Below are 57,671 nucleotides of genomic sequence, written 5' to 3'. Positions count from 1 at the left end.
AGCAGGAGCAGCCGGCTCGGCCGGATCAGCGCCATCGCGAGCGACAGCCGCTGCCGCTGGCCGGTCGAGAGGGTCGGCGGGGCCGCGTCGGCCCGCGTCCGCAGCTCGAACAGGTCGAGGGCCGCGCCGACCTCCAGCCGGGGGGACGGGTGGACGGCGTGCATCAGCTCCAGGTGCTCGCGCACCGACAGCCCCGGGTACCAGGCCGGCTCGTCGGCCGCCAGGACGACGTCGCGCCAGAAGCCCGGCTCGTCCGCCGGCGGCCGGTCGAGGACGCCGAGCTCCCCGGCCGCCGGCCGCTCGAGCCCCGCGAGGCAGCGCAGCAGCGTCGACTTGCCCGCGCCGTTCACCCCGACCACGGCGACGACCTCGCCCCGGCCGACCGAGAGGTCGATCCCCTGCACGACCGCGACACCGCCGAGCTCCACGTCCAGGCCGGTGACGGTGACGGTTGTTTCTGTCATCGTCTGACCCTAATGCCCGGTGCGGACGGGCGCCCCGGGCATCGGCGGCCTCTTCACCTGACCCCGGGGGGTTCGAGCAGGGAGAAGCCGACGGCCTTGCCGAGGCCCGGGGCGGTGCAGGTGATGGTGGGATAGGCGGCGCAGCGGCCCGCGGTGAGGCCGTGGACGAGCGCGAGGCCACGGCCGCCGAGGGCCAGCGTGGCGATGAGCGCGTCCCGGTCGCCGCCGGGTCCCGGGCCGGACGGCGCGCCGAGGAGTTCGGGGACGCGGCCGAGGGACGGGGCGGAGTCGGCCAGCTCGCACCAGACCGGGTGCCGGGTCGAGCCCGCGAAGAGGACGCGCAGCTCGTACGGTGGCCGCGCGTGCCGGACGCCGTTGGCCGCGAGTTCGGCGGCGACGAGTTCGAGCTCGGCCGACCTCGCGTCGGGCACGCCCGCCCGGGCGAGGACCTCCCGGAGGATGGACCGGGCGCGGTGCTCGGTCCGGCGCCGGGGCAGGCGCCAGATCCGCGCGGACCACGGGGTGCACCAGGGACGGGCGGTTTGAGGGATCGCCGTTCGCATCAAGCCCACCTCACACGTGACGGTTCGTATGTGAATTCGGACGCACAGTGACCGAACTTCTGCCACACTGGCGGAAGATCTCTTTCTCCACAAGGTGTTCAAAGTAGAAACTTGCGATCCCACCTGGAGGTGGCCGAGTGCCCGCGTCCGTGCCCACGATCCGCAGCAGATGGCTCGGAGCGGCGCTGCTCAAGGCCCGCAAGGACGCGGGCCTCACGCTGGACGAGGCCGCCGGCCGGCTCGACTGGCAGACCTCGAAGATCAGCCGCATCGAGAACGGCCTCGCCCGCGCGCACTGGGGCGACGTCCACGACATGCTCAACGCCTACGCGGTCACCGACCCGGACCGGCGCGAGGCCCTGACCAGCCTGGCCAAGAGCCTGCGCGAACGGAACTGGTGGCGCGGGTACGGTGCGCGGCTCGACCCCCCGTTCGCCGACTTCCTGAGCCTCGAAGGGGCCGCCCAGGAGATGAGCACCTACCAGCCGCAGGTGGTGCCGGGCCTCTTGCAGACCCGCGACTACGCGCTGGCCATGGTGGGGTCGAGCAGGCTCTGGGAGGACCCGGAGGCCGCCGGGCGGTTCGTCGACGTCCGGATCGGGCGCCAGGCCGTCCTGACCCGCCCGTCCCCGCTGAAGCTCCGGGCGGTCGTCGGCGAGGCCGCGCTCCGGCAGCAGGTGGGCGGACGCGAGGTGATGGACGGCCAGCTCCGCCATCTCCAGCGGGCCGCCGAGCTCCCGAACGTCACCGTCCAGGTCCTGCCGTTCGCGGCCGGCTCCGCGACCGGCATGTTCGGCCCGTTCGGCATCCTCACGTTCAAGGGCCAGGGGGTGGCGGAGGTCGTCTTCCTGGAGAACCTGGTCGGCGGGCTGTACCTGGAGGAGGACGACGAGATCCACCAGTACCGGCTGGCGTGCCGGCATCTTCGCGCCTCGGCCCTGTCCCCGAAACAGTCCCTGCGGCTGGTCGCCGATGTCCTGAAGGAGACGAACGCCTCATGACCCCCCACGTCCCGGCTGGGCCCCGCCCTTGGCGGAAGAGCAGTCACAGCGGCGACAAGGCCGATTGCGTCGAGGTCGCGCGGCTCGGCGGAGGCGGAGTGGGCCTCCGTGACTCCAAGGACCCCGGCGGCCCGGTGCTCGTCCTCTCCCCCCGAGCCTGGACGGCCCTCGCACGCATCCTCGACTGAGTCGGGCCGGCGCATGCCCCGGCGCGCCACCGGCCGCGCCCTGCCCCGCGCGGGGTCAGTCCTTGCGGCCGGTGGCGGCGACGGTGACGCCGAGGCCGATCAGCATGAGGCCGCCGGTGCCGCCGATCGCGGCGAGGCGGCGGGGCGAGCGGGCGAACCAGGAGCGGGCGGTGGCGGCGGCCAGGCCCCAGATGCTGTCGCACAGCAGCGCGATCGTGGCGAAGACCAGGCCGAACAGGAGCATCTGGAGCGGGACGCCGCCGCGGTCGCGCTCGACGAACTGCGGGAGGACGGCGGCGAAGAACACGATCGTCTTGGGGTTGGTGACGCCGACGACGAAGCCCTGCCACATCTCGCGGCCGGCTCCCCTGCCCGCGCCGGGGTCGCCGACGAGCGCGTGCTGGAGCGAGCCGCGGTTCCGGAACGCCTGGACGCCGAGGTAGACGATGTAGGCGGCGCCCGCGAGCTTCAGCGCGGTGAAGACGATCACCGAGCGCTCCACGATCGCGCCGACCCCGAAGGCGACCGCGCAGGTGAGCGCCACGACGCCGAGCTCGTTGCCGGCGACGCTGGTCAGCGCGGTGCGGCGGCCGTGCGCGAGGGCGCGGCCGACCACGAACAGCACGGTCGGGCCGGGGATGAGGATGATGGCCAGCGCCATGGCGGAGAAGCCGAGTAGCTGGTGTGTCGAGACCATGCCCCGACCTTATGTACGAGATGCCTGGAACGCACCAAATTTCTCGGCCGAACGGACGAGGCGGACGCGGCCGGATGGCCGAAGATCCGACCAGGTGCGGCCGACCATGATTCACGGCATGAGAACGACGCTCGTCATCGTGCCCCTCGCCCTCGCCGCCGTGGTGGCGGTTCCACTGGCCGTGGCGGCGGTCCCGTCACGGTCGGCCGTCCCGGTGGCGGGCACCGGGATCGCGTGGCGGTCGTGCGGGAAGGAGCCCGGCACCGAGTGCGCGAGCGTTCGGGTGCCGCAGGACTGGTCCCGCCCGGACGGCCGGCGGATCTCGCTGAACGTGGCGCGCCGCAAGGCGACCGGCGAGCGGCTGGGGACGCTCTTCTACAACCCCGGCGGCCCGGGGATGGGGGTGGCCGGGCTCGTCCGGGACTGGGCGCCCCAGTTCTTCTCCAAGGAGCTCCTCGCGCGGTTCGACGTGGTCGGCGTCGACCCGCGCGGCGTCGCGGGCAGCGGCCAGATCCGGTGCAAGGTCCCGGTGCACGATCCGCAGGTGCGGCAGTTCCCGCGGACCGAGCGGGAGTACGAGGCGATGGTCGCGCACAACCGGAAGGTGGGCGAGAGCTGCGATCCGCTGATCCGGCACGTCGACACCGCGAGCGTCGCGCGCGACTTCGACGCCGTGCGCGCCGCGCTGGGCGAGACGAAGGTCAGCTACCTGGGACGGTCGTACGGCACCATCCTCGGCACCGAGTACGCGCGCCTCTTCCCCGGCCGCGTCCGGGCGATGGCCTTGGACGCGGTGGTCGACCACGGCATGGACACACGGCGCATGGTCCCGGACGCCGCGTCCGCCGTGGAGCACTCGTTCGACCGCTTCGCCGCCTGGTGCGACCGCACGGCGGAGTGCGCGCTGCACGGACGGAACGTCGGACGGGTGTGGGACGCGCTCGTCAAGAAGGCCGAGCGCGCGCCGATCCCCGTCACCGGCGGGCGGGCGGTGACCGCCGAGGAGCTGCGGTACACCGCGTACGCGCTGCTGACGCTGCTCCCCGAGTTCGGGAACGGGCTGGCCAAGGGCATCGCGCAGGCGGAGAAGGGCGACGCGTCCCTGCTCGCCGAGACCCGTTCCGAGGCGCTGGACGATCCGGCGTCGACGGCGGCGTACCGGTCGATCCTCTGCCAGGACATCGCCCCGCGGATCAGCGGCTTCGCCGCGCTCAAGGCGAGGAAGCGGCAGGTGGAGCGGCGGGCCCCGCACATGCGCGGGACCTCGGAGTTCTGGGACATGACCACGGGCTGCGCCGGATGGCCCGTCCCGCCGTCGAACCCGCAGGCTCGGGTGCACATCTCCGGCGTCCCGCCGGTGCTGCTGGTCGGCAACGCCCACGACCCGGCCACCCCGCTCGCGTGGGCGCGGAGCCTGTCGCGGGGCATCGAGGGGTCGCGGGTGCTGGCGACCGAGTCGGACGGGCACACCGCCTACCTGCGGAACTCCTGCGCGACCGGGCACATCGACCGCTACCTGGTCACCGGCGCCCTCCCGTCCGCCTCCACCTGCAAGGCGGACGCGGTCAAGTAGCGGAACCCGGCCGCGGTCAGCGGCGCCGAAGGCGCTGACCGCCCGTCCCTCGGTGTCAAAGCCTGACCCCGGCGCGTCACAGCGCCGGGGTCGCGGCGAGCAGGGCGCGCGTCTCCGGATGCGCCGCGGCGTCCAGGGAGCGGGCGGGCACGTCCTCCACCACCCGGCCGCCGGCCAGCACGACCACGCGGTCCGCGATGCGGCGGGCCACGCGCAGGTCGTGGGTGACGAACACGACCGCGAGGCCCTCGTCGCGGCGCAGCCGGTCCAGCAGCGCGAGGATCCGCTCCTGGGCGAGCACATCGAGCCCGGTGGTGGGCTCGTCGGCGAGCAGCAGCCGCGGCCCGGCGGCGAGCGCGCGGGCCAGCGCGACCCGCTGGCGCTCCCCGCCCGACAGGGTGGCCGGACGGCGCGCGGCCATCGCCGGGTCGAGCCCGACCCGGTCCAGCAGCGCGCCGACGCCGTCGCGGCGGCCGAGCGCCTCGGCGACGACCCGCTCGACGGTGTAGCGCGGGTCGAACGAGGCCAGCGCGTCCTGGAACACCAGCCCGGTCCCGCGCCGCACCGCCCGCCGCTCCCGGTCGCGCAGCGTCCACACGTCGCGCTCCCCGGCCAGGACGCGCCCGGCCGCCGGGCGGTCCAGCGCGGCCAGCACGCCGACCAACGTCGACTTCCCCGAGCCGCTGCGGCCCACGACCGCGACCGACTCGCCCTCGCGGACGTCGAGGTCCACGCCGTCCAGCGCGACGGTCGTCCGGCCCCTCCCGCGCAGCACCCGCCGCACGCCCCGCGCCGACACCAGCGGCCCGGCGTCGCGGGCTGGGTGCCCGTGCGCGGACGGATCGTGCGCGGACGGGCCGGACGCCTCCAGGCGGGCCGCGGCGACCAGCTCCCGGGTGAACGGGGCGGACGGCGCGGCCAGCAGCCCGGCGCTCGGGCCCTGCTCGACGACGCGCCCGCCGGACAGGACCGCGATCTCGTCCGCCCAGCGCCCGGCGACGGCCAGGTCGTGCGTGATGAGCAGGACCGCGCGGCCCTGCTCGGCGGCCTGGGCGCGGACGGTGCCGAGCACCTCGGCCTGGGTGACCGGGTCGAGCGCGGTCGTCACCTCGTCGGCGATCAGCAGGTCCGGTTCCAGCACGGTCGCCAGGGCGAGCGCGGCGCGCTGGGCCTGGCCGCCGGACAGCTCGTACGGGCGCGCCTCCCACACCTGCGCGGCGTCCAGGCCGCAGCGCTCCAGCGCCGCCGCGCCCAGCTCGCCGGGGTCGCCCGCGTCGTGCGCGCGGACGCTCTCGGTCAGGTGGCCGCCGATGGTGACGGCCGGGTTGAGGCTGGCGGCGGCGTCCTGGAACGCGTACCCGACGCGGCGTCCGCGGACCCGCCGCAGCTCGCGCGCGCCGAGCCCGAGCAGGTCCGTCCCGCCCAGCCGGATCGCCCCGGAGGCGCGCACGGCGGCGTCCGGGTCGTGCAGCCGGACGATCGACCGGGCGGTGAGGCTCTTGCCGCTGCCGCTCGGCCCGACCAGCGCGACGACCCGTCCCGCGCCGACGCGCAGCGACAGGCCGTCCACGACGCGGCGGCCCGGCACCTCGACGGTCAGGTCCACGATCTCCAGCGCGGTCACCAGGCCCGCCCTTCGCCCTGGCCGGCCGCCGAGGCCAGCACGTTGACCGCGAGGATCGTCGCGACGACGCAGGCGGCGGGGAAGGCGACGGTGTACCACTCGCCGGTGAGCAGGTGGGCCTGGGCCTCGGTGAGCAGGTTGCCCCAGCTCGGCCGGTTCGGCGGGATGCCGAGGCCGAGGAAGCTGAGCGTCGACTCGGTGAGGATCGCGTGCCCGACCTCGAACGCGGCGATCGAGGCGATCGGCGGCAGCGCGCCGGGCAGCAGGTGCCGGCGCAGCACCTGCCCGCGCGACAGCCCGAGCGCGTGCGCGGCCCGCACGTACAGCCGCTCCCGCTGGCCGACCAGTTCGGCGCGGGCGACCAGCGCGACCGACATCCAGCTCGTCACCGCGACGGCGAGGACGACGGTGCCGAGCGAGGGGCCGAGCACCGCGGCGAGCGCGAGCACCACGACCAGCATCGGCAGCGACAGCAGCACGTCGGCGGACCGCGCGATCAGCTCGTCCAGCCAGCGCGGCCCGGCGGCGGCGAGGCCGCCGAGCAGCACCCCGGCGACCACGGTGATCGCGGCTGCGGTCAGGCCGACCAGCAGCGAGGTCCGGCCGCCGTACAGCAGCCGGGCGAGCAGGTCGCGGCCGAGCAGGTCGGTGCCGAGGGGGTGGCCGGGCGAGCCGGGGGCCAGCCCGGTCGCGGCGGTGTCGGTCGCGATCGGGTCGTAGGGCGTGAACAGCGGGGCGAACACGGCCAGCACGGCGAACGCCGCGAGCACGAGGCCCGCCGCCCACACCCCCGGCCGCCGCACCGGGACCCGCGCGGCCAGCAGGCCCCGGGTCGGCGCCGCCGGCGTCCCGCCGTCCCCCGAGAGCGGCGGGACGCCGTCGGTGAGATCGGCCCGGTCAGTGATGGGCACGGTCCATTCCTCCGTTCGGCGCGGCCGGGTCGCGGCCCGAGAGCCGGACGCGGGGGTCGAGCCACGCCACGGCGAGGTCGCCCAGCAGGTTGGCCAGGACCACGATGACGCCGGTGACCAGGACCACGGCGGTGAGCACCGCGTAGTCCTGCTGCCGCGCGGCCAGGATCGCCTCCCGTCCCACCCCCGGCCACGAGAAGATCATCTCGGTGGCGTAGGCGCCCGCGATCAGCGTGCCGACGCCGACGCCAAGCCGGGCGGCGAACGGGACGAGCCCGAGCCGCACCAGGTGCCGCGCGGTGACCGTCCGGCGGCGCAGCCCCCGGGCGCGCGCGTTCTCCACGTGCGGCGCGGTGCGCAGCCGGGCGACGCCGGTCTGCACCAGCCGCGCGTAGGTGCCGAAGTGGTGCCCGAACGCCAGCGCCAGCGCGGGCAGGACCAGGTGCGGGACCAGCACGGCGGCGGTGACCGGCTCGCCGGGACGGGCCAGCCCGCCGGACGGCAGCCAGCGCAGCCACGCCGCGAAGATCCACAGCAGCAGCAGCGCGGTCACGAACCCGGGCATGCCGCCGAGCGCGAACAGCCCGGTCTCGATCGACCGGCGCAGCCACGCGCGCCGGGTGAGCGCGGCGGCGAGCCCGGCGCCGACGGCCCCGACCACGCTGAACAGCACCGCGACGCCGGTGAGCAGCAGCGTCCACGGCGCGGTGTCCGCGAGGGTCTCGGCGACCGGGCGACCGCTGCCGTACGAGGCGCCGAAGTCGCCGCGCACCGCGCCGGACACCCAGCGCCCGTACCGGACGGGCAGCGGATCGTCGAGCCCCATCCGGTGCTCCAGCCGGGCCACGTCGGTGGGTGCGGCCGGACGCCCGCCGGACCGCGCCTCCAGGATCGAGGCGGCCGGGCTGCCGGGCGCGAGGTCGAGCAGCGCGAAGCACAGCGCGGACAGGGCGACGACGACCGCGAGGGCCGTCGCCGCCCGCAGGAGGAGGAACCGCTTCACCGGATCAGGACCAGGACCACTTCTCGGCGTTCCAGAAGAAGCCGTAGCCGTGGTGGCCGAGGGTGCGCCGCTCGGGGCCCTTGAGCGCCTTCGGCACCGCGTTGTCGGTCAGCAGGTAGGCGACCCACGCGAACGGCGGGTCGGCGGCGAGCGCCTTCTGGAAGTCGGCGTAGGCGGCCTTGCGGACGGCCGGGTCGGACGTGCCGCGGGCCCGGTCGAGCGCCTTGTCGACGTCCGGGTTGGCGTAGGTGCCGTAGTTGGAGCCGCCCTTGTCCAGCGCCTGGGAGGAGTGGAACGGCCCGTACACCGAGGAGTCGGCGTCGTAGGGCGTGCCCCAGCCGACGACCATCGCGTCGAGGTCGCCCCAGTGCTTGCGGACCCAGTCCGCGGGACGCGGGTTGGGCACCACGTCGAAACCGCGCTGCTTGAGCTGGGTGGCGGCGACGTTCAGGATCGCCACCCGGGCCGAGTCCTCGGCGAACGTGGTGAGCTCGAAGCGGACGGTCTTGCCGTCCTTCTCCCAGAGGCCCTGCGCGTTCTTGGCGTATCCGGCGGGCCCCATCAGCGCGTCCACCTTGGCCGGGTCGTGGGTGAACGGCGCGGCGCCGGTCTTGTACGGGCTCTCGTCCAGCGGCCCGGTGGCCGGGCTGCCCTGGCCGAGCAGCACGCTCTTGACGAACGCGTCGCGGTCGAGGGCGTAGTTCATCGCCAGCCGGACGTCCTTGTCGGCGAAGACGGGCTTCTTGAAGTTGAACATCAGCGCGCGGTAGTCGGCGGTCGGGTAGGTCTCCACCCGGAGCCGGTCGTCGCCGGTGACCCTGCCGACCTGCTGCGGCTGGAGGTGGGCGCCGTCGACCTCGCCGTTCTCGAGCTGGATGAGCCGCGCGGTGTCGTCGGAGACGTACTTGATCACGACGCCGGGCAGCTTCGGCCGCCCCTCGTAGTAGCCGCCGAACGGCTCCAGCTCGCTGTACTGACCCGGCTTGTAGGCGGTCAGCTTGAACGGCCCGCTGCCGATCGGGTGCCGGCCGAACCCGGCGTCGGTGAGCTCCTTGCCCTTCAGCGCGTGCTCGGGCAGCAGGCCCATCGAGACCGCATCCAGCAGCGGGGAGAACGGCCTGCTCAGCTTGAGCGTCGCGGTCCTGTCATCCGGCGTCTCGACGCTCTCGACCGCGGTGAAGTTGCGCGACAGCGGCGCGTCGGCGGAGGCCGCCTTGACCGCCTCGATGGTGAACTTCACGTCCCGGGAGGTCAGCGGCTTCCCGTCGTGCCAGGTGAGCCCCGATCGGAGCGTGAAGGTGTAGCGCCGCTCGTCCTTGGACACCTGCCACGACTCGGCGAGGCCCGGCACGACCTTGTTCTGCGCGTCGTGCCGGGTCAGGCCGCGGAAGACCATCTCGGTGACCGGGTCGGTGTGCTCGTCCTGGAGCGCCGGGTTGAGCGTCTCGGGCTCGTCCCCGATCGCGTAGGTGAAGGTGCCGCCGGTCGTGCCGGACGGGTCGCCGGCCGAGCCGCAGGCGGTGGCGAGCAGGCCGGTCGCGGTGACGACCGACCCGATGACGAGCGCGGACTTGTGCATGGGTCTCCTTGTTGCAAACTTATTGCAACAAGGAACTATAACCATGATCCTGCTGAATGTCCGACTTGGCCGCAGGGCCTCCACCCGGGGCGGCCGGTCAGCGCAGCGAGCCGTCCCCGTTCCGGCTGAGCTCGGCGCGGCCGAGGGCGCTCCGGCGGACCTTGCCGGTGGACGTGCGCGGCAGCTCGGCCATGAACGTCACCGAGCGCGGCACCTTGTGCTCGGGGAGCCGCTCCCTGGCCAGCCCGATGAGCTCCTCGGCCAGCACCGGGACCGGCGGCGCCACCTCGTCGGCCACCACGAACGCCGCCAGCGCCCCGCCGCCCGCCTCCTCCCCCGCCCCGTCCGCGTCCGCGTCGGCGATCACGGCCACCTCCACCACCCCGGGGTGCTGCCCGAGGATCCGCTCGACCTCCAGGGGCAGGACCCGCTCCCCCGACACCGTCACCTGGTCGAGGATCCGGCCGTGGTGGTGGACGAACCCGTCCTCGTCGACATGCACCAGGTCGCCGGTGCGCAGCCACCCGTCCGGCCCGAGCGCCTCGGCGGTCCTGCCGGGCTTGCCCAGGTACTCGATCATCACCGACGGGCCGCGCACGTACAGCGCGCCGCGCTCGCCGATGCGGGCGGCGGCCTGGCCGCCGGCGCCGAGGCCGGCGGCGTTGGCGGCAGCGGCGGCGGCCCGGTCCTCGCCGGGACGGCCCTCGTAGCCGACGCCGCCCTCGCCGCGCACCGCGATCTCGTACGGGTCGAGCACGACGCCGAGCGCGCCCCGCCGCCGCCGGGTCACGGTGTTGGACACGAACGTGTGGCCGACCTCGGTGCTGCCCAGCCCGTCCAGCACCGGGCAGCCGAGCACCTCCTCGATCCGGTCGCCGAGGGAGGGCAGCAGCGGCTCCCCCGCGGAGGCCGCCGCCCGCAGCGACGCGAACGCCTCCCGCACGGCCCGCGGCTCGGGCCCGCTCACCAGCCGCGCGTACCAGGTCGGCACGGTGAACAGCAGGGTCGGCCGGTGCCGCCGCGCCTGCTCGACCGCCCCGCGCACCGTCGGCGCGTCCGGCCACAGCACCGAGGCGCCGCCGCAGAACATCGGGAAGAACACGGTGGCGCCGAGCCCGTAGGGATAGCACGCCTTCGACAGCGAGAACGACACGTCGCCGGGCACCATCCCGAGCGCGCCGAGCGCCATCGCCTCGTGGTAGGCCGCCGGGTCGGTATGCCGATGGACCGCCCCCTTCGGGTCCCCGGTGGTCCCGGAGGTGTACTGGACGTAGGCGGCGGCGCCGGCCGGCACCGGGACGGGGTCCGGCAGCGACGCGGGCTCGTCGGCCAGGTCGTCGCCGGTGAGCACGGGCACGGACGTGAAGCGGGGGACGAGCCCGGGACCGCACACCACCGCGCGCGGATCGGCGTCGCCGAGCACGTACGCGTGCTCGCGCCCGGACAGCTCGGGCCCGGTGAGCACGGCCACCGCGCCGAGCCGCAGCGTGCCGAGCAGCGCGGCGACGAACGCGATCGAGTCGGGGAGCGCGATCAGGACGCGGTGACCGGGCCGGACGCCCACCGACCGCAGCACGCCCGCCGCGCGGGCGCCCGCGTCGTGGACCTCGCCGTGGCTGTACGTGGCGGCGCCGGAGTGGAACAGCGGCCGGTCCCGCCACCCGTAGGTATCCGCTCGATCGGCCAGAACGGCCGCAAGGTTTCCTTCCATAGCGGAAACTCCTCTTGCCTGGGGGGACAAGCGGAGGTTACGTCGAGTAGGCGTACCGACACGGGGAGTTCTCCGTATTTCGGTCTTTGGGATGCCGTATATAGGTCATACGGCGGGGCCTCTTCTTTCATGGCCTCGCGCGTGGCGTCCGCGCGGTCAGGCGGGGAGCACGTCCCAGGCGCCCTCGCGCCGCACCAGCAGCCGGTGCGTGAGCAGCGAGCCGGCCGGCGCGTCCCACGCGGGGTCGGCGCCGGCGTCGCCGCGGTCCTCCGACCAGACCTGGCCGACCGCCCAGCGCAGCTTGTCGACCCCGTCGGGGTGGCCGGTGCCGGACGCGACGAACACGTCGCGCGCGGGCGCCGCCACGACCAGGTCGCCCTCGACGTCCTGGGCCAGCTTGTCGAGGAAGCCCTCGTCCAGCAGCAGCCCCGATTCGAGACCGCCGCGCCGCACCGCGCCCGCCCCGGCGCCCGCCGCGTTCGCGCCGGCCGGGGGACCGCCGATCGGGCCGTCCCCGAGCGTCACGGTCACCGCCCGCACGTCCGGGTACCAGTGCATCGACAGGTCGGGACGGCGGTTGCGCAGGTTGATCGTCGCCCGGCGGCGCAGGTCCTCGGGCGGAACGCCCAGCTCAGCGCAGTGCCGGCGCGCGACGTGCTCGTACCGGCGGCCGGGCGCCGCGGCCTCGTCGGGCAGCTCCAGCGCGTAGGTGACGTAGAGGTCGGCGGCGAACTCGTCGCGGATCGGCTCCTCGCCCGGCGGCAGCGGGAACTCCAGCTGCACCTCGGCCGGCACCCGGGCCTTCATCAACGGGACGATGAGACTGGAGCGCGGCTCGGTCACGGGTCGTTCCTCCTGCTGCCGGTGGTCCTGGTGCCGGTGCGTCCGGATGGATCACCCTACCGGGGCCCGGGGCGCCCCGCCGGAACCCCGCGCGGCGCAGGTGTCCGGTGCGAGGCTGTGGGTAGTGATCCCCGCGGAGGGAATATTGAGCTTCTGGGAATATCTGGCCAGCCGGCGCGAGCTGCTGGTGTTCGAGACCTGGCAGCACGCCAGCATGGTCTTCCAGTGCGTGCTCGCGGCCCTGGTCATCGGCGTGCTGATCGGCCTGCTGGTCTACCGGCGGCCGAGGCTGGCCGCCTTCGCCACCAGCACCGCCGGCGTGATCTTCACCGTCCCGTCGCTGGCGCTGCTCGGCCTGCTCATCACCCCGCTCGGCCTCGGCGTCGCGCCGAGTGTGGTGGCGCTGACCCTCTACTCGCTGCTGCCGATCGTGCGCAACACGATCGTCGGCCTGTCCGGCGTCGACCGCACCCTGGTCGACGCCGCCCGCGGCATCGGGATGGGCCGCCGCCGGATCCTGCTGCGGATCGAGCTGCCGCTCGCCTGGCCGGTGATCCTCACCGGCGCGCGGGTGGCCACCCAGCTCGCGATGGGGATCGCCGCGATCGCCGCGTACGTGTCCGGTCCCGGCCTGGGCGAGCAGATCTTCTCCGGACTGGCCCGGCTCGGCGGCGCCAACTCGATCAACATGACGCTCGCCGGCACGCTCGGCATCATCATCCTGGCCCTGCTCTTCGATGCCTGCTTCCTGATCATCGGCCGACTGACGACCCCGCGAGGCATCCGTGCCTGACACCGTCCCCCCCGTTCCCCCCGCCGGCCCGACCCGATCGGCCGCCCCCTCCGGACCGGCCGACCCCGCCTTACCGGGCGCCATCGACCCCGGCGACGGCGGGCCGCCGGGCGAGGCCGCCTCGGCCGAGCGCGGCGGCATCCAGCTGATCAACGTCACCAAGCGCTTCCCCGGCCAGGCGACGCCCGCGGTCGACAATGTGTCGCTGACCGTCGACGGCGGCGAGATCGTGGTGCTGCTCGGGCCGTCCGGCAGCGGCAAGACCACCACGATGCGGCTGATCAACCGGCTGATCGAGCCCACCTCCGGCAAGATCATCGTGGCCGGGCGGGACGCGCTCGGCCTCGACCCGAACGACCTGCGCCGCCAGATCGGCTACGTGATCCAGAACGCCGGGCTGTTCCCGCACATGACCGTCGGCACCAACGTCGGGCTGGTGCCGCAGATGCTGGGCTGGGGCAAGGCCCGCATCAAGGCCCGGGTGGACGAGCTGCTCCAGCTGGTCGACCTCGCGCCGGACCAGTTCCGCGACCGCTACCCGCGCGAGCTGTCCGGCGGCCAGCAGCAGCGGGTCGGCGTGGCCCGCGCGCTCGCCGCCGATCCGCCCGCGATGCTGATGGACGAGCCGTTCGGCGCGCTCGACCCGATCACCCGCGAGCACCTCCAGGACGAGCTGCTCCAGCTCCAGGAGGAGCTCGGCAAGACCATCGTGTTCGTCACCCACGACGTCGACGAGGCGCTCAAGCTCGGCGACCGGATCGCGATCCTCGACAAGGGCTCGCGCATCGTGCAGTACGCGACGCCGAAGGAGATCCTGCTCAACCCGGCCGACGAGTACGTGGAGCAGTTCCTCGGCGGCGGGCAGGCGATGAAGCTGCTGAAGTTCAGCCGCGTCGCCGACGTCCCGCTCCAGCAGGTGCCGCAGGCCGCCCCCGGGGACGACGCCGCCGCCGTCCGCGCGCAGATCGACGCGGCGGAGAGCACGTTCGCGATCGTCCTGGACGAGCGGGACCGCCCGGTCCGCTGGATCACCGTGGACGACCTCGACGGGCTCACCGGCCCGATCGGCGACCACGGCACCGGCACGGCCCGGCCCATCCGCGTGCGCAACACGTTGCAGCAGGCGCTGGAGGCGCTCATCCAGGTCGAGCACGAGTGGGTGCCGGTGGTCGGGCCGCGCGGCGTCTACCGCGGCACCGTCACGCTGTCCACCCTCCAGACCGCGATCAAGGACATGAAGGAGCAGACCAGGTCACGCCGGCGGCAGGACAAGGCGGCGGATTCGTGACCGGCCCGTCCGCCCCCTCTCCCCCGAGCGGACCGAGCGGACCGAGCGAGCCGGGCCCGGTCGGCGGCCCCGCACCGGCCGCGGCGAACGCGGGCGCGCCGGCGGGCGCCGGCGGGCCGGGCGGGGGGACGGCGGTCGAACCGCGGACGGCACTGCACGCGCCCACCGGACGGTCCTGGCGCGCGTTCCTCCAACCGCTGGCCATCATCGCGATCGGCGGGCTCTGGATGCTGTACGTGGAGAACTCCGACCTCGACAGCATCGCCGCCCGCGTCCTGGCGCCCGACTACGTGGCGCAGAAGACCTGGGAGCACATCGAGCTGGCGGTGGTGTCGACGCTGCTGGTCCTGGTGATCGCGATCCCGCTCGGCGTGCTGCTCAGCCGGTCCTGGGCGCGGCCGGCCACCCCGCTGGTGCTCGCGATCGCCAACATCGGCCAGTCCGCGCCCGCGATCGGCGTGGTCGTGCTGCTCGCGGTGACCTTCGGGATCGGATTCTGGACCGCGATCGTGGCGCTGGTCGCCTACGGCGTGCTGCCCGCGCTGCGCAACACCCTGGTCGGCCTCCAGCAGGTCGACCCGACGCTGACCGACGCGGGCCGCGGCATCGGGATGTCGGCGGCACGGGTGCTGGCGCGGGTCGAGCTGCCGCTCGCCACCCCGGTCATCCTCGCCGGGATCCGCACCACCCTGGTGCTGATGGTCGGCACCGCCAGCATCGCCTCGTTCATCAGCGGCGGCGGGCTCGGCGACCTGATCACCACCGGCGTGTCCACCCAGCGCACCCCCGTCCTGCTCACCGGCTGCATCCTGATCGCGCTGCTCGCACTGCTGATCGACTGGCTGGGCGGGATGGCCGCCCGCCTGCTGGCACCGAAGGGACTGTGATGCGCCGCGCGCACCCCACGCTCGCGCTGCTCGGCGCCGTCCTGCTCGGCCCGGCCACGCTCGGGCTGAGCGGGTGCGGGCTGAAGCCGGCCTCGGCGTTCCTGCCCGCGATCGAGCCCGGCACGATCAAACCGATCAAGAACCTGGAGGGCGCCAGGCTCCGGGTCACCTCCAAGGAGTTCACCGAGCAGATCGTGCTCGGCAAGCTCGCCGTGCTGGCGCTGACCGCCGCGGGCGCGAAGGTGCAGGACAACACCAACGTGCAGGGCAGCGTGACCGCCCGCCTGTCGATCACCGGCGGCGACAACGACCTGATGTGGGAGTACACCGGGACCGGCTGGATCACCTACCTCGGCCGGACCGAGCCGATCGTCGACCCGCAGCGGCAGTTCGACGCGGTGGCGGCGCTCGACCTGAAGAAGCACCACATCGCCTGGCTGCCGCCGCCCGCGCCGCTCAACAACACCTACACAATCGCCGTCTCGCCCGCGACGCAGCGCAAGTACGGGCTGACCGACCTGTCGCAGCTGTCCAGTGTCCCGGTCGGGCAGCGGACCATCTGCACCGAGCCGGAGTTCTTCTCCCGCAACGACGGCCTGCGCGGCATGCTCGCCGCGTACGGGCTCAAGTACGGGTCGGGCGTGCCCGCCAAGAACGTCATGCAGATGTCGGCCGGCGTCGTCTACAACTCGGTGAAGAATGGCAAGTGCACCTTCGGCCAGGTCACCGCGACCGACGGCCGTATCCAGGCGCTCGACCTGAAGGTGCTCAAGGACGACAAGCACTTCTTCCCCAACTACAACCCGGCGATCACCGTGCGGGAGTCCGTCCTCAAGGCCCATCCGGAGCTGACCCCGATCTTCGCCCAGATCAGCCCGAAGCTGACCACCGAGGTCATGCGGACCCTGAACAGCAAGGTCGACGTCGACGGCGACGACCCGGTGTTCGTCGCCCGCGACTGGATGCGCGCGCAGGGCTTCATCAAGTGACCCGCCAGCGGGTCAGGGGATCGGCGGGGCACCGCCCGGCGGGACGACCGGCAGGCCCGCCGGGGCCCCGCCCTCGATGATCCGCCACAGCGCGTCCGTGTCCAGGTGCTCCTCGACCAGGTCGCCGAGCGCGTCCAGGGTGGCCTCGCGCAGCCGGGCGAACGACACGTCCGGCGCGGGGGTGAAGTCGCGTCCGGCGCGGCGGGCGACATCGGCGAGGAAGGCGCGGCGGAACCCGTCGTTCTCCAGCGCGCCGTGCCAGGTCGTCCCGTAGACGGCGCCCAGGCGGCAGCCGTCCAGGAACGGTTCGCCCCCCTCCACGTCGACCAGGCCGTGGTGGATCTCGTACGCGCGGACGGGCTCGCCGTAGGCGCGGCCGGTGGGACGGCCGAGGATCTTGTCGTCGGCGAAGGTCACCATGGTCGGGAGCAGCCCCAGGCCGTCCACCCGGCCGGCCCCGGACTCGACGTCGTCGTCGATCCGGCGGGCCAGCATCTGGTAGCCGCCGCAGATCCCCAGGACCGGGCGGTCCTCGGCGGCGCGGCGGGCGATCTCGGCGGCCAGGCCCTTCTCCCGCAGCCACGCCAGGTCGCTCACCGTCGCCCGGGTGCCCGGCAGGACGACCAGGTCGGCGTCGTCGAGGTCGCCGGGACTCGCCGCGTACCGCACCGTGACGCCCGGCTCGCACTCCAGCGCGTCCAGGTCGGTGAAGTTGGAGACGCGCGGGAACCGCACCACCGCCACCCGCAGCGTCTGCCGCCCGTACGGCGCGGCGGCGGCCGGACGGGGGGCGTCCAGCGCGAGCGTGTCCTCCGAGTCGAGGTAGAGGCCGAGCGTCCAGGGCAGCACGCCGAGCGTCGGCCGCCCGGTCAGGGCGCGGAGCTGCTCCAGCCCGGGGGCCAGCAGCTCGGCGGCGCCGCGGAACTTGTTGATCACGAAGCCCGCGACCAGCGCCTGGTCGGCCGGCTCCAGCAGCGCCACCGTCCCGTACAGCGAGGCGAACACCCCGCCGCGGTCGATGTCGGCGACCACGATCACCGGGAGTCCGGCCGCGCGGGCCAGGCCCATGTTGGCGAGGTCGCCGGCGCGCAGGTTGATCTCCGCGGGGGACCCGGCGCCCTCGCAGACCACCACGTCGTGCGCGGCCCGCAGCTCGGCCAGGCTGTCGGCCACGACCCGGCGGAGCCGCTCCTTGTGCGCGCCGTACTCCAGCGCGTCCACCTCGGCGATCGGGCGGCCCAGCACCACCACCTGGCTGCGCCGGTCGCTGCCCGGCTTGAGCAGCACCGGATTCATGATCGCGCGCGGCTCCACCCCGGCGGCGAGCGCCTGGGTGTACTGCGCCCGGCCGATCTCCGCGCCGTCCGCGGTGACCATCGAGTTGAGCGACATGTTCTGCGCCTTGAACGGCGCGACCCGCACCCCCTGCCGGGCCAGCCAGCGGCACAGCCCCGCCGTGAGGACGCTCTTGCCCGCGTCGGACGTCGTCCCGGCGACCAGCAGCGCCCCGCTCATCGCGTCCCTCCCCCGAGGGCGGCGCAGGCGCCGCTCCCCGCGCTCTCGGCGCCCCCCGCTCTCCCTGGGCTCTCGGCGAGCCCGGCCATCCCGGCGACCGCGGCGGCCAGGACGGCGGCGGACGCGCTGACGGCGGCCGACAGCCGGACGGCGCGGTGGACGTCGGCGACCTCGGGGGCACGGCCGTCCCCGAGCACGGGACGGTGCTCGGCCCGCCCGCCGTAGGCGTTGACGCCGCCGAGCCGCACGCCCAGCGCCCCCGCGAACGGGGCCTCGCAGCGTCCGGCGTTCGGGCTGGGATGCGCGCCGCCGTCGCGGCGCAGCACCCGCCACGCCGCGCCCCGGTCACCGCCGGCGAGCGGCGCGCAGGCCACGGTGAGCAGGCCGGTCACCCGTGCGGGAACCCAGTTCGCCGCGTCGTCGAGGCGGGCCGAGGCCCACCCGAACCTCGCGTAGCGGGGGCTCCGGTAGCCGACCATCGCGTCCAGCGTGTTGACCGCCCGGTAGGCGAGCAGCCCCGGGACCCCGGCCACCGCGCCCCACAGCAGCGGCGCGATCGCGGCGTCGGAGGTGTTCTCCGCCACCGACTCGACCGTGGCGCGGGCCAGCGCCGGGGCGTCCAGTCCGGCCGGGTCGCGCGCGCACAGGTGGGACAGCCGGGCGCGCGCGGCGTCGAGATCCCCCTCGTCCAGCGAACGGGCCATTCGGCGACCCTCCCTGCCGAGGGACGTGCCGCCGAGGACGGCCCACGTCGCCGCCGCCGTGACCCCGGCGCGGAGCACGGGCCGCCGCCGCGTCCCGCGCTCGGCGGCCAGCCCCAGCGCCGCGGCGCCCGCCACGAGCCCGCCCGCGAACAGCACGCCCCGCGCGCGCGAGTCGCCGTGGAGGCGGCGCTCCAGCGCCGACGCCGCACTGCCGAAGGCCGCCACCGGATGCCCGCGCCGCGGATCGCCGAACGCCGCGTCCAGCGCCGTGCCGAGGAGCAGCCCCGCCGCCCTCGCCCTGCTCATGTACGCCGTCACGGTCATAGACGATATGGCGTATACGGCACCGTCGCGGCCCCGGCCGCCCGCGTCAAGTCTTGATCAAGCGGGGCGTGACGCGGTGATCCGGCGGGAATCGTCCCCGTGTGTACGCCTTCACTGTGATCTTCTCGGTCGTGACCGCGGCGCTGTTCGCCTTCGTCGGCGTCACCAAGCTGACCGGCGCCGAGCAGCAGGTCGAGGCCGCCGAGCACTTCGGCATCCGGTGGGACGGCTACCGGCTCATCGGCGTGGCCGAGCTGCTCGGGGCGCTCGGCCTGCTGATCGGCCTCGGGGTCGTCTGGCTCGGCGTCCTGGCCGCGGCCTGCCTGCTGCTCCTGATGGCGGGCGCGCTGTTCGTGCACCACCGGTCGGGCGACTCCCCCGCCCTGATGGGGCCCGCGGCCATCGCCGCGGTGCTCGCCCTGTGCACCCTCATCTTCCGGCTGATCAGCTGACCCCTCGCCCGGTCCGCCCGCCGGCCCCGCCTCCGTCCGGCCGGCGGCTGGCCGGTCCTCGTCCGGGTCAGCCGAGGCTGGCGTCCAGGTCGTCCCAGTTGCGTTCCAGCCAGTCCTGCGCCCGGCGGATCCGCGGGCCCGCCCCGCCGTGCCAGATGCGTGCCCAGCCGCCGCCCACGCACTCCGCGCGCTCGCGCATCGCCCGGTAGGAGCGCTCGAACCGGATCCTGGCCGCGGGCAGCACCTCGCGGCGGGTGTCACGGTCCAACCCGTAGGCGTCGCAGAACAGCCGGATCCTCCTGCCGACGTCCGCGCCGTACAGCAGGGCGTCGCGGTCGGCCGGATCGGCGATCGGCGCCCAGTGCCTGAGCGTGGTCACCACGTCGTACAGCCGGGTGGTGGGCCGCGCCAGGTCGAAGTCGATCAGCGCGCAGGGCCGGCCGGCCCGGAACACCACGTTGTCGGGGGTGACGTCGCAGTGCCCGATCAGCTCGGGCGGCCCGTCCAGGTTGGAGGCCGCGGTGTCCCAAGGCGCGTCCGGCGGCGGGACGTACGGGCCGACCGCGTCGTGGTAGTCCCGCAGCAGCGCGGCCACCCCGCGCAGCGCGTCGTTCGTCACCGCGTACCGGGGCAGCGGCCGGTGCGGCGCGCTACCGGGGACCCAGCTGAGGATCTCCCGTCCGCGCTCGTCGATCCCGAGCACCCGCGGCGCCCCCTCGAACCCGACCCGCTCCAGATGCCGCAGCAATCCGTGCACCGCCGGACTGTGCGGGCGCATCGGCCGCCGCACCGTCTCGCCGACCCGCACAACGCCCTCCGTGACATCCCCGCCGGAGAGCGGCACCTCAATGTTCACCGCCACGAACACCAAAGATATGACGCCAACGCACCCCTCCGCCCCCGCAACCGTCATATCACTGCCTAAAGGGGGACCTCCGGTCAGGGCAGCGGGAGGTGTGCCACGATCGGCCCGGCGTCCATCAGAGCGCCCATCCGCTCACGTATGCAGGCCGTGCCGTCACTGTCGGCCATGTGGTCGGCGAGGCTCAGCACGTCGTCCCGGAATTCCTCGTGCAGTTCGGCATAGGTCCATGTCTCTCCGTCACCGCCGATGTCGCCGCCGGCGGTCCCGTTGTCCTCAGGCCAGGTCCACGGATCGTCCCATCGGCCGCTCTCGGCCAGCCGGCGGCACAGGAGGGCGGCGGCGGCGTACTCGCGAATCCGCAGGATGCTGCCGAGATCGTCCGCCAGGGGTTCGAGATGGCGGTGCAGGATCTCGCGTCCGCGCTCCTCGTTCCCGGTCCGGGCGCAGAACTCCAGGTGCGAGGCGAGGCGAAATCCCGTCAGCCGCCCGCGCCAGGTGCGGGCGTGCAGCGCGCCCGCCTCTTCGGCACGGCCGGTGCGCAGGTACGGCAGCAGCAGATGGTCGGCGAAGCGGGCCGGATCGCCGTCTTCGCGGACGGGCACCGAGCCGGTCAGCGCCGGTTCCAGCGACTCGATCGCCTCGGCGTCGCGGCCGAGGTCGGCCAGAAAACCGGCCAGGGCCCCCACCCGTCCCCACTGGTTCCCCTCCCTGGGACCGCAGGCGAGGATCAGGCGGATCGCCTCCTCGGCCGCGGCGACGTTCCCGACCCGCCACTCCAGCAGCAACTCGGCCAGATGGACGTCCTCCATGTCCGTTCTGTGGCCGGGCCGGCGGCAGAAGCGCAGGTCGTCCACGACCGCGCGCAGCCAGGAGGCCCGCTGGCCGGGCCCGACCAGCATGGTGAGCGTGAGCCTCCGGAACGACTCCCAGAACCTGTCCCGATGCCATTCGCCAAAGCGCTCCGGCGCCGCCCTGTACAGCTCCAGGCACGGGGCCAAGGCGGCGAGAGCGTCCTCCGGCCGCCCGAACGGGTGGCAGCGCGCGTACAGGTAGGCGACCCGCGTGTCGATCAGGGCGTACGGGCCGCCGTCCGCCTCAGCGCGCGCCACCAGCCGCTCCAGTCGCTCCGCTCTGGCCTCGCCGGGCTCCATCGCCATCCCCGCGCGGACCTCCGTATGGATCCGGCCGGTGAAGGGATGCGGCGGGGTCAGCATTCCAGGGCCCGTTCCAGCAGCCCGAGGAATGACCGTAAATCAATCTGAATGGAAGGCCGCATCCGCGTGACCATAGCAGCAGGACAACCTTCCACAACAGGCTTTATTTTGTACCGAACCTACGACACCGGCAGGCCATCTAAGCCCCTTTGAGTAATGCGCGAATATCGGGACGTATGACGTCCGTCATGGCCGCTGACAGGCCACGACCCCATAGGGGAACGCTGCCGGGGCAGCGGAATTGTTTCGTAGCCGATGTCGGCCGCCACCGGATTCCCCAGCCGGGGCGGACGCCGATGATGGGCGGTGATTTCTTGGACGACCCGAGCCGAACCCGCGGTGCGGAACCGGCGTCAAAAGTCATATGCGCAATCCGGAGAACGCCGCATACGAGGCCCGGTACGGCTGGTGGCCCCCGGCCCGGCTCTGCCTCGCCGCCGCCCTCTGCGCGGCGCTCGTCGCCGGCGGGGCGGCCGGCGGGCTCCTCACGCCGGACGACGCGCGGGACCGCGTCGCCCTCGTTCTCCTGGCGTTCCTTCTCGTTCTGATCCTCCGCCACGTCCTGCGACGGTTCCCGCGCGCGCTGAGGCTCTCCCTGCGGCGCGAGGCCGCGTTCGCCGTCACGGCCGAGGGCGTCGACGTCGACCCGCCGGCCAGGACGCCGGTCCCCTGGGAGAGGATCGCGGCGATCCACATCGTCACCCGCCACGGCCGGGTGGGCGGCGGCACCTATCCCTGGACGCGCGGAAAGTCCGGCAGGCGCGTGTACATCCTCGGCCCGCCCGAGGAAGGCGGCCCGCCCCTGGCCTGGCGGGAGATCGACGGCTGGCGGCTGGACCACAAGAGGACGGCCGCCGCCGCCACGCGGTTCAACCCCGCGGTGCGCGTGGAGAAGTCGCGGGTCGCCGCCAGGGGCTGGACCCCCGAGGCCCTGGCCCACCACCTCTACTGGGGAGATGCCTGAACGTCCTCAAGCCCCGGTCCGGCGCGGTATCGAGCCCCGCGGACGGCGCGGCGGCCGACCTGGCCCGATCTTGGGCCGCTATAGATGTGGAGCCGAAAGACGCTCAGCCTTACACTGTGTCCCGGTGCCCGGGAGGGTGCCGGATGCAGGCCGGCCCGCGCCAGACGCCCACCCCAGATCCACCGGGGGGCACGTCTTCGCAGGTCAGGGCCGATTTATGGGCGCCCGTAGCTCAGCTGGATAGAGCATCGGACTTCTAATCCGACGGTCGCGGGTTCGAATCCTGCCGGGCGCGCCACCCACCTTCACGGTGACTCACCGTGAAGGTGGCGACCACTGAACGCCACAGCATCCGCCTCGGCGCAGTATCCTGCGTACCTCTGCACCCCCACCGTGCGCCCCTGTCGGCCGAGAGCACGACCGGTAGATTGCGGGTCGGCCTCCTTTGCACGGTTTTCACGCTGGGCTTAGACCGGCACTGGAAGGGTGGTCACTTTCGTGATGTCGTCGATCCCGGAGCGAGTGAGGAAACATGTCAGAGGATGACAAGCCCCGGGGTGAGCCTGCGGTCAAGGCCAAGCTGCCGAACGCCAAGAACATCCGCAGCCCGGAGTTCACCCCGCACGGCATCAGCGCGGGACGCGGCGGCGGGCCCCGGCCGTCCGGACTGACCGCCTCGCAGGCGCGCACCCGCAACTACGTGATGATCGCGGGCATCCTCGTGGTCGTCGTGGCGATCGCCGCCGGCGGCTGGTACCTCGCGACCCGTCCCGACCCGGAGATCACGGCCAAGGGCGCGTTCGGCAAGGAACCCAAGGTCAGCATCCCCAAGAACCTCGCTCCCGCGACCAAGCTCAAGGCGACCGCCTCGATCAGGGGCGGCGGCCCCAAGATCGCCGACGGCGACACGGTGTTCGTCAAGTACTCCTTCTACCAGTGGGCGAAGGCGCAGGACGACGACGACTCCAAGAAGAAGAGCACGAACAAGCAGGTCGGCTCGTCCTACACCGCGCAGGCGCAGCAGCAGGGCCAGGACAAGCCGCTCGTGGTCGGCAAGAGCGGCGTCAAGGGCCTCGACAAGGGCCTGCTCGGGCAGACCGCGGGCAGCCGGGTGATCCTGGAGATCCCGCCGGCCGACGGCTTCGGCGAGCAGGGCCAGCAGCTCCAGCTCTCCCCGACCGACTCGCTGGTGTTCGTCGTCGACGTGCAGGGCGTCACCCCCAAGAACGCCGGTCCGGTGGGCACCGAGAAGAAGCTCGACGACAAGGACCTTCCCAAGGTCGAGGCCGGCAAGCCCGGCCAGGCGCCCAAGGTGACGATCCCGAAGAAGGTGGACGCGCCCGGCAAGCTCCAGACCAAGGTCCTGGTCGAGGGCAACGGCAAGGCGCTCGCCAAGGGCGACGAGGCGCTGGTCAACTACCAGGGCCAGCTCTGGAAGAACGGCAAGGTCTTCGACTCGAGCTGGCAGAACGGCGGCGTGCCCGCCAAGTTCCCGATCGGCACCGGCGGCACCGTCCCCGGATTCGACAAGGGGCTGATGGGCCAGAAGATCGGCAGCAGGGTGATGCTCGTGCTGCCGCCGGCCGACGGCTACGGCAAGAACGGCGCCCCGCAGGCCGGGATCAAGGGCGACGACACTCTGGTCTTCGTGGTGGACATCCTCGGCACGATCTTCAAATGATCCCTCTCTGACCGAGGTCCGCGGACATCGCGCGGCGGGGCCCCCGATGCACGGGGCCCCGCCGCTCGCCGTTCCGGCGGCGGACCAGCGGCGCGACGGGGATGGGGGACGGTGCGCGCGCGACGGTTATGAGCATCCCTGAAACAGCATTGCGGCGAGCGTCACGACAACCGGGCGGGCGCTCCGTTCGTCCTTCTGAATGGGAAGCCATGGGAGTGTGCATTGAACGGCCGAACATCTCACCCCCCTCAGGTATCGTCGGTAACGAAATCATCACGGGGGGCTTGTGAGCAGCAGTGAGAAGAGCCCGGAGGGCGAACGTCCCGCCGGGGTCGCCGATGTGAATCCGGACGGCGCCGCGACACCGCCGGGAACGGCGACCAAGATCGCCGACGATGACGGGAAAACCCCCGAGGCCGGCACGTCCGAAACCGAGGTCGACGGCACGGTCGAGGCCGAGGTCAAGGGCGAGGCCGAGGTCAAGGCCGAGGCCGCAAGCGAGGGCGGCGGGGCACCCGAGCCCGTGGCCGAGCCCGAGCCCGTGGCCGTGGCCGTGGCCGTGGCCGAAGCCGCGTCCGGTGCCGTGCCCGAAGAGACCTCCAAGCCGCGCGAGACCTCGCGCACGCAGGAGTTCGGCAGGGTCGAGAAGCCGGATGCGTCCGAAAGGGCCGAAGAGCCCGAGAAGACCGAGGACACCGCCGCGCCCGTGAAGGCGGCGGCGGAGTCCGGCGCGTCCGGTAGTGCGGGGTCCGCCGGCGTGGCCGTCGCGTCCGCGGAGAGTCCCGCACCCACCGCGTCCCAGGGGTCCGGTACACCGAACGGTCCCGGCGGCGGGAAGGGCGGCGGTGGCGGCGGAAGTGGCGGCGGCGGGAAGGGCCCGAAGAAGACGCGCAGCCGCAAGGTGAAGTACGCGCGGCGCATCCTGTTCACCCTGCTCGGGTTCATCGGGTTCTGCGTGGCGGCGTTCGGCGTCGCCTACCTGTTCACGCCGGTCCCCTCCCCCCAGGAGGAGGCGGTCGCCCAGGGGCCGAGCTTCTACTACGCCGACGGCAAGACCCTCATCGCCAAGACGGGCGTCAACCGTGACGCCGTCCGCCTCGACCAGATCCCCGACGGCGTCCGGAACGGCGTGATCGCGGCCGAGAACCGCAGCTTCTACGGGGACCCGGGGGTGTCGTTCACCGGCACCGCGCGGGCGTTCTGGTCCACCGCCACCGGCGAGCAGCTCCAGGGCGGCTCGACCATCACCCAGCAGATGGTCCGCAACTACTACGGCGGCATCGGCAAGGAGCGCTCGGTCACCCGCAAGCTCAAGGAGGTCATGGTCTCCCTGAAGGTGGGCCGGGAGAAGCCGAAGGACTGGATCCTCGAGCAGTACCTCAACACCATCTACTTCGGGCGTGACGCGTACGGCGTGCAGGCCGCCGCCAAGGCCTACTTCGGCACCGACGTCAAGAACCTCAGCCCGGCGCAGGGCGCGTACCTGGCCGCGGCAATCCAGCAGCCCAGCGTGTTCGCCGACCCGACCGGCTCCCGCCGCGCCTCGTCCGAGCAGCGCTGGCACGCGGTCGTCGGCAACATGGTCCGGGACGGCGCGGTCTCCAGCGCCGACGCCGCCGCGATGAAGTTCCCGGTGCCCGCCAAGGAGAAGATCACCGACGTCCTCAAGGGCCAGAAGGGCTACATGGTCAATGTGGCCAAGAAGGAGCTGACCGAGCGGCGCGGCTTCAGCGAGGACGAGATCAACCGCAGCGGACTGAAGATCACCACGACGTTCGACAAGCGGCTGATGGACTCCGCCCGCAAGACGGTCACCGCCAACATGCCCGCCGGGATGAGCAAGAAGATCCGCACCGCGATGGTGTCGGTCGACCCGGCCACCGGCCAGGTGGTGGCGTTCTACGGCGGGCGCAACTACCTGAACGAGGCGCTGAGCAGCGCGTTCGGCGACGCGGCGCAGGCCGGGTCGGGGTTCAAGCCGATCGCGCTGGCCGCCGCGCTCGACAGCGGCAAGACGCTCGCCAGCAGCTACGACGGCAGCTCCCCGCAGTACTTCCGCGGCACGCCGATCAAGAACGACAGCGGCGAGAACTTCGGGCAGGTCAACCTCGTCACCGCCACCCAGCACTCGATCAACACCGCCTACGTCAACCTGGGCCAGGACATCGGCAACGAGAAGATCGCCGAGATGGCCGAGAAGATGGGCATCCCGGCCGGCCAGATGCAGCCGGCCCAACGGGAGTCGGCGGTGTTCCCGCTGGGCGTGGTCTCGCTGCACCCGGTCCAGCAGGCCGGGGTGTACGCGACGTTCGCGGCCGAGGGCGAGCACCGCACGCCGTACGTGGTGAAGGCGGTCACCGACAACGAGGACAACAAGCGGACCTTCACCGAGAAGGCCACCAAGGCGTTCAGCCCGCAGAACGCCCGCGACGCCACGTACGCGATGCAGCAGGTGGTCCAGGGCGGTACCGGCGGCGCCGCGCAGCTCCCCGACGGGCGCGACGTGGCGGGCAAGACCGGCACCACCGACCAGGGGCGCGCGATCTGGTTCAACGGGTACATCCCGCAGATGGCGACGACGGTCTCGATGTTCCGCAGTGACGGCAAGCCGCTGAACATCCCCGGCTACGGCTCGTACGGCGGGCAGCTCCCGGCGCAGACGTGGCGGTCCTTCATGAGCGAGGCCGTGAGCATCAAGGGGTACGACCAGGAGTCGTTCGGCTCGCCGTCGATGACGCCCGGCGGCGGCTACCAGTCGCCCGGCGGCGGTACCCCCGGCGGCCCGACCACGCCCCGCACTCCGGGGCTGTCACGGCCGCCGCAGCCCCAGCGGCCCGCCCCGGGCCCGGTCCTTCCGTCGACGGGCGGACCGGGCCCGGGCAGCCCGGGTGGCGGCGGCGAAGAGGGGGGCGGCACCGAACCCGGCGGAGGCGGTACCGAACCCGGCGGTGGCGGAGGCGACGGCGGCACCGAACCCGGCGGAGGCGGCGGTGGCACCACTCCCGGCACCGGTGGTGGCGGAACCCGTCAGCAACTCGGCAACTAGTCCGTCCGGCCTGGGAGTAAGAGGAAGCAGCAAGGAGGGGCCCGGCGATCCGCCGGGCCCCTCCTTTCGTACTGTCCCTTCAGTGGCCCGGAGGCGGGCCGTGCCAGGTCACTCGCAGGCTTTGCCGATGCGCTTCGGCGTCTCGGAGATGACCGCGTTCAGCTGCGCGGCGTCGCCGGTGCCGATGGACGCGGCGGCCGGACGGAGGCGGTCGGCCTCCCCCTTGAGCGCCTTCTTGAGCTCGGCGTCGTCGGCCTTCGCCGCGAGGGCGTCGATCCGCTTGGCGAGCTGTTCGGCGGCCTGCCGCCACTGTCCGGAGTCCGCCGCCGACACCGTTCTGACCTGGGTGGCGTACTGCTGGAACGCGTCCCTGGTATCGGTGCACACCTGCTCGGCGTTGCTGCCGCCGAACGCCCCGCAGCCGCTCAGCAGGCCGGCCCCGGCGAGCAGCAGCACTCCCCCGGCCAACGTCCGGAACACCCCGTACCGCATCGCACCCTCGCTTTCGATCCCCATCGGCATCCGCATATACTTCCGCATCAGGTCATGAGTGCCAGCGTCAAGCCCCGGCTAGCTGGCCGGCAACCCTTCGTCCGCGATGGGGTGCCCCGGGTGAGGACCAGGCCGGACGCGATCGCGTTCCGGCAAGCGCGGACCCCGCCGACATCCCGGGGTCCCTGGACCTTGATGGAGGTCGCACGCATGTCGTCCGCCGGCACCGCAACGCTCACCGGGACCGAACTCGCCCGGCCGCTCTCCCCCCGTCCGCCCGCGCACGCCGTCGCGGCCCCGCTCAGCGGTGCGGGCGCCGCGTCCGGCAGTGCGGGCGCCGGGCCGCGCGTGATCGGCGCGGACGCGCCCGTCCCGCTGGGCGACGGCCGTGAGGTGCCCTACGCCAACTTCGACTACGCGGCCAGCGCGCCCTGTCTGGAAGCGGTGCACGACGCCGTCACCCGGGCCCTCCCCTACTACAGCAGCGTGCACCGCGGCGCCGGGTACGCGTCGCAGGTGACCACCGAGGCGTACGAGCGGGCGCGTGAGACGGTCCGCGGGTTCCTCGGCGGGTGGCGGCGCTCGTCGGTCGTCTTCACCCGGAACACCACCGACGCGATGAACCTCCTCGCGCACGCCGTCCCGCCTGGCACCACGGTGGTGCTCTTCGAGACCGAGCACCACGCCACCCTGCTGCCCTGGAAGCGCGCCGTGCGGCTGCCCGCGCCGTCCACCCCGGCCGAGGCGATCGGCGCCGCCGACCGGGCCCTCGGCGAGGCGCCCGCCGGTCCGCGCCTGCTGGTGGTGACCGCCGCGTCCAACGTCACCGGCGAGGTGTGGCCGATCCGGGAACTGGCCGCGGTCGCGCGGCGGCACGGCGCCCGCATCGCCGTGGACGCCGCGCAGTACGTGCCGCACCGTCCGCTCGACATGACCGCGCTCGGCCTCGACTACGTCGCGTTCTCCGGGCACAAGCTGTACGCGCCGTTCGGCGCGGGCGTGCTCGCCGGACGGTCCGACTGGCTGCGCGCCGCGCCGCCGTACCTCAAGGGCGGCGGCGCGAGCGCGGCGGTGACCGGCGGCGGCGCGACCCGGTGGGCCGCCGACCCCGAGCAGCGGCACGAGGCCGGCACGCCGAACGTGCTGGGGGTCCTCGCGCTCGCCGCGGCCTGCGACACGCTGACCGCCGCCGGGTGGGACGCGCTCGCCGAACGCGAGGAGCGGCTCCTGTCCCGGCTCCGATCCGGCCTCGCCGCCATCGCCGGAGTGCGGGAGCTCACCCTCTGGGGCGGACGCGGTCCGCGGGTCGGGATCGTGTCTTTCCTCGTCGACCGCTGGAACGCGCGCGACGTGGCGCTTACGCTGTCGGGTGAGCACGGCATCGGGGTTCGGGACGGGAAGTTCTGCGCGCACCCCTTCGTACGGCACCTGCTGGACACCCCGCCCACGGGGAGGGGCGAGGACGCGGCGGGCGGCGGCGGGGGATGCGGGGACGACCGGAGTTCGGCGGTACGCGCGAGCTTCGGCATCGGGACGACCGAGGAGCATGTCGACCGGCTTCTGGACGCGCTCGCGCGGCTGGCTCGCGAGCCGCGCGGTTAGGGGGCCGCTGACCTGCGGCCCCGTCGCGACAACCGGACGATTAGGCTTTTTGGTCCTGTTCGCCCATGTAGCGTAGGCAGTCCGTGACCGGCGTGCCGGGGCCCTCCCACCGGGGGCGGCGGACGGGGACGGGGCACGGTGGGACGACGGCGGGATGAAACAGGGGGTGGCGACCGTGGCCGACGCGTGGCGACCCACGTCGGACTTCGAGCGCCGACTTGAGGAGACCGTACGGGCCGGGGACCAGGAAGGCTACTTCCGCCTGCTGGCGGAGGGCGAGCTGGTGGTCCCCGTCTCGCCGGACCTGATCGACGACGTGCTCGCCAACCGGGCCCAGCCGCCTTGGCCGGTCCAGGAGGAGGACGGCCGCACCCATGTGCTGGCCTACACCTCCGCCGAGGCGATGCGCGCCTGTCTCGGTCCGGCGTACCGGCACTTCATGACGCTCACGTTCGGCGATCTCGCCGGCACGTGGCCGGACGCCCGGTGGTGGCTGGCGGTCGACGTCCGGGCGACCGGGCACGACGGCGCCGCGCTGCCGATCGAGGCGCGGCTCCCGTCCTGGTTCGTCCGGCAGGTGGCCGACGGCGACGGCCGTCCGCCGAGCGCGGGCCGCCCGGACGCGCTCCCGCTTCCCGCCGCACCGGCGGCGGGCGCCGAGGCCGCCGAGGGTGCGCCGGAGAAGCAGCCGGTGCCGTCTCAGGAGCCGCCGCCCGTCCCGGCCCCGCAGGACCCCGTGGTGGCACGCGACGTCCCGTCCGGACCGTCGGGTCCGTCGGGTCCGTCCGGGCCCGCCGAGCCCGAGCCCGTCTCCCGGACGGTTCAGGACATCCCGGCGTTGACGCCGGAGGCGTTGGCGGCGCGCGACCAGAACGGCCGCGTGCCGAGGCTGGACGATGCCGCGCAGGACGCCGCGTCCGCGCAAGGCCCCGCGTCCGCGCGGGACGCCGCGTCCGGCCAAGGCACCGGGCCCGACTCGGCCGTGGCGGGCGGGCTGGGCGACGACCACTCCGTCCCGGCGGGTCCGCCACCGGACGGCGCGCTCGTCGGCACGTCGGGCGACGCCGACGACGGGGCGCCTTGGGAAGAGCTCCAGGAGCAGCACCGGGAGCTGCCGCGCACGGAGCCGCGTCCCGAGTTCCAGCCCGCGAACGACGTCGAGCGGGAACTCCTGCGCGCCGCCGCGAACAACGACCACGATCTCTTCCTCCAGACGCTGGCCGGTGCCGAGGTGCTGCTGCCCGTCCCCGAGGAGACCGACTACACGCTCCGTCCCGGACGGCCCGGATTCCCGTGGCAGACCCGCGAGGTGGACGGCGCGACGGTGGTGCCCCTCTTCACCTCGCCCGAGCGGCTGATCGAGGCGGCGCGGGCCGCCGGGACCGGCACCGACTCCATCAAGCTGCCGTTCACGGTGGCGCTGCGCTACTGGCCCGACCACCGCTGGCTGCTGGCCATCAACTCGGGTTCACCGGCCGGCGGGACGGTGCTCGCCGAGCAGCTCTCCGGCCTCGCCACCTGGGCCGACCAGCGCGCGGCGCGGCGCATGTCCGAGGGCTTCGAGCCGCAGAACGACGTAGAGCAGCGCCTGTTCGACGCGGCGCGGCGGCGCGACACCGACGCGTTCTTCAAGGTGCTGCTGGGCGCGCAGGTGCTGGTGCCCGCCGACGTCGAGACGCCATGGGGCATCACGCCGGACGACCCGGCCTTCCCCTGGCGTCCGGTGCCCGTGCACGGGCACGCGTCGGTGCAGGTGTTCACCTCGCTGAAGTGGATGAACGAGGCGATCGTCGGGTCGTCCCGGTTCGTGATGCCGAGCTTCCTGGAGATGGTGTCGGCGTGGCCCGACATCGAGTGGACGCTGGTGCTCAACCCGGGCACGCCGATCGACGCGACGATGCCGGGCGAGCAGGTCAAGGCGCTGAGCGGCCCGTCCCGCCCGTCCTCGGAACCGGCGGCCGAACCCGTCCCGTCGTCCGCCGAGCCCGTCCCGTCCGCCGAGCCCAAGCACGCGAAGGGCGCCCACACCGCCCCGCCGGACGCCGTCCCCGCACAGGCGGAGACCCCGCCTGCGGCGACGGAGGCCCCCGCGCACGCAGAGGCCCCGCCCGTACGGCCGGAGGCCGCCACCGCTCCACCGGCAGGCCCGGTCGTGCGGCCGGACGCACCGCTCACGGCGGCGGACCGCGGACCGGCGCCCCTGGAGAGCCCGCCCGCGAAGCCCGAATCCGAATCCGCGCCCGCCGAGCCCGAATCCGCGCAGGCTGAGCCCGAATCCACGCAGGCCGAGCCCTCGCCCGTACAACCGGCGGCGCCGTCCGCACATACCGAGGCCCAGTCCGCTCCACCACCCACCCCGCACGCACAGCCAGACGTCCCGTTCGCAGCGGCGGAAGCCGAGCCCGTGCAGGCGGAGGCCCAGCCCGCTCCACCTGCGACCCCACATGCGCAGCCCGACGTCCCGTTCGCGGTGGCGGAGGCTGGGCCCACCGGCGCGGAGACCTCGGATGCCTCCTTGGAAGCCCCGCCTGTGGAGGCGGCGGAGAACACCCCTGCACCGGCACAGAGTGCGCCCATGGGCGCGGAAGCCGGAGCGGCTCGTCCGGAAGCTTCGCCGATAGCGGCGGAGGCTGAGACCGGCGGTGCGGGGGTTCCGCCTTCAGCGCCGGATACGGCATCCGCTCAGCCCGTTGGGTCTGCGACCGGTCCGGGCGCACCGGCGGAGGCGGCCCACGCCGAACCGGCGACCCAGGCCGAACCGGCGGGACGGTCCGAGCCCGTGCAGGCGGCGGCACCGGAGGCGGAGTTCGAGCCGGGAAACCGTATCGACCAGGAGCTGTACGAGGCGGCGCTGAGCGGCGACTCCGACGCGTTCCTGCGGGTGCTGCTCGCCGCCAACGTGCTGGTGCCCATCCCGCTCGACGCGCCGCTGGAGGTCACGCCGGTACAGCGGGAGTTCCGCTGGGACGCGGCGCTGCGCGACGACTCGTCCGTGCAGATCTTCACCTCGCTGGTCCGGCTGCGGGAGGTGCTGCCGGAGTCGCGGTTCGTGTACGCCGACTTCCGGGAGATCATCGGCTCGTGGCCGCGCGAGGACTGGGCGATGCTCCTCAATCCCGGCACCCGCATCGGGGCGTCGCTGCGCGGCGACCAGGTGCGGGCGCTGAGCGAGTGGGCGGTGCGGGTCGGCCTCGTCCAGCCGCGCCCCGATGTCCCAGTGCCGCACCAGGGCCGGGAGCAGGCGCAGCCGGAGGTCCCGCAGGAGATCCCGCAGGAGGCGCCGCCCTACCAGGACGCCGTGGCCGCGGCGGCGCAGGAGCCGCATCGGGCGGCGCCCGAGTCGTTCGCCGCGTCGTCCCAGGCCGACCCGGCCATGGCCCCGGCGGCGCCCGCCGCGAACGGGCCGGGCGCGGCGCATCTCGACGCCGAACGCGCCGTGCAGCCGGCCATCATGCAGAAGGTCGTCCCGCACGGCCATGTCGGCTGGTATCTCGATCAGGGCTACGACCGGGTGGGCGGCTTCGTGCATCCGACCTCCGACGTCGCCGAGTTGCAAACGCCGATCCAGCTTTACGAGGCGCTCGGGCTGTTCTACGACGATTCGACGTTCTCCCCCGACGACGAGGGCGTGTACGTCATCCGCTGGCCGGCGTACTGCCCGGACCTCTACCGGATCCCCTTCGGCGGGCAGACCGAGGAGGAGCTGGCGTCGTGGGGCGAGGAGGGCTGGGTCATCGAGCGGCCCCCGTTCCAGGGCGGCGGGTTCGCGCCGGGCGGTGCCGGATCCATCCGCGAGTACAAGGTCGACAGCGTGCGGCTCCCGTACGGGGCCGAGATGTACCTCCTCGGGACGGACCGGTCCGAACGGTTCGTGGCGATGTACGATCCCGACCGGCTCGCCTGGCTGCGGCCCGACGCGGCGGCGGGTCCGGAGGGCTGGGGCGACAGGACGGAGGCCGCGCAGTGATCCGGGACGGGTATGTGGCCCGGTGGCTCGGCCGGGAGTTCGAGGCGGCGCCGGGTGCCGACGGTGAGATCAGGCTGTACACCCCGGAGCCGACCGACGGTTTCGAGGAGCTGCGGCCCGGCCGGTACCGGCGGATCGTCCCCGCGTCCGAGATCGAGGACCTGCGGTACGTGCGCACCACCTGCACGTGGCGGGGCGAGCGGTTCATCGTGGTGGGCGAGCACGAGACCTGGCTGCGGGTCGAGTACGCCGGCGGGCGGGCCCCCGTCGCCGCGCGGCTCGGGCTCGACCGGATCGACCAGGGCATCTGGCAGACCTGGGCGCCGGGGGCCGAGGTCGAGGATCTGCGCGAGGAGTTCAGCTGAAGGTCCGGAACGCGGCATCGGGGTTGCTTTGAACTATTGATCCGTGTTCGCATGATTTTGCAGGCGGTTCCCGGGTACGCCGGGGCCGGGCACTCGACGACGACGCTACGGAGGTGCTGGGGCGGTGCGTTACCGGTCGGCGACGAAACCGATCTTCGCGGGACTCGGCGCGGCGGCGGTCGTCGCCGCAGGCGCGGGCACGTTCCCCGCGGCGGCGGCCGAGACGCCCGGCCCGACGACGACCGCGAGTCCGACGGCGACCGCGAGCCCGACGGTCAAGCCGGAGCCCGTGCTCTCGCTGACCGTCACGCCGCTCACCCCGGTCGCCAAGCCCGGCCAGACGGTCCGGGTGGTGACCCGCGTCGCGGCGCTGCACGCCGAGATCGCGGGCATCAGGATCGCGAGCGTCCGGGCCAGCACCGACCAGGCCACGCTCGGCGGTGAGTGCGCGCCGCCGTTCTCCTCCGCCGGATGCGCGGTGGGGACGCTCGACGCCGGCAGGCGCGACAGCGTCTTCCTGACCGTGACCCTCCCGAAGGACCTCAAGAAGACCACCTCGGTCACGCTGACCGTCACGGCCCGCGCGACCGGCGTGGCGGCGAAACCGGCCACCACGTCCGTCAAGTACGTCGTGCCGGTGGTGACGACGCCGAAGCCCACCCCGTCCCCCGGCCCGACGCTGTCCCCGAGCGTCGACAGCGGGCGGCTCGACGGCGGCAAGGCCAAGGCGAAGGGCGGCGGCTCGGGCACGAGCGGCTCCGGGAAGAAGACCGGCGGCTCCGGCGCCTCCGGTTCGTCCGGCGGCGGCGTGTACGAGCCGCCGAGCCCGAACGCGACGTTCGATCCGCCGGGCTCCAGGGACTCCGGGGTGTCCATGCCGTCGATCAGCGCGCCGAGCCCGTCCGTCGCGCCCGGCGCGTTGCAGGCGACGCCGACCAGCCGGCTGCGCAACAACAAGGCGCCCGTCGCCCAGGACCTGACCTTCGAGCGGATGGCCAGCACGCAGGTGGCGTGGCTCGCCGCGCTGCTGGTGGCGTTCTCGCTGCTGCTCACCCAGTTGCGGCTGGGCCGCCGCAACCCCGCGAACACGGCCGCCGCGGCGGCGGCGCGGCGCGCCAAGGGCACGCACCGCCGCTCCCGGCGCGGCATGTTCGGCAAATGAAGCGCAGCCGGCAAGTGAAGCGCGGCCGATCAGTGAAGCGCGGAGCCTCGCCCGCACGCACGCCCTGACGCGGGTCACGCCGCCGAGCGGACGGTCACGCGGGTCCCGGACGGGTCATGAGCGCATCAGCGCATGGCAGGCGATCGCGGCGGCGGCGACCACGTTGAGCGAGTCGACGCCGTTCGTCATGGCGTCGGCGCTCATCGGAATGCAGACGGCCTCGTCGGCCTCGTTAAGCCAGTGCGAGGTGAGCCCGTCGCCCTCCGAGCCGAGCAGGAGCGCCACCCGATCGCCCCGCACGGCCTCGTCCAGCGGGACGGCGGACTGGTCGGGGGTCAGCGCGAGCAGCGCGAACCCGGCGGCGCGGAGCTTGCCGAGGTCGTCGTGCCAGTTGGCCATCCGCGCGTACGGGACGGCGAAGACGGCGCCCATCGACACCTTGATCGCCCGCCGGTACAGCGGGTCGGCGCACCGCGGCGACAGGACGACCGCGTCGATGCCGAGCGCGGCGGCGCACCGGTAGATCGAGCCGACGTTCGCGTGGTCGACGAGATCCTCCAGGACGAGGATCCGGCGCGGCGCGGCGGGCGCGGACGGAGTGGTGGGCTCGGACGGAGTGGTGGGCTCGGACGGAGCGGTGGGCTCGGGCGGAGTGGGCTCGGGCGGAGTGGCGGGGGCGCTGATCAGGGCGTCGACCGTGGGCAGCGGGAGCCGTTTCAGCGAGGCGAGGGCGCCGCGGTGCACCTGGAAGCCGGCCACCGCCTCCAGCGTCGCGTCGTCGGCGACGTACACCGGGGCGTCCACCTGGTCGAGCAGGTCGGCGAGCGGCTCCGCCCAGCGCCGGGCCATCAGGAACGACCGGACGGGATGGCCCGAGCCGGCCGCCCGGCGGATCACCTTCTCACCCTCGGCGATGAACAGCCCGTGCTCGGCCTCCAGGCTCTTGCGCAGGTTGACGTCGCGGAGCCGCACGTAGTCGGCGAGCCGCGGGTCGGCGGGGTCGGACACGGGAACCAGGCGGGCCATGCCCCAATTCTGCCGCCGTCCCGGCCATGCTCGGCCCGCGGCTACGGCAGGCGGACCTCCGCGAAGACCGCCCGGTGGTCGCTGCCCTCCAGATCGTGCACCTCCACCTCGCCCACGGCGCAGCGCCGGTCGACCAGCACGTGGTCGATGGTCAGCGCCGGTCGCGGGTCGTCCAGCCCCCAGGTCGGGACGAGCCCGGCGCCGGCGCGGTCGGCGGCGTCGGCGTAGCCGCGGCCGATCAGCCGGCGCAGGTTGGCGTGGTCGAGCGTCGCGTTGAAGTCGCCCGCCAGGATCCGCACCGGGCCGTCCCCCGGGGCGTGGGCGCGGCCCCCTGCGGCGGCGACCGCCGGGCCAGCGGACGGCAGGACCGCCAGATCGCGCTTCCAGGCGCGGAACGACACCGTGTCGATCGGCGGTACGGGGTGGACGGCGGTCATCTCGACCCGGCGTCCTCCCGGGAGAGTGAGTTCGGCTCGGGGCATCGCCAGTTCGGTCCCGGGCAGCGGCGGCAGGACCCGCAGCGGGTGACGCGAGTAAAGGCCAGAACCGGCCGCGCCCGGACGGGCGTCGAGGGCCTTCTCGGGCAGCAGCCCGGTCAGCCCGGCGCGCTCGTACCGGTCCACCCCCTCCGGCGGAAGCTCCTGGAGGCTGAGCACATCGGCCTTGGTCCGGCGGACGAGGTCGACGAGGCGGGCGGGGTCGGCTCCGCCGAGCAGCAGGTTGGCGGTCAGGACCCGCAGGACCGGTCCCCGCGCGACGGGATCGCCGCCGCCGACCGCGCGGGGCACCACCGCGACGAGCAGCCCGGCCGCGACCACGCCGGCGACCGCCGCGGCCCGCCATCTGCGCAGGAGCAGCGCGGCCGTGATCGGGACGGGGGCCGCGGCGACCACGTACGGGGTGATGGCCAGCAGCGGCGCGGAGGGGATCTCGATGCCGGGCAGCCGGTCGGCACCGGTCAGCCGGACCAGTGCCCAGGCGCCCCAGGCTCCCACCGCCGTCCAGGCCGCCGCAGTGCGCAGGCGGCCCCAGCCGCGCCGTTCCGACATCGTCCGACCACTTGTCGTGCCACTCACCGCGACGCTCCCCGACGGGGTCCGGCACCGTGCCGGATCCCCGGTCCGTTCGACGTCCGGCGGGCCCGCGATGTTCGGCGAACCCGCGCGGTGCCGCAGCGAACGCGAGGGGTGACCGGAGGTGCGCATCGTCGCACACAGGCACGACATAAGCTCATGACCTGCGTCATTATCATTTTTGAGTTCTTTGTAACCTCTGGTTCGTACTACTACAGTGCCGGGGAACATCGACGGGTTTCTGGTGAATCGAGGGCAGTCGTGAGCGGACGTCATCGCAATGACCCCCCCGAGGGGGCGTCGGAGGACGGCGGGCACGACCCCTCCAGGCCGGTCTTCGGCCCCGCGAACGACGGGTCGTCCGACTGGTTCGGCTCCCGCGACGGCCAGAGCCCGCCCGCCGCCCCACGCGCCGAAGGATCTGCGGGCACGCCCCCCAGGGCGGCCGGTCCGGGTGGCCCCGGCGGTCCCCCCGGTCCAGGAGGTCCCCCCGGTCGGAGTGGTCCGGGTGCCCCGGGTTCGGCGGAGACGCCCGAGTGGCTCGTGGCCCGCCCGTCCGACGAGCCCGCCTTCGGCGCCGGAGGCTTCACCGGGGCGTCCGACGCCGGCGGGTACGGCCTCGGACGCCCCCCGGGCCCGACCCCGTCCGGCCCCCAGAGCCGGGCCGATGTCCCCGAGGGGTCCTCCGGGACGTCCGGCATGCCCCTCGCGGCGCCCGTCCCCGGCGGCTCCGGCCCGTCCGGCGGCGGTCACGACCCGCTGAGCTCCGACAGCGGCCAGAGCGGTTTCTTCGGAGGACGCGCCGGAGACTCGTCCGGCTCCGGAGACTCGGGTGGCTACGGCGGGTCCGGCGGCGGCGGTGGCGGGGGTGGCGGCGGCCCTTACGGAAGCGGCGACTATGGCAGGCGCCGCAGGAAGCGCCGCAGTGCGACCGCGCTGATCGGGCCGATGGCGGGCGCGGTCGGCCTGGCGCTGCTGCTCGGCGTGGGCGTGTACGCGTTCGCCGAGAGCGGCGGCGATTGCAGCGGCAGCGGCGCGCTCACCCTGTCGGTCGCGGCGGCGCCCGACGTCCAGCCGGCGGTGGTCAAGGCCGCCAGGCGGTTCAACGACGCCAAGCGCAAGGTCGACGGCAGGTGCGTCAGGGCGAAGGTGACCAAGACCGAACCGGCCGCGGTGTCGACGCTGCTGTCCGGCCAAGGCGTGACCAACGCCGCCAACCAGCGTCCCGACGTGTGGATCCCCGACTCGTCGCTGTGGACCTCGATGGTGCGCGGGTCGGACAAGGGCAAGGACTCGGTCACCTCCACCAAGACCTCGCTGGCGACCAGCCCGATCGTCGTCGGGCTGCCCAAGCGGCTCTCGGACGGCCTCAAGAAGCAGGGCATCACCGCGACGCCGTCCTGGGACAACCTGCTCAAGGCGGCGGGCGGCGTGGCCGGCGGCGGCGTGACCAAGAACCAGATGATCCCGGCGGGCGCGGTCCGGCTGCTGGTGCCCGATCCCTCCCGCAACGCCGCCGGGATGGGCTCGCTCATGATCACCAACGCGCTGCTGGCGAACGACCCGAACAAGGAGTCGATCTTCACCGGCATCGTCCGCACCGTCCGGGAGAGCACCGTCCCCACGGTGGACGAGCAGTTCGCCCACTTCCGCAAGGACCGGACCGGCAAGCAGCCGATCTCGCTGTCCTCGGAGCAGGCCCTGTGGAACTACAACCGGCGGCGGCCCGCCGAGCCCGCGGTGGCGCTGTACCCGCTGGAGGGGTCGCTGTCACTGGACTACCCGTTCACCGTGACCAGCGAGGACGCCGCCAAGCAGAAGGCCGCGGGCCTGCTCGAACAGGCGATGAACACCGAGAGCACCCGCGCCGACGTCCGCGCGCTCGGCTTCCGCTCGCCCGACGGCAAAGCGCCGTCCGGGTTCGGCGCCGGGCTCGGGGTGAGCCCGGCCCGGCCGCGGCAGCTCCCCGCCCCGAAGGCGACCGAGGTCGCGGGGGTGATGCAGGCGTGGTCGAAGCTGTCGCTCGGGCTGCGGCTGCTGACGCTCATCGACGTGTCCGGCTCGATGGCCGAGCCGGTCGGCCCGAAGACCAACCGGCTCCAGGCGATCGCGCAGGTCTCCCAGGGCGGGCTCAGCATGATGTCGAACGACACCGAGCTCGGGCAGTGGCTGTTCTCCACCAAGATGCAGGGCGACAAGGACTACCAGAAGTCGGTGCCGATCGGCCCGCTCGGCGAGCGGATCGGGTCGAGCACCCGCCGCAACTTCGTGCTGTCGCAGCTCAACCAGATGCGCCCCAAGATGGACGGGGACACCGGCCTGTACGACACCGTCCTCGCCGCGTACAAGGAGATGGACCGGACCTACAAGCCCGAGTTCGGCAACTCGATCCTGCTGCTGACCGACGGCAGGAACGACGACCCCGACGGCCCCACGCTGGCGCAGACGCTGGACCGGCTGAAGAAGATGATCGACCCGAACAAGCCGATCCAGGTCAACATGATCGGCTTCGGCAAGGGCGTGGACCGCAACGAGCTGGAGCAGCTGGCCGAGCTCACCAACGGCAACGTGCAGATCGCGATGACCCCGCAGGAGATCTCGAAGATCTTCCTGAAGATGCTGTCCCGCCGGATCCAGCAGTGACCTGCCGGAACTCGCGGGATCGCGGGGCGTCCGGGGCCCGTCCGGGCGGGTGCGGAATTCTCCGGGATTTCTTCGCCGATCCGTGTCAACCGAACGGCCCCGTCGGTCGTCTTCCTTGTGGAGGCCCGACGGGGAGCGGGGCCGTCGGGCCTCCGACCTTCTTCCCCCCTGACCCGCGGCGGGGGTGGCCCTCCGTTCCGAGGGCCCGAAGAGCACCACGGCTTCCGCACAGAACGCGAGTCCCGCCCCCGACGGGCGAACGCTGATCGCGACGAGGCCGTGACGATCGCCATCTCAGCTCCCGGGAGGCCCTGGTGTCCGGTTGGCCCAGTCTCGACCGCGTGGACGACGAGCGCCTGGCCCAGGCCCTGGAAACGGGCGACACCGGCGCGCTGCTCCAGCTCATGGACCGCTACGCGGCCCGTCTGTACGACTACTGCCACGCGCTGCTCCGTGATCAGGACGCGGCGGCCGGGGCGCTGCACGACGCCCTCGTCTCCGCCCGCGCGCACGTCGGCCTGCTCGGCGAGCCGCCGAGGTTCCGGAGCTGGCTGTACGCGCTGGCCCGCGCGGAGTGCCTGCGGCGGCTGCGCGATCCGGGCCGTCCCACCGAGCGGCGCGAGGCGCCCGAGGTCGAGGACGCCTTCTTCGACGCCGCCGAGCGCGGCCACCGGCTGGAGACCCGGCAGCTCGTGCACGGCGCGCTGTCGGGCCTGCGGGGCCGCGAGCGCGAGGCCCTCGACCTGCTGCTGCGGCACGGCCTGGACGCGGCGGAGGTCGGCGGCGTGCTCGGCATCGGCGCGCCGGAGGCCGCCGAGCTGGCGGGCGAGGCGCGGCACCGGCTCGACGACGCCCTCGCCGCCGCGTTCATCGCGCATGCCGGACGGGACGACTGCCCGAGCGTGGCCGAGATCGCGGCGGACGGCGAGTGGCCGCTGACGCAGCAGGTGGCGCACCGGCTGGGCCGGCACATCGCGTCCTGCCCGGTCTGCACCGAACGGCGCGACCGCACGGTCTCCACCGCCCGGCTGCTCCAGGTGCTGCCGGTGGCGCTCATGCCGACCGATCTGCGCGGCCGGGTCCTGGCCACCGCGACCGACGCGGCGCTGGCCGGCCGGTACGCCGGGATCGCCGACGGGGCCGGGCCGTTCGACGCCTCGGGCTGGCCGCTGCCCGCGGACGCGCCCGCACGCCGCGCCGGCCGGCGGCTCCGGACCCCGCCGCGGCTGCTGCCCGCGCTGGCCGTCGCCGCGGTGGTGCTGCTGATCGTCGCGGGCGGCTGGATGCTCCTGCCGGACCCGTCCGGCGACCGGACCGGGTCGGCGAGCCCGACCGGCCCCGCCACCGCGGCGGCCGACCCGTCGGAACCCGCGGTGGAGTCGCGGGCGCCGAGCGAGTCCCCGGGCCCGACGCCCACCGCGACGCCGACACCGACCAGTGCGACGCCGACGCCCACTCGGACGCCGACGAAGACACGGCGTCCGCCGAAGCAGTCGCCCGCGACCACACCGGCGAGCGAGCCGCCGAAGCCGGGCACGCTGGCGGCCGGCGGCTGCTCCATCCCGGCCGGGTCCTCGTCCTGCACGGTCTCGGTCCGGGCCGTGGGCGGGCCGGTCACCTGGGCGGTCACCGGCGCGAGCGGCGGGCTCAGCGCGTCCGGCGGCGGCAGGCTCGGCCGTAACGGCTCGGCGTCCGTCAGGGTGACCCGGACGGGGCCCTGCACGGCGTCCGGCGGCGGTTCGGTGCGCTTCTCCCCCGGCGGCACGGCGGCGGTGTCCTGGACGTGCCCGCCGGACGGCCCCGGCGACGGCGACGACGGCGATGGCGCCCCGGGCGGCCGGGGCGCGGCCCAGTAGGCCGCCTCCCAGCTCGTCTCCCACGCCGCACGTCCACGTCCGGTTCCAGGCTCGGCGTCCGTTTCGATGAGGGACGACGCGTCCCGGACGCGGATCGGGCGTGAACCGGACGCGGACCGGGCGAAAACCGGGCGTGCGCCCGCCGGACGGGACCCTTGAGACTCAGATCACATCGGCCGCGAAACCGGTGCTCTACATGCCCGGATGGCCACGGCGCGTACCGCGCCGGTCACGTAATCGTCCCTAAAGGGAGAAATCTCCCTGACTTGGTGGCAGGATCGGGCAGCCAGAGTGGCGGGGCCATGGCCCGCGTTCACCGCAGGCACGTCCGAAGACACCGATTCACCTGGGAGGGTTCCCGTGGCCGGAGGGCCAGGTCCCGGTCAGTTCGACGACCTCCGGCTGGCGGAGGCACTGCGCGCCGGCGACGTCATCGCGCTGACCGAGGTCTACGACACCTACGCCCCTTTCCTGTTCGACTACTGCCACGGGCTGCTGCGCGACCGGATCGAGGCGACGGGCGCGCTGCGCAACTGCGTGATCGCGGCCCGCGAGCACGTCGCCATGCTGGGCGAGCCCGACCGGCTGCGCGGCTGGCTGTACGCCGTCGCCCGCAAGGAGTGCATGCGGCGCCGCGACAGCCCGAACCGGCACATCGGGCAGGAGGCGCCCGAGGCCGAGGACGACCTGTCGGAGGAGCAGATCTCCCGCCGCGAGGAGCGCCGCCTGCTGGCGCACAGCGCCCTCGCCGCGCTCAACGGGCGGCAGCGCGAGGCGATCGACCTGGCGGTCCGGCACGAACTGGACGCGGTGGACCTGTCCGGGGTCTTCGGCATCGAGGTCGAGGAGGCCGACGAGCTGGTCACCAGGGCCCGCGGGACCCTGTCGGCCGCGCTGCACGCCGCGCTGATCGCGCAGAACCACTGGAAGGACTGCCCGAGCGTCTCGGCGCTGACCGAGTCCTGGCCGCTGTCCCCGCAGACCTCCTCGACCCTGGTCCGGCACGTGGCGAGCTGCCCGACGTGCGGCACGCGCGAGACCCCGTCGCTGCCCGCCGACCGGCTGCTGGCCGTGCTGCCCATCGCGGCGATCCCGGGCGACCTGCGGCTGGACGTGCTGACCGCGGCGACCGCCGCCGACCGGGCCGAGAACCGCCGCTCCATCGCGGCCTGGACCGAGCCGTTCGACGAGTACGGCTGGCCGGTCCCCTACGAGCCGGTGGCCGCCCGCACCCGGGACCGCGCGCCGGCCCGCCGCCGCGGCCCGCTCATCGCCGCGGTCGCGGGCGGCGTCGCCGCCGTCGCGGTGATCGCGGTATCGGTCTCGGCGTTCAGCGGCTCGGGCGAGAAGACCGGCGCCACGGGCCCGGCGCCCGGGGTGAGCTCGGCGGCGGCCGGCGACGGGTCGTCCGCCGCCTCGCCCGACCCGTCGCCCGACCCGTCGCGGACGCCCAGCACCAGCGCCTCGCCGACGCCGAGCAGTTCCAGCCCGACGCCGTCGAAGTCGCCGTCACCGTCCAAGACGCCGACGAGCAAGCCGCCGACCACGAAACCGGCGTCACCGAAACCGCCGCCGCCGCACCGGCCCGATCCGCCCGCGCCGGGCAACCTGTCGGTGGCCGGCTGCGACATGGGCCGCGACGAATCGTGCACGATCACGATCAGGGCGGTCGGCGGCCCGGTCACCTGGCGGGTCACCGGCACCTCCGGCGACCTCGACGCCGGCGGGTCGGGCCGGTTGTCGGCCGGCCAGACCGCCGGGGTGACCGTCCGCCGCACCAACGGGATGTGCTGGGTCCCGAAGGACGGCGCGGTCTCGTTCACCTCCGGCGGCTCCGCGCCGGTCGCCTACTGCTGATCGGGGACGCCTCCTGGGGGACGCGGACGGCCGCGTCCTACCAGGGGGAGCCGGCGTCGAGCGTGCCGTGCGCGCGGGTGAGCAGGACGGGCACCGCGTCCCCGATCGTGTCGAACCCCTCGCCGACGGTGGCGTTTTGCAGGTAGCGGGCGTGGATGCCCTCCAGGATCACCGCGAGCTTGAAGCAGGCGAACGCGACGTAGAAGTCGAGGTCGGCCAGGTCGTACCCGGTCAGCGCGGCGTACCGCTCGGTGAACTGCCGCCGGGTGAGGAAGCCGGGCGCGGTGGTGATGGTGGCCCCGACCGGGAGCTGCTGCGCGTCGGTCGCCTCGGCCCAGTAGACCAGGGTCAGGCCCAGGTCCGACAGCGGATCGCCCAGGGTCGACATCTCCCAGTCGACCACCGCGGCGATCTCGGGCCGCGGCTTCAGCCGGGCCAGCGCGTTGTCGAGCCGGAAGTCGCCGTGCACCAGCCGGGCCGGGGCGTCGGCGGGCAGCCGCTCGGCCAGCCGCGCGACCAGCCGGTCGTACTCGGGCAGGTCGTGGGCGTTGCCGCCGGCGCGGATCGCCTCCTGCGAGCTGTCCCACTGCTTGCCCCAGCGCTTGAGCTGGCGGGCCATGTAGCCGCTCGGCCGGCCGAAGTCCGCCAGGCCGACGGCCTCGACGTCGACGGTGTGGATCGCCGCGAGCGCGGCGGCGAGCGCCTCGCTGAGCCCGGCGGCCTGCTCGGGGGTGAGGTCGGCGGCGTCCTCGCGGGTGCGCAGCACCTGGCCCTCGACGAAGTCCATCAGGTAGAAGCGGGCGCCGATGACGCCCTCGTCGTCGCAGAACGCCAGCGTGGCCGGCACCGGCACCTCGCTCCCCGCGCTCAGCGCCGACAGCACCCGGTACTCGCGCCCCATGTCGTGGGCGGTCGGCAGGACGTGCCCGAGCGGCGGGCGGCGCAGCACGATCCGGCGCCCGCCCTCCAGTGTGATCCCGTAGGTCAGGTTGGACCGCCCGCCGGCGATCAGGTCGATCGCGGTGATCCGCCCGGTTCCGGGCAGCGCGCGCGCCAGCCAGTCCGCCAGGCGCGGGACGTCGATGCCGGGTACCCCGGCCGGAAGTTCAGCGTCAGCGCTCATGGGGCCCTATTAGAACGTGGCTCGGTCCGGGCTGTGAACCCCGCCCCCGTCCAAGGCCCTCCAGTGCGGACGGTAACCCTTCGGCCACTTCCGGCCGTTACCATGATCCTTTCGCTCGACCCGGCCCCGGAGCGCTGACCAGGAGGAACGGCGGCGTCCGGGGAGCCCGCCGGGCACGTACCGCAGGAACGGGACGGCCCTAGGTGGATTAGCGGGGCGGGAGGGGTACGCATCACCGACGACACCCGATCAGACTGGGACCAATCCCTTGCGGGGTGTGCAAGCCGCCGAAACCGGCCCACGGCGGCAGGCTGGACTTATGCGTCCGGCTGGGCTACGAACAAGGAACCGAGACCAATTCGGGGCCGGACTGCCCGATTGGGGGGACGCACCGTGGCCGACGCATGGCTACCGGGAGCCGCACGCATGCCCGCACGACAGGACGGTGGAGCGTTGCAGGGAGGTGCTCCCCGTGTCGTCTGGTTCAGCAGCGAGTCCGACCCCCGTGCCGTCTCGGCCCGCTCGGTCGCCGCCGACCTGGTGAAGGAGGACCGCGCCGCGCACCTGGTGTGGAATCCGGGCTCCGGGGAGGTCCTCCAGCTCGTCCCCGCCACCCGCGCGGGACGGCTGCTCGGCGACGACGGCGCCGGCCGGGAGGGCCGGGTCTGCGTGCAGATCATGGTGGTCGGCCACGCCCGCGCCCCCTTCACCGGGACGCTGCTCGCCGGGCTCGACCCGATCATGCGCTGGCTGGACGCCTGGGGCGTCGCCCGGCACTGGCTCGCCGGCCCGCCGCTGCCGTCGCCGCAGTCCTACCACTCCCGGCGCGACCGCCGCGCCTGGGCGCGGGGCGGCCACTACGGCGCCTCCCAGGTCCCCGGCGCCGACCGTCCCGACCCCGGCGGCATCGACATCCGGCGCATCACCGGCCCCGACACCCCGCTGGCCCCCATCCCGAAGCCGTCCCTCCTCACCACGGGCGAGGTGATCGGCACCGGCTCGCCGGGCTCCGGCTCGCCCACACGCCCGGCCGCGCAACGTCCCGACGTCCCGCGCCCGGACGTCCCGCGCCGCAGTCCGCAACCCGCATATCCGGGCAAGCCCATCTGGACGCCCGAGCCGGTGAGGGTCGTCGAACCCCTGCGCAGTACCACTCCCCTACGGCCCGCCGCCGAGCCCGCGCTGAGCGGCCACGCCGCTCCACAGAGTCAGCCCGCGCAACCCGCCGAGCCCGTGCTGGCCACCGCCGCCCCCAGGCGGACCGCCGAACCGGCGCGTCCGTCCGCGCTCCCCCTCCAGGGCGGCGAACCCGCGCGTCCGGCCGAACTCCAGCGCGCCGCCGAGCCCGCCCGCCACACCGAGTTCCACCACTCGGCCGAACGCGCGCTGGCCGCCGACTCCCTGCACACCGGCCAGCCCCCGCAGCCCGCGCAACCCGCCGAGCCCATGCACGGACCCGGCGCGACCGGCCCCGGACGGATCGAGCCGCCCCGGCGCGACACCCCCGTCCGCGCTCCGGCGCCGCCGCCGCCCGTACCGTCCCCGGCCGCGTCTCCCTCACCCGTCGGCTAGCGGGTCAGGCAACGAGCTCGCGAACCACCGCGCAGCCGGCCCTGAGCTCGGCGAGGCCCGCCGGGGCGCCGTAGCCGATCACCAGGCCGGTGGCGCCCGGCGGGCGCGCGTGGTGGCGTTCGAGCGTGTCCAGCAGCACCCCGCGCCGCGCGGCCTCGCGCGCCGCCCGCTCCGCCACCGGGCCCGGCAGGTCCACCACGACGTGCAGGCCGGCGGTGTCGCCGCGCAGGCGCAGCCCGCTCAATGCGCGGACCACGGCCGCGCGCCTGCGCCCGTACTCCGCGCGCATCCGGCGGATGTAGCGGTCCAGGTCCCCCCGGACCAGCAGCTCCCGGAGCGCCTCCTGCGGCACCACCGCCGGACGGTCGTTGAACTCCTCGCGGCGGCGCGCGATCTCGGCCACCAGGCCGGGACGGGCGACCAGCCAGCCGACGCCCATGTCCGAGGTGAGGATCTTGGCGGTGGTGCCCAGGTAGACCACCGCGTCGGGATCGAGGCCGTAGAGCGCGGGCAGCGGCGCGACGTCGTACCGGAACTCTCCGTCGTAGTCGTCCTCGGCGACCAGCGCCCCCGTCCGCCGCGCCCACGCCAGCAGGGCCTGCCTGCGCGGCACCGGCAGGACGCCGCCGAGCGGGTACTGGTGGGACGGCGTCGTGTAGACCAGCCGCAGATCGTCCGGCAGCCCCTCCACGATCAGCCCGTGCTCGTCGACCGGGCACGGCACGATCTGCGCGCCGCGTCCCTCCAGGACCGCGCGGGCCCGGCCGTAGCCCGGCTCCTCCACCCCCACCCGCTCGCCCCGGCCGAGCACGGTGGCGGCCAGCAGGTCGAGGCCGTTGGTCGCGCCCCGGGTGACCAGCAGCCCGTCCACCGGGCAGGCGACGCCGCGGCTGCGCCGGATGTAGCCGGCCAGCGCGGCCCGCAACCCGGGCAGCCCCTCCGGGTCGCGCCGCGGGACCGGCGGCGGCATCCGCGCCGCCAGCCGCCAGGCGCGCCGCCACGCGGGCGTGTCGAGGGCGCCGGTCCACGCGTCCCCGGGCCGCAGGTCGATCACCCCGGCCCCCGTCCCGGCGGGCGCCGCGCGCCGCTCCGGGAACGCCTCCGGCGCCGGGCCGGGCGGCGGCGCCGCCACACCGTCGGTGACGTACGTGCCCGACCCGTGCCGCCCCTCGAGCCATCCTTCGGCGTAGAGCTGCTCGTACGCCTCGGTGACGACCGTCCGGCTCACCCCGACGACCCCGGCCAGGGCCCTGCTGGACGGCAGCCGCTCCCCCGCCGCGAGCCGTCCCTCCCGCATGGCCGCGCGGAACTGCGCGACCAGCTGCGCGCTCATCGGCCCGGCGCCGGACCGCTCCACGACGAGCGGCAGGTCGAGCGGCTCGACACGCACAAGTGGTCTCCGGATTTCCGTGGCGAGTGGCCCTACTGACCAGGCCACTTCCCTCCTAGCGTAGGCGAGCATGAACACCACCCCGCTGTCCTCGACCGCCCGCACCAGCCTCGGCCGGTACGGGAAGCGCGCCGCCTCGGACCGGTCCGCCCTCTACGAGATCCTCGACGCGGGCATGATCTGCCACCTGGGCGTCGTCGTGAACGGCTCGCCCCGCGTGATCCCCACCGGGTACGGCCGGATCGACGACACCCTCTACCTGCACGGGTCCACCGGCGCGTCCAGCCTGAGCGCGGCCCCAGCCCAGGAGATCTGCGTCACCGTCACCCACCTGGACGGCCTCGTCCTGGCCCGGGCGATCTTCAACCACTCGATCAACTACCGCAGCGCCCTCGTCTTCGGGACGCCCCGGACGGTCACCGGCCCCGACGAGAAGTCCGCCGCCCTCCGCGCCGTCTCCGAACGGCTCGCGCCCGGCCAGTGGGACGCCGCCCGCCCGCCCACCCCCAAGGAGATGGCCGCCACCAGCGTCCTGGCCCTGTCCCTGGACGAGGCGTCGGTGAAGGTGCGGCAGGGCCCTCCCGGCGACGACGAGGACGACTACGCGCTGGACGTGTGGGCGGGCGTCGTCCCCGTCCGCCAGGTCCTCGGGGCCCCCGAGCCCGATCCCCGGCTCCGCCCCGGCATCCCCGTCCCGGCCCACATCACCGGCCGGCGCCTCGATGCCCCGCGCGGTCGTCCATAGTCGTAGGGTGAAACCCATGAACGAGCGGCTCGTCTGGATCGATTGCGAAATGACCGGGCTCGACCTGCGCGACGACGCGCTGATCGAGATAGCCGCGCTGGTGACCGACAGCGACCTCAACATCCTCGACGAGGGCGTCGACCTGGTGATCAAACCCCCGCCCGAGGCGCTGGCCCAGATGACCAAGCTGGTGCGCGACATGCACACCACCTCGGGCCTGCTGGAGGTGCTGGCCGGCGGCATCACCCTCGCCGAGGCCGAGGAAGCCGTCCTCAGCTACGTCCGCGGCCACGTCAAGGACGCCAAGAAGGCCCCGCTCTGCGGCAACTCCATCGCCACCGACCGCTCGTTCCTGGCCCGCGACATGCCCGCTCTGGACGCCCACCTGCACTACCGCATGGTCGATGTCTCCAGCATCAAGGAACTGGCCCGCCGCTGGTACCCGCGCGTCTACTTCGCCAGCCCGGAGAAGAACGGCGGCCACCGCGCCCTCGCCGACATCACCGAGAGCATCCGGGAGCTCCGCTACTACCGCGCCGCCGTGTTCGTCCCGCAGCCCGGCCCCGACTCCGACACCGCCCGCACCCTGGCCGCCGAGGTCGTCGCCGCCGCCGCGCCCCCCGCCGGTCCCACGGGCTGATCACAGGTAGCCGACCACCCCCCGGAAGCCGCTACACTATCGGGAGCCGGGAGTGATCCCGGCTCATGGTGGGTGTAGCTCAGCCGGTAGAGCACTTGGTTGTGGTCCAAGATGTCGCGGGTTCAAGTCCCGTCACTCACCCCAGACTGAACAACGGAAGCCCTGGCCGTCACAGAGACGACCAGGGCTTCTCTGTGTCCCGGCGACTGACCGGGACGGCGTTGTCGCAGGTCACGGTGTCGCGACATGTCCGCGTGACAGGGGCGGACAGGGCATGACACCCGCGGCCCTGGTGGCATCCGGATCGCCCTGCTGTTCTGGTCTCGCAGGTCCGGAAGCGTGCCGACGCACGAACCGGGGGAATCCGCCGTGCGTGTTCGGCGGACGTCCATCAGCGATCCACTCACGAAAAGAGACAGGGACATGCGAGTCCAACTACGACGCACGGCCATCACCACCGGGGTGGTCGCCGCCGCGATGAGCGGCGGCCTCGCCCTCGCCGGAGGCGCCCAGGCGGCGAGCGCCGCACCGGAGGCGGGCGCCGCCACGGTGGCCGCCCCCAACGGGTGCGCCAAGATCAAGCCGCTCGCCAACAACGGCGTGCAGGTGATCAACGTCAGCTGCGGCCGGCCCATCCGCGTCCAGGTCATCTGGAGCGCCATCCCGAACAGCAAGTTCTACCTCATCGGCATCGGCGGGAAGCGGGACTACTACCCGCACTTCGCCTGGCAGACCTACCAGACCCACGTGATCAGGTAGCCGCCGCCGGGCGCGCCGCCCCCGCGTTCGGGAGCGGCGGGGACGGCGCGCCCGTCAGCTGTGCCGGTAGCTGAGCACCGCGACGGACGGCAGCGGGACCCGGTCGAGGTGGTGCAGGATCGTCACCTGGCCGGTGCAGTCCGTCCCCGCGAAGAGCCGCTGCCGCTCCTTGCTGTTGTTCTGCGCGGAGCGGGCGACGAACGGCAGCGGCTCGCACGTGCTGCCGGTGGCGTAGTCCGGCGGCAGCGTGATCTTCCGGCCGAGGAAGTTCGGCTCCGGCCAGAAGCAGAGGTGACCGTCGACGCAGTCGGGAGCACCCGCCGAGGCCGTCCCGTCGGACGCCCCGCCGTCCATGAGCACGACCACCGCGGCGGCGGTCGACACCACCGTCACCGCGAGCACCGCCGCCGCGGACAGCACCAGGCGCCACGGCACGCGGCCCGTCCGCTCCGGCGGCGCCAGGTGGACGATCTCGTCGCCCGCGCCGCCCGCAGCGGCCACCGCCGGCGGCCGGATCCGCCGCCGGACGGGCTCGAACTCGTCGAAGAGGCCGGGCTTCCCGCAGCCCTGTACATAGCAGCGGAGCTGCTCCGCCGTGGGAACCGCCCCGTTCTCGATGTTGGAGACCCGCTGCCGGGTCAGCGCCGCCCCGTCGATCTCCGAGCGCCTGGCCACGGCCTGCTGGGTGAGACGCCCGCGCAGCTCCCGCAGAAGGACGCCGAACTCCTCGGCCGTCGTGATCTCACTGGCCTCCACTCGTCCCCCAAGCCCGCACCGGTCCGCGGACACCCATGGTAGTGACGTGGGCACGATCCGTCATGGGTACGGCACCGCCGCGAACCGGCGCAGCCGCAGCAGCGGGCGCGGGATCTCTCGACCGGGCCCCTGAGGCCGCGGCGGGACGGCGCCGCCTTCGGCACCTCCACTGGATGATCTTGGGTTCGGGGGTCGGGCGGGGTTGATGATCAGTAGCATTTCGGCCGTTCGCACACTGTGAGGGGCATGAGTGGCATCGTCAACACCCGCCGAATTCCTGGATCTGCTGAACGCGCTGTCCCCCAAGGACGTGGCGCGCGCACGGCTGCTGCTGCCGGACGTCGAGCAGACGCTCCGCGAGATACGGCGACGGGCCTGGAACCGGCCGAAGAAGGCACTGCGGGACTACCAGGCGATCGCTGACGAGCTGGCGCCCACCGTGCCCGCGGCGCTGCCCGCGCTGTACGAGCACGCGGCGCTCGCGTTCCTGTCGGCCCAGCACGAGAAGTACGCCGCGCAGATGCTCGCCGCCGCGCGCCAGGCCGAGGCCGAGCACGGGCTCCTCGTGGACGCGGACCATATCGACGAGATCTTCACCCAGTTCGCGGTGGCGGGAGCGCTGCCGGCGAAGGCGGTGGCCGACTACGCCAAGGAACTGGCCGGCCGGATGCCGGCGGACCAGGCGTTCCAGCGGTTCGCCCGGCTGTGCGTGCGCTGCACCGAGAAGGGGGACGCGCCGTCCACCCAGATGGCCGCCGCCGTCCGCAGGCTCGCGAAGGCGGCGGGCGACCAGGCGGCGCTGGAGCAGGCGTACCTGGCCGAGATGGTCGCCTGCCCCGCGATCGTCAAGGCCCCGGCAGGGTGGTGGAACGCGCACAAGACGGCCCTCACCGCCCTGGCCCGGCGGGATCCGGAGGTCGGGCGCACGCTGCTCGACATGGTCCCCGGCTACCAGCGAGAGCTGTCGCTCCAGCAGATCAGGGACCGGTTCGTCCAATGGCTCGAGCTGCTGGAACGCTCGGGCGCCACCGCCGCCCTCGGCGACGTCACGGATCGGCCGCGACCGTCCGGCGGGACGGCCGGATGGCTCGACACGGTGCTGGAGAAGTGGAACCGCGGCATCGGCGGGAACGCGCGGCTCCCCGGGCTCGGCGCGGTGGTCGAGCGGGTGGCCGGACGGCTGCGCGACGAACTCGCCGCGTCCGGCGGGACGGTGCGGGTCCCGCACGACATCGACCTGCTCGACCTGCTGCTGACCCTGGACGTTCCGGTCGCGGGCCCCGACCCCGGCCACCGCCTCGACCTGGACGACTGGGCGGCCGGGGACGAGCGCCGGGACCTGCGCGCCCTGGCCGCCGACCCGCGGTTCACCGCCGCGTTCGCCGCTCCGGCCGGCGGCTTCGTCTACGACCAGCGGAACCTGCGGACGGTCGAGCTGCTGGCCGAGACGCCGGGCGGCCGGTCGCTGGTGCTCACCTGGGTCCGGGACGTGTTCCGGCAGGCGCACGCCCCCGGACTGCCCGGCCTGGTCACCCCGCACAACCTGCTGGAGTGGCTGCCGACCGACATCCTGGCGGCGGCCGTCCAGGACGGGCCCGCGGGCGCTCCGGGCGGCGATCTCGTGGCCGAGATCGTCCGGACGCTGCGGGGCGGGCTGTTCGGCGAGCTGTGCTGGCCCGCCTTCGAGGAGGCGGTGCGCGAGGTCATGGCCGGTTCCGACTGGTCCGCGCCCAGAATGCAGGACGCCTGGCCGTACCTGATCGTCTCGGGCGACTCCGAGGTCCGGGTGGTCGGGCCGGAGGGCACCGTGCTCGCGCACACCTTCCCGGACGTCCCGGGATCGTGGATCAGCACCTGGTACGTCCACTACGTGGACGGTGCGCTCCAGGTCACCTGGCGCGATTTCAAGAACCACTGCCTCGTCGGCTACTGGCACGTCGAGGGGACTCCGGACGCCGAGCCGATCCCGATGACCGACATCGCCGACCGGTACGGGGACGTGAGCCTGATCTCCGGCGAGTGGCGGCGGGGCCTGTCCCCCGCGATGACCCTCCCGCTGCCCGGCGGCGGGCGCACCACCGGGGAGGCCGTGCTGCGCCCCGGCGACACCCGCGTGCCCGCCGAGAACCTGGTGATCGGCGACGGGACCTCGTTCTGGGTCCGCAAGAGCTACCCCGACCGGTGGGTCGCCTATGACCCGATCACCGGGAGCCAGGGCGCGAAGGGCCTCCCCGCCCAGCTGACGAGCATGGCGGAGAAGGCCAGCGGAACCGTGGTCCCCAAGCACACCTGGCTGCGTCCGGCCGGCACGGCCGAGACCACTCCGCTGGGGACGCCGGTGGACGGCCTGCTCGGCTGGCTGGTCACCGAGCACCCGGACGGGTCGGTGCGCGGCGAGGACCTCGCGGGGCGCTCCGTCACCGTCGCCGACCCGCCGCGGAGCGGCGGCGAAGCGTCCTACCCGGTCGGCGCGCTCTCGCTTCCCGGCGACGACCGGCCGCGCGTGCTCCTCCGCAACAACAGCGCTTACGGCCCCGCCGCCCTGATCGATCCGGACGGGGTGACGACGGCCCTCAGCGAGGGGCATTTCGCCGCGGGCCTGCCGCACCTGCCGCCGCAGGCCTACTGGACGATGCTGCGCCCCCGCGACCCGGAAGGATCGGCCGCGCTGCGCAGGGTCGACCGCGAGACCGCGGCGGCGCTGTTCAAGGCCTCCGTGTCCGGGGACGACGACCTCCCCGCGCTCGTCCGCACGCTGATCCCGCAGATCGGCGATGACACACTGGCCATGGGCGTGGCGGGCGTCGCGCGGTTCGCCGCCGAGCGGCAGGCCGTCCTGGACGGGGTGGCCGCCCGCATCGCCGGGCACACCGCCCAGGACGACGCCCCGTCCGCTCCCGACGTCCAGCACGTCCAGGACGCCCTCGAAGCGGGCCCAGACGACGCGATGCTCGGCAACGGGCTCAGCGGGCTCTGGCTGGGCAGGTACTCCGAAAGGCTCGGCGCCTACCGGCTCGACGGCGACAAGCGCCCCTTCGACCAGTTGCGCGCGCTCCACCGGGCCCTGCACGCCGAGCCGATCGCCGACGTCCCGGACGGGCGCACCCACATCGGCGGACCCGAGCTGCCCAAGAGCCATGTGGCCTGGGACAGGCTGCTCGGCGGATGCGCGGCGGTGGCCCTCCGGGCCGCGTCACCGGCCACCCCGCCGCGCGAGCGGGAGGCGCTGCGGCGGCTGCTGGTCCTGGTCAACGCGCTCGGCCTGGACTCGTCCCGGCCGGGGCACTGGCGTCAGGTCGGGCTGCATCTCCCCCCGGAGATCGTGACCGAGGCCATCGGCCAGAGCAAGTGGGCCGACTACACCTCCGGCATATGCGCGCTGCTGCCCCTCGCGGACGGCGCGTTCCTGGCCGTCCTGGACGCCACGAACGGCACGTTCAGCGTCGGGACCAAGGCGCGCCTCGAGTACGGCTGCGACTTCACCGCGCTGTTCCACGACCCGTCCGGCCGGTTCGAGGTCCCCGCCCCGTACACCGTGACGTCCTCGGTACCGGTCGGAGAGGACCGCGAGCCCGGCTGGCTCGGCGCCTTCCTGACCGCGTGGGCCGAGCACGGGCAGATCGCCCGGCAGGACGCGGCGGCCGAGGAGTTCGCCGAGCTCACCGGCGCCGTCCCGGCGCTGGCCGGGCTGCTGCTTGCCGGGCTGCCGGAGCTCCAGGACGACGCCTTCCCGTCCTCCGAGCTCCGCGGGCTCCTCGAGATCAAGCAGTCCGCGGCCCTGGTGGCCCGCGGCGACATCGCCAGGCACGCCGGCGGCGGCCTCCCCGCCGCGGTGACCGGGGCGCTGCTCCCCGAGGACCCCGCCCGGCTGTGGACGCACGGCCCGGACGCGGCGGCGGCGGCCCGGGTGTGGAACGCCACCGTGGGACGGAAGCGGCCGATACCCGAGGATCTGCTCAGCGAGGCGGCCAAGGCCGTCGTCCGGTCGCACTGGTCGGCCTTCGGGAGGGCCTGGGGGGCGACCGACTCGATCCGGGCGCTGGTCGAGCCGTCCGCGAGCCCCCACCTGACCACTGATCTGAGCTGGCGCATCCAGGACGTACAGGTCCTCCCGGCCCACCCGGACCTCGCCGGGTTCACCGAGGAGGTGCTGGTCGGGACCATCGCGGCGGCGACCTGGCTGGCGCACCGGCTGCCCGCCGGAGACCCGCTGCGGGCCTCGCTGCCCGACGCGCTGGCGCTGATCCGGGACCGGCTGGCCGCCCCCGGCATGCTGCTGGAGCTGGTACCGCGGTTCGACCCGGCCCCCTTCCGGGCCGCCGCCGGCCCGCCCGACGAGACCGGCGGCCCCACCGATCCCGCCGCGCCCGGCGCGGCCGACCTGGAATGGCAGCGCTCCCGCGAGGGCTGGCAGCGCTACGGCGCGATCATCATCCCCGACTCGAAATGGCCGACCCATCCGATCGTCCGGACAGCGCTGCTGGACGAGACCGGCGACGACCCGAACCTGCCCCTGACGTACCGCTTCCGCGACAGCAGCCGGATCACCGACAGCACCAGGCTGTCCGACGATGCCCTCGCGGAGGCGCTGCACCGCGCGTTCGACCCGCGGTTCGCGGCCCTCCTCGCCGACCCGGGCGACCCCGTCGCCGGGGAGCGCGGCAAGGACGGTCTGTGGTGGCCGCAGGACCCCGCCCGGTCAGTGCCGGACCTGGTCGCCGAGGTGGCCGCGGCGCACGGGCTCGGCGCCGACGCCGCCGGCGTCTACCTGGCGCTGCTGGCACTGCCCGACCCCACCGACCGCAACGTGGCCCGCTGGACGGGATGGAAGCCGGCCCGCCTCAAGGCCGCCCGCGCCGAGCTGGCCGCCTCCGGACTGGTCGTGGAGGGCCGCCGGGCCCGCGCCGGACGGTCGCTGTTCCTGCCCGGCGGCTGGGAGGCGCTCAAGACCCCCCACCTGCCGCTGGAGACGTGGAAGCTCCCATTCTTCCACGTGCTGGAGAGCCCGCTCTGGGGAGGGAAAAAGCGCACGGCCCTGGGCGCGATCCTGCCGTACGAACCGGTGCCCGGCCTCTTCCGGCGGGCCTGGCAGCGCGTCCAGGACGGTGATGCCCCCGCCTGAGGCCGCGTCAGGGGCGCGGGGTCACACCGAACCGCCGGAGCTGCAAGGCCGGGTTCTTCTTGCGGACCTCGGCGACGCGTTCGGCCGTGACCTCGCCCGCGGCGGTGCCGGTGGACTCGCCGATCGAGGCGAGCACCACCCCCATCGGATCAATGATCATGCTGTTGCCGACGCCGGCCGGGCCCGCCTGGTCGGCGGCGGCGACGTAGATCGTGTTCTCGATCGCGCGGGCCCGCACCAGGGTCCGCCAGTGGTCCTCCTTGAGCGGCCCCGGCACCCATTCGGCGGGCAGCGCGAGGACGTCCGCGCCCGCGTCCACGATCCGCCGGGTCATCTCCGGGAAGCGCGCGTCATAGCAGGTCTGCATGCCGAAGGTGAGCCCGCCCGCGACGAACGTCTCGGGATCGGCGATCTCGCCCGCCCGGACCAGCTCCGACTCGCGGTAGCCGAACGCGTCGTACAGGTGGATCTTGCGGTAGCGGGCGACGGTCTCACCGCCGGGCCCCATCGCGACCAGCGTGTTGGAGATCCGCCCGGACTCGCCGAGCCGCTCGTTCAGCCCCGCGACCACGTGCACGCCGTGCCGCCGCGCCAGCTCGCCGAGGCCCTGCGCGAACGGGCCGTCCAGCGGCTCGGCGGACGCGACGAACCGCTCGTCCATCCTGGGCGCGGTGAACATCGCGAACTCCGGCAGCACGACGACGCGCGCGCCCCGCCCGGCGGCCTCGCCGACGAGGCGGCGGACCACCGCCAGGTTCTCGTCCTTGTCCAGCCCCGGCGCGAACTGCGCCACAGCCACCTGAACCATGTTGCCTCTCCAAGCTCCGCGGCATGTCCTCCCCTGCACGATACGCCGCCCCAGCCCGGTCGCACGCACGCCGCCGCCCCCAGGTGAACGCGTGAGGCGGCCGTCGAGAGCCTCCTCACCTCACGCGCCTCGGCGGACGGACGCGGCTTCGCCGAAGCGGGCTTCGACCGCCTGGCAGGACCCTCGCCTCCGGATGATCTGCCGGTTATGCTCCGTCATACAAATGTCAAGGACACGCCGGAGACCGGATGAGTGTCGACAGAACGGCCCCACTGCGCATATTGGTGGTGGACGGCAACCCCAACACCCGCGCCGACGTCGTCTCACTGCTCGCCGGCAGCGACGAACTCGAGGTCGTCGCCGAGGCCCCCACCGGCCCCGCCGCGATCGTCCTGGCCGAGCGCCTCCGCCCCGACCTCGTCCTGCTGTCCGCCGGCGCGGCCCCCCACGCCGCCCGCCTCAGCCGAGGCTCCCGCGTCCTCCTCCTGGCCTCCCCCGACGACACCGGCACCATCGAGACCGCTCTCCACAACGGCGCCTGCGGCCACCTGCCCCCCGGCTCCTTCACCGTCCCCGACCTGATCCGCGCCGTCCGCGCCGCCACCCGGGCCTCCCAGCCCCTCTCCGCCCGCGAGGCCGAGGTCATGGACCTCATCGCCAGCGGCCGCTCCAACGGCGAGATCGCCCGCCAGCTCTACCTCAGCGAGAAGACCGTCAAGAACCACGTCAACCGCATCTACGCCAAGCTCAACGTCACCTCCCGCGCCACCGCCATCGCCCTCTGGCGAGGCCTGATGAGCGCCCTCCCCACCCCGGACCACCCCCCGGCAATCGATTCGCACTACCCGCCCGGCCCCTGCTAAAGTTCTTCATGTCGCCAGGGAAACCAGGGCAAGCCCCCCAGGTCCCCAGCACACAAGCGCCGTTAGCTCAATTGGCAGAGCAGCGGACTCTTAATCCGCGGGTTCGGGGTTCAAGTCCCTGACGGCGCACCCGCTCTGACCTGGGCAAACGCGAGAACATCCGCGTTTGCCCATCAGCCTTTCTGGGGTATTTCGTCCCCAGTGCTGCTCGATGTTCGCTCGCGGGCTCCGCCCCAGACACACAACAACGCCGTCGACACCCGCCGCCCCCATGCCGGACGGCCGGACCACCGCCGAAAGCCGAACGGCCGAGGACGCCCGATCCCCCCTCACACTGTCCGGCCGGGCGCCCGCTGGGCCGGCCTGGACGGTGGCAGTTCGGTCACCAAGACCGGAACCAGACACGTTCGCCAGCCCCAGCGTTGAGGAAGACAGCAACGGCATCCTCGGTAGGTTGGCAGGCCAAGGCGGGCAACAGACTGGGATAGGTATCGGCGGCGATCCCACCGGGGGCTCCCTCACCAGACGGTACGCGCCCACTGCCAGCCTGGCTCAGTGGATCGAAACACGCAATAAGGGCCAAACACCAAACCGGCCAGCAGCGCCGCAAAGAATATCGGGATAATAACCATATCACCCCTTTATTGACCCTTCTGATAGGTCGCTGCATCCGCGCCCCAAGCCAGCCGTGCGTGCCGATTCTGTGCGCGCTTCACTGACCCTTTTTCAACGTGCGTTGCACTCGCGGTTCTGGAGCACGTGGATGACTTTGGCCAGGTGACCGGCTCGGTGTGGGCAGCAACGTAGCTTGGTCAGGATCTTCCAGCTTTTGAGCCAATGCCATTTAGTTAAGGCTGAAGCCAGCAATTTCCACATATCCACAGTTGAGGCTGTGGGTTGTGCCGTTGGGTAGCGCGAGCGAGATCGATTCAGCTACTTTCCCGGCTATGAGTGATCCCGGTGGCAGTGAT

Annotated in this window: 44 protein-coding genes, 3 tRNA genes, 1 pseudogene and 1 riboswitch (1 of these 49 running past the window's edge); of the genes and pseudogenes, 27 read left to right on the top strand and 21 right to left on the bottom strand. The window is 73.8% G+C overall.

Going from position 1 to position 57,671, the window contains the following annotated elements; genetic code table 11:
* Together QP090_RS35385 and QP090_RS35380 are read right to left on the bottom strand one after the other, a co-directional pair.
* On the bottom strand, positions 1-464 hold the 5' portion of the coding sequence (locus tag QP090_RS35385) for an ABC transporter ATP-binding protein (RefSeq protein ID WP_285944112.1). 163 nt of this gene lie to the left of the window's left edge; only the first 464 of its 627 coding nucleotides appear in the window; it begins with the start codon at positions 462-464; its stop codon lies off the left edge, out of view.
* 53 nt (positions 465-517) lie between these two features.
* Positions 518-1,027: an ATP-binding protein gene (locus QP090_RS35380; protein ID WP_285944111.1), complete on the bottom strand. Its 510-nt coding sequence runs from the start codon at positions 1,025-1,027 to the stop codon at positions 518-520.
* Between the two features lie 137 nt (positions 1,028-1,164).
* On the opposite strand from QP090_RS35380, the gene QP090_RS35375 reads away from it, so the two are divergent.
* Both QP090_RS35375 and QP090_RS35370 read left to right on the top strand, forming a co-directional pair.
* Entirely contained in the window at positions 1,165-2,028 is an 864-nt protein-coding gene (locus QP090_RS35375; protein ID WP_285944110.1) for a helix-turn-helix domain-containing protein, read from the top strand.
* A complete protein-coding gene (locus QP090_RS35370; protein WP_285944109.1) occupies positions 2,025-2,216 on the top strand; it encodes a DUF397 domain-containing protein in 192 nt (63 codons plus the stop codon). Before QP090_RS35375 ends, QP090_RS35370 begins: the two co-directional genes overlap by 4 nt.
* Before the next feature lie 55 nt (positions 2,217-2,271).
* Here the strand turns inward: QP090_RS35370 and QP090_RS35365 are convergent, their stop codons facing one another.
* Positions 2,272-2,913 (bottom strand): LysE family translocator, encoded by a 642-nt coding sequence (locus QP090_RS35365; protein ID WP_285944108.1) that lies wholly within the window; start codon positions 2,911-2,913, stop codon positions 2,272-2,274.
* Between the two features lie 118 nt (positions 2,914-3,031).
* Between QP090_RS35365 and QP090_RS35360 the strand changes: the two genes are divergently transcribed.
* The gene (locus QP090_RS35360) at positions 3,032-4,486 is read left to right on the top strand and encodes an alpha/beta hydrolase (RefSeq protein WP_285944107.1); all 1,455 of its coding nucleotides are present in this window, start codon (positions 3,032-3,034) and stop codon (positions 4,484-4,486) included.
* A 76-nt stretch (positions 4,487-4,562) separates the two neighbouring features.
* Here the strand turns inward: QP090_RS35360 and QP090_RS35355 are convergent, their stop codons facing one another.
* From QP090_RS35355 to QP090_RS35330, 6 genes are all read right to left on the bottom strand, one after another.
* Positions 4,563-6,110, bottom strand: a complete 1,548-nt coding sequence (locus QP090_RS35355) for an ABC transporter ATP-binding protein (RefSeq protein WP_285944106.1) — start codon at positions 6,108-6,110, stop codon at positions 4,563-4,565.
* The gene (locus QP090_RS35350; RefSeq protein ID WP_349666534.1) at positions 6,107-7,021 is read right to left on the bottom strand and encodes an ABC transporter permease; all 915 of its coding nucleotides are present in this window, start codon (positions 7,019-7,021) and stop codon (positions 6,107-6,109) included. The genes QP090_RS35355 and QP090_RS35350 overlap by 4 nt, the downstream gene beginning before the upstream one ends.
* On the bottom strand, positions 7,008-8,024 hold the full coding sequence (locus tag QP090_RS35345; protein ID WP_285944105.1) for an ABC transporter permease: 1,017 nt from the start codon (positions 8,022-8,024) through the stop codon (positions 7,008-7,010). The genes QP090_RS35350 and QP090_RS35345 overlap by 14 nt, the downstream gene beginning before the upstream one ends.
* Positions 8,025-8,028: 4 nt before the next feature.
* The gene (locus QP090_RS35340) at positions 8,029-9,603 is read right to left on the bottom strand and encodes an ABC transporter substrate-binding protein (RefSeq protein WP_285944104.1); all 1,575 of its coding nucleotides are present in this window, start codon (positions 9,601-9,603) and stop codon (positions 8,029-8,031) included.
* A 97-nt stretch (positions 9,604-9,700) separates the two neighbouring features.
* The gene (locus tag QP090_RS35335; RefSeq protein WP_285944103.1) at positions 9,701-11,314 is read right to left on the bottom strand and encodes an AMP-binding protein; all 1,614 of its coding nucleotides are present in this window, start codon (positions 11,312-11,314) and stop codon (positions 9,701-9,703) included.
* Positions 11,315-11,470: 156 nt separating this feature from the next.
* On the bottom strand, positions 11,471-12,157 hold the full coding sequence (locus QP090_RS35330) for a DUF1444 domain-containing protein (RefSeq protein ID WP_285944102.1): 687 nt from the start codon (positions 12,155-12,157) through the stop codon (positions 11,471-11,473).
* Positions 12,158-12,302: 145 nt separating this feature from the next.
* On the opposite strand from QP090_RS35330, the gene QP090_RS35325 reads away from it, so the two are divergent.
* Genes QP090_RS35325 through QP090_RS35310 form a run of 4 tightly spaced genes read left to right on the top strand, consistent with a single transcriptional unit; the run spans position 12,303 to position 16,114 of the window.
* Positions 12,303-12,950: an ABC transporter permease gene (locus QP090_RS35325; RefSeq protein ID WP_285944101.1), complete on the top strand. Its 648-nt coding sequence runs from the start codon at positions 12,303-12,305 to the stop codon at positions 12,948-12,950.
* Positions 12,943-14,238, top strand: coding sequence for an ABC transporter ATP-binding protein (locus QP090_RS35320; protein ID WP_285944100.1), 1,296 nt, complete (start codon positions 12,943-12,945; stop codon positions 14,236-14,238). The genes QP090_RS35325 and QP090_RS35320 overlap by 8 nt, the downstream gene beginning before the upstream one ends.
* On the top strand, positions 14,235-15,125 hold the full coding sequence (locus tag QP090_RS35315) for an ABC transporter permease (protein ID WP_285944099.1): 891 nt from the start codon (positions 14,235-14,237) through the stop codon (positions 15,123-15,125). The genes QP090_RS35320 and QP090_RS35315 overlap by 4 nt, the downstream gene beginning before the upstream one ends.
* Complete coding sequence (locus QP090_RS35310) at positions 15,125-16,114, top strand: glycine betaine ABC transporter substrate-binding protein (RefSeq protein ID WP_285944098.1); 990 nt, start codon at positions 15,125-15,127, stop codon at positions 16,112-16,114. Before QP090_RS35315 ends, QP090_RS35310 begins: the two co-directional genes overlap by 1 nt.
* Before the next feature lie 12 nt (positions 16,115-16,126).
* Here the strand turns inward: QP090_RS35310 and QP090_RS35305 are convergent, their stop codons facing one another.
* On the bottom strand, positions 16,127-17,629 hold the full coding sequence (locus tag QP090_RS35305; protein WP_285944097.1) for a cobyric acid synthase: 1,503 nt from the start codon (positions 17,627-17,629) through the stop codon (positions 16,127-16,129).
* Positions 17,626-18,639: a cobalamin biosynthesis protein gene (locus QP090_RS35300; protein ID WP_285944096.1), complete on the bottom strand. Its 1,014-nt coding sequence runs from the start codon at positions 18,637-18,639 to the stop codon at positions 17,626-17,628. The genes QP090_RS35305 and QP090_RS35300 overlap by 4 nt, the downstream gene beginning before the upstream one ends.
* 119 nt (positions 18,640-18,758) lie before the next feature.
* On the opposite strand from QP090_RS35300, the gene QP090_RS35295 reads away from it, so the two are divergent.
* The gene (locus QP090_RS35295; protein WP_285944095.1) at positions 18,759-19,109 is read left to right on the top strand and encodes a DoxX family protein; all 351 of its coding nucleotides are present in this window, start codon (positions 18,759-18,761) and stop codon (positions 19,107-19,109) included.
* Positions 19,110-19,176: 67 nt separating this feature from the next.
* On the opposite strand, the gene QP090_RS35290 is transcribed toward QP090_RS35295, so the two are convergent.
* On the bottom strand, positions 19,177-19,971 hold the full coding sequence (locus tag QP090_RS35290) for a phosphotransferase (protein WP_285944094.1): 795 nt from the start codon (positions 19,969-19,971) through the stop codon (positions 19,177-19,179).
* A 77-nt stretch (positions 19,972-20,048) separates the two neighbouring features.
* Complete coding sequence (locus QP090_RS35285) at positions 20,049-21,188, bottom strand: hypothetical protein (protein ID WP_285944093.1); 1,140 nt, start codon at positions 21,186-21,188, stop codon at positions 20,049-20,051.
* Positions 21,189-21,552: 364 nt separating this feature from the next.
* On the opposite strand from QP090_RS35285, the gene QP090_RS35280 reads away from it, so the two are divergent.
* The 4 genes from QP090_RS35280 (at position 21,553) to QP090_RS35265 (ending at position 26,879) form a co-directional block, all read left to right on the top strand.
* Entirely contained in the window at positions 21,553-22,152 is a 600-nt protein-coding gene (locus QP090_RS35280) for a hypothetical protein (protein WP_285944092.1), read from the top strand.
* A gap of 221 nt (positions 22,153-22,373) precedes the next feature.
* A tRNA-Arg gene (locus QP090_RS35275) sits at positions 22,374-22,450 on the top strand.
* Positions 22,451-22,684: 234 nt separating this feature from the next.
* Positions 22,685-23,833, top strand: a complete 1,149-nt coding sequence (locus QP090_RS35270) for an FKBP-type peptidyl-prolyl cis-trans isomerase (protein ID WP_285944091.1) — start codon at positions 22,685-22,687, stop codon at positions 23,831-23,833.
* A gap of 286 nt (positions 23,834-24,119) precedes the next feature.
* Positions 24,120-26,879 carry a transglycosylase domain-containing protein gene (locus QP090_RS35265; protein WP_285944090.1) on the top strand — a complete coding sequence of 920 codons (2,760 nt, stop codon included), beginning with the start codon at positions 24,120-24,122 and terminating at the stop codon, positions 26,877-26,879.
* Positions 26,880-26,987: 108 nt separating this feature from the next.
* Here the strand turns inward: QP090_RS35265 and QP090_RS35260 are convergent, their stop codons facing one another.
* Positions 26,988-27,395 (bottom strand): DUF8711 family protein, encoded by a 408-nt coding sequence (locus tag QP090_RS35260; RefSeq protein ID WP_285944089.1) that lies wholly within the window; start codon positions 27,393-27,395, stop codon positions 26,988-26,990.
* A 26-nt stretch (positions 27,396-27,421) separates the two neighbouring features.
* Positions 27,422-27,536: riboswitch (SAM riboswitch) on the top strand.
* Positions 27,537-27,566: 30 nt separating this feature from the next.
* On the opposite strand from QP090_RS35260, the gene QP090_RS35255 reads away from it, so the two are divergent.
* The 4 genes from QP090_RS35255 to QP090_RS35240 all read left to right on the top strand — a co-directional run bounded on the left by QP090_RS35255 (position 27,567) and on the right by QP090_RS35240 (position 34,467).
* Positions 27,567-28,973 carry an aminotransferase class V-fold PLP-dependent enzyme gene (locus tag QP090_RS35255; RefSeq protein WP_285944088.1) on the top strand — a complete coding sequence of 469 codons (1,407 nt, stop codon included), beginning with the start codon at positions 27,567-27,569 and terminating at the stop codon, positions 28,971-28,973.
* Positions 28,974-29,127: 154 nt separating this feature from the next.
* Complete coding sequence (locus tag QP090_RS35250) at positions 29,128-32,940, top strand: SseB family protein (protein ID WP_285944087.1); 3,813 nt, start codon at positions 29,128-29,130, stop codon at positions 32,938-32,940.
* The gene (locus tag QP090_RS35245) at positions 32,937-33,305 is read left to right on the top strand and encodes a UCP033725 family protein (RefSeq protein WP_285944086.1); all 369 of its coding nucleotides are present in this window, start codon (positions 32,937-32,939) and stop codon (positions 33,303-33,305) included. The genes QP090_RS35250 and QP090_RS35245 overlap by 4 nt, the downstream gene beginning before the upstream one ends.
* 124 nt (positions 33,306-33,429) lie before the next feature.
* The gene (locus tag QP090_RS35240) at positions 33,430-34,467 is read left to right on the top strand and encodes a hypothetical protein (protein WP_285944085.1); all 1,038 of its coding nucleotides are present in this window, start codon (positions 33,430-33,432) and stop codon (positions 34,465-34,467) included.
* Between the two features lie 114 nt (positions 34,468-34,581).
* Here the strand turns inward: QP090_RS35240 and QP090_RS35235 are convergent, their stop codons facing one another.
* Positions 34,582-35,493, bottom strand: coding sequence for a TrmH family RNA methyltransferase (locus QP090_RS35235; RefSeq protein WP_285944084.1), 912 nt, complete (start codon positions 35,491-35,493; stop codon positions 34,582-34,584).
* 41 nt (positions 35,494-35,534) lie between these two features.
* The gene (locus QP090_RS35230; protein WP_285944083.1) at positions 35,535-36,542 is read right to left on the bottom strand and encodes an endonuclease/exonuclease/phosphatase family protein; all 1,008 of its coding nucleotides are present in this window, start codon (positions 36,540-36,542) and stop codon (positions 35,535-35,537) included.
* Positions 36,543-37,109: 567 nt separating this feature from the next.
* Here QP090_RS35230 and QP090_RS35225 point away from each other — a divergent pair.
* The 3 genes from QP090_RS35225 to QP090_RS35215 all read left to right on the top strand — a co-directional run bounded on the left by QP090_RS35225 (position 37,110) and on the right by QP090_RS35215 (position 42,922).
* Positions 37,110-39,209 carry a substrate-binding domain-containing protein gene (locus QP090_RS35225; protein ID WP_285944082.1) on the top strand — a complete coding sequence of 700 codons (2,100 nt, stop codon included), beginning with the start codon at positions 37,110-37,112 and terminating at the stop codon, positions 39,207-39,209.
* 341 nt (positions 39,210-39,550) lie between these two features.
* The gene (locus tag QP090_RS35220) at positions 39,551-41,065 is read left to right on the top strand and encodes an RNA polymerase sigma factor (protein ID WP_285944081.1); all 1,515 of its coding nucleotides are present in this window, start codon (positions 39,551-39,553) and stop codon (positions 41,063-41,065) included.
* A gap of 360 nt (positions 41,066-41,425) precedes the next feature.
* The gene (locus tag QP090_RS35215; RefSeq protein WP_285944080.1) at positions 41,426-42,922 is read left to right on the top strand and encodes an RNA polymerase sigma factor; all 1,497 of its coding nucleotides are present in this window, start codon (positions 41,426-41,428) and stop codon (positions 42,920-42,922) included.
* A 37-nt stretch (positions 42,923-42,959) separates the two neighbouring features.
* On the opposite strand, the gene QP090_RS35210 is transcribed toward QP090_RS35215, so the two are convergent.
* Positions 42,960-44,045 (bottom strand): phosphotransferase family protein, encoded by a 1,086-nt coding sequence (locus QP090_RS35210; RefSeq protein ID WP_285944079.1) that lies wholly within the window; start codon positions 44,043-44,045, stop codon positions 42,960-42,962.
* A 426-nt stretch (positions 44,046-44,471) separates the two neighbouring features.
* Between QP090_RS35210 and QP090_RS35205 the strand changes: the two genes are divergently transcribed.
* Positions 44,472-45,617, top strand: a complete 1,146-nt coding sequence (locus QP090_RS35205; RefSeq protein ID WP_285944078.1) for a hypothetical protein — start codon at positions 44,472-44,474, stop codon at positions 45,615-45,617.
* A 4-nt stretch (positions 45,618-45,621) separates the two neighbouring features.
* Here the strand turns inward: QP090_RS35205 and pdxR are convergent, their stop codons facing one another.
* Complete coding sequence (gene pdxR, locus QP090_RS35200) at positions 45,622-47,007, bottom strand: MocR-like pyridoxine biosynthesis transcription factor PdxR (protein ID WP_285944077.1); 1,386 nt, start codon at positions 47,005-47,007, stop codon at positions 45,622-45,624.
* Between the two features lie 70 nt (positions 47,008-47,077).
* On the opposite strand from pdxR, the gene QP090_RS35195 reads away from it, so the two are divergent.
* From QP090_RS35195 to QP090_RS35180, 4 genes are all read left to right on the top strand, one after another.
* Positions 47,078-47,752, top strand: a complete 675-nt coding sequence (locus QP090_RS35195; RefSeq protein WP_285944076.1) for a pyridoxamine 5'-phosphate oxidase family protein — start codon at positions 47,078-47,080, stop codon at positions 47,750-47,752.
* Positions 47,753-47,768: 16 nt separating this feature from the next.
* The gene (gene orn / locus QP090_RS35190; RefSeq protein WP_285944075.1) at positions 47,769-48,392 is read left to right on the top strand and encodes an oligoribonuclease; all 624 of its coding nucleotides are present in this window, start codon (positions 47,769-47,771) and stop codon (positions 48,390-48,392) included.
* 68 nt (positions 48,393-48,460) lie between these two features.
* A tRNA-His gene (locus QP090_RS35185) sits at positions 48,461-48,536 on the top strand.
* A gap of 279 nt (positions 48,537-48,815) precedes the next feature.
* The gene (locus QP090_RS35180) at positions 48,816-49,151 is read left to right on the top strand and encodes a hypothetical protein (protein WP_285944074.1); all 336 of its coding nucleotides are present in this window, start codon (positions 48,816-48,818) and stop codon (positions 49,149-49,151) included.
* A 54-nt stretch (positions 49,152-49,205) separates the two neighbouring features.
* Here the strand turns inward: QP090_RS35180 and QP090_RS35175 are convergent, their stop codons facing one another.
* On the bottom strand, positions 49,206-49,907 hold the full coding sequence (locus QP090_RS35175) for a peptidase inhibitor family I36 protein (RefSeq protein WP_285944073.1): 702 nt from the start codon (positions 49,905-49,907) through the stop codon (positions 49,206-49,208).
* 250 nt (positions 49,908-50,157) lie between these two features.
* Here QP090_RS35175 and QP090_RS35170 point away from each other — a divergent pair, with 250 nt between their 5' ends.
* The gene (locus tag QP090_RS35170; RefSeq protein WP_285944072.1) at positions 50,158-55,029 is read left to right on the top strand and encodes a DNA-binding protein; all 4,872 of its coding nucleotides are present in this window, start codon (positions 50,158-50,160) and stop codon (positions 55,027-55,029) included.
* A 7-nt stretch (positions 55,030-55,036) separates the two neighbouring features.
* Here the strand turns inward: QP090_RS35170 and QP090_RS35165 are convergent, their stop codons facing one another.
* Positions 55,037-55,837 (bottom strand): carbon-nitrogen hydrolase family protein, encoded by an 801-nt coding sequence (locus QP090_RS35165; protein WP_285944071.1) that lies wholly within the window; start codon positions 55,835-55,837, stop codon positions 55,037-55,039.
* Between the two features lie 248 nt (positions 55,838-56,085).
* Between QP090_RS35165 and QP090_RS35160 the strand changes: the two genes are divergently transcribed.
* Positions 56,086-56,700, top strand: a complete 615-nt coding sequence (locus QP090_RS35160; RefSeq protein WP_285944070.1) for a response regulator transcription factor — start codon at positions 56,086-56,088, stop codon at positions 56,698-56,700.
* Between the two features lie 56 nt (positions 56,701-56,756).
* Positions 56,757-56,829: transfer RNA gene (locus QP090_RS35155), tRNA-Lys, on the top strand.
* Between the two features lie 597 nt (positions 56,830-57,426).
* On the opposite strand, the pseudogene QP090_RS35150 reads toward QP090_RS35155, so the two are convergent.
* Positions 57,427-57,534 (bottom strand): annotated as a pseudogene (locus QP090_RS35150) (IS5/IS1182 family transposase); the annotation flags it as partial.
* Positions 57,535-57,671: the final 137 nt, after the last annotated feature.

This window comes from Actinomadura xylanilytica (assembly GCF_030283145.1).
In the GTDB taxonomy this organism is placed as follows: Bacteria; Actinomycetota; Actinomycetes; order Streptosporangiales; family Streptosporangiaceae; genus Spirillospora; species Spirillospora xylanilytica.
The sequence above is the reverse complement of the archived record's forward strand: the minus strand, read 5'-3'. Positions and strand labels throughout refer to the sequence as shown.

What these genes read in the sequence shown, in the direction of transcription:
- orn (WP_285944075.1), top strand. Translation starts at nt 47,769, where the DNA reads ATGAACGAGCGGCTCGTCTGGATCGATTGCGAAATGACCGGGCTCGAC.
- QP090_RS35305 (WP_285944097.1), bottom strand. Translation starts at nt 17,629, where the DNA reads ATGAGCGGGGCGCTGCTGGTCGCCGGGACGACGTCCGACGCGGGCAAG.
- QP090_RS35380 (WP_285944111.1), bottom strand. Translation starts at nt 1,027, where the DNA reads ATGCGAACGGCGATCCCTCAAACCGCCCGTCCCTGGTGCACCCCGTGG.
- QP090_RS35360 (WP_285944107.1), top strand. Translation starts at nt 3,032, where the DNA reads ATGAGAACGACGCTCGTCATCGTGCCCCTCGCCCTCGCCGCCGTGGTG.
- QP090_RS35180 (WP_285944074.1), top strand. Translation starts at nt 48,816, where the DNA reads ATGCGAGTCCAACTACGACGCACGGCCATCACCACCGGGGTGGTCGCC.
- QP090_RS35280 (WP_285944092.1), top strand. Translation starts at nt 21,553, where the DNA reads ATGCGCAATCCGGAGAACGCCGCATACGAGGCCCGGTACGGCTGGTGG.
- QP090_RS35255 (WP_285944088.1), top strand. Translation starts at nt 27,567, where the DNA reads ATGGAGGTCGCACGCATGTCGTCCGCCGGCACCGCAACGCTCACCGGG.
- QP090_RS35235 (WP_285944084.1), bottom strand. Translation starts at nt 35,493, where the DNA reads ATGGCCCGCCTGGTTCCCGTGTCCGACCCCGCCGACCCGCGGCTCGCC.
- QP090_RS35230 (WP_285944083.1), bottom strand. Translation starts at nt 36,542, where the DNA reads ATGTCGGAACGGCGCGGCTGGGGCCGCCTGCGCACTGCGGCGGCCTGG.
- QP090_RS35250 (WP_285944087.1), top strand. Translation starts at nt 29,128, where the DNA reads ATGAAACAGGGGGTGGCGACCGTGGCCGACGCGTGGCGACCCACGTCG.
- QP090_RS35195 (WP_285944076.1), top strand. Translation starts at nt 47,078, where the DNA reads ATGAACACCACCCCGCTGTCCTCGACCGCCCGCACCAGCCTCGGCCGG.
- QP090_RS35165 (WP_285944071.1), bottom strand. Translation starts at nt 55,837, where the DNA reads ATGGTTCAGGTGGCTGTGGCGCAGTTCGCGCCGGGGCTGGACAAGGAC.
- QP090_RS35340 (WP_285944104.1), bottom strand. Translation starts at nt 9,603, where the DNA reads ATGCACAAGTCCGCGCTCGTCATCGGGTCGGTCGTCACCGCGACCGGC.
- QP090_RS35160 (WP_285944070.1), top strand. Translation starts at nt 56,086, where the DNA reads ATGAGTGTCGACAGAACGGCCCCACTGCGCATATTGGTGGTGGACGGC.
- QP090_RS35270 (WP_285944091.1), top strand. Translation starts at nt 22,685, where the DNA reads ATGTCAGAGGATGACAAGCCCCGGGGTGAGCCTGCGGTCAAGGCCAAG.
- QP090_RS35260 (WP_285944089.1), bottom strand. Translation starts at nt 27,395, where the DNA reads ATGGGGATCGAAAGCGAGGGTGCGATGCGGTACGGGGTGTTCCGGACG.
- QP090_RS35210 (WP_285944079.1), bottom strand. Translation starts at nt 44,045, where the DNA reads ATGAGCGCTGACGCTGAACTTCCGGCCGGGGTACCCGGCATCGACGTC.
- QP090_RS35310 (WP_285944098.1), top strand. Translation starts at nt 15,125, where the DNA reads ATGCGCCGCGCGCACCCCACGCTCGCGCTGCTCGGCGCCGTCCTGCTC.
- QP090_RS35300 (WP_285944096.1), bottom strand. Translation starts at nt 18,639, where the DNA reads ATGAGCAGGGCGAGGGCGGCGGGGCTGCTCCTCGGCACGGCGCTGGAC.
- QP090_RS35370 (WP_285944109.1), top strand. Translation starts at nt 2,025, where the DNA reads ATGACCCCCCACGTCCCGGCTGGGCCCCGCCCTTGGCGGAAGAGCAGT.
- QP090_RS35285 (WP_285944093.1), bottom strand. Translation starts at nt 21,188, where the DNA reads ATGCTGACCCCGCCGCATCCCTTCACCGGCCGGATCCATACGGAGGTC.
- QP090_RS35365 (WP_285944108.1), bottom strand. Translation starts at nt 2,913, where the DNA reads ATGGTCTCGACACACCAGCTACTCGGCTTCTCCGCCATGGCGCTGGCC.
- QP090_RS35205 (WP_285944078.1), top strand. Translation starts at nt 44,472, where the DNA reads ATGCCCGCACGACAGGACGGTGGAGCGTTGCAGGGAGGTGCTCCCCGT.
- QP090_RS35335 (WP_285944103.1), bottom strand. Translation starts at nt 11,314, where the DNA reads ATGGAAGGAAACCTTGCGGCCGTTCTGGCCGATCGAGCGGATACCTAC.